Genomic DNA, 55,424 nt, shown 5'->3' on the forward strand with positions numbered 1-55,424 from the left:
CGCGTTTCTGCGTTATCTCAAGGTAGAACGGCAACTCAGCCCACTGACGCAGCTCAGCTATTCACGCCAACTGGCGGCGCTGATGCGCCTGGCGCAGGAGATCGGCGTCACCGACTGGGCGGCGCTGGACGCCGCCCGGGTGCGCATGCTGGCGGTGCGCAGCAAACGCGCCGGCCTGCAGTCTGCCAGCCTGGCGCTGCGGCTCTCTTCGTTGCGCAGTTTCCTCGACTGGCTGGTCAGCCAGGGCGTGCTGCACGCCAACCCGGCCAAAGGCATCCGCACGCCGCGCAGCGGTCGCCATCTGCCGAAAAATATCGACGTCGATGAAATGAACCAGCTGCTGGAGATCGATCTCAACGATCCGCTGGCGGTGCGGGATCGCGCCATGCTGGAGGTGATGTACGGCGCCGGCCTGCGTCTCTCCGAGCTGGTGGGGCTGGATTGCCGCCATGTCGATATGGCGGCCGGCGAGGTGTGGGTGATGGGGAAAGGCAGCAAAGAGCGCAAATTGCCGATCGGCCGCACCGCCGTCACCTGGCTGGAACACTGGCTGGCGATGCGCGATCTGTTCGGGCCGGAAGATGACGCGATGTTCCTGTCCAATCAGGGGCGGCGCATCTCGACGCGCAACGTGCAAAAGCGCTTCGCCGAATGGGGCGTGAAACAGGGCGTCAACAGCCATATTCACCCGCACAAACTGCGTCACTCCTTCGCGACCCACATGCTGGAGTCGAGCGGCGATCTGCGTGCGGTGCAGGAGCTGCTCGGCCACGCCAACCTGACCACCACGCAAATTTATACCCACCTCGACTTTCAACATCTGGCGAACGTGTACGATGCCGCGCATCCGCGCGCCAAACGGGGGAAATCCTGATGCATTTTTATCGCCCGCTGCGCCCGCTGGCGGCGCTGACTTTCGATCTGGACGACACGCTGTATGATAACCGTCCGGTGATCCGGCAAACCGAGCAGCAGTCGGTGGCCTTCCTGCAGAGCTACCATCCCGGCCTGAACAGCTTCCAGTCGGCGGATTTCCACCGCCTGCGCCAGGAGCTGCGCGAGCAGGATCCGGAGATCTACCACGACGTCACCCAGTGGCGCTGGCGCGCCATTCATCTGGCGCTGAGCCGGCAGGGGCTGCGCGACGCCGAAGCGGCGATCGGGGCCGATGCGGCAATGCAAAACTTCGCGCTGTGGCGCAGCCGCATCGAGGTGCCGGAAGCGACCCACGCCACGCTGAAGGCGCTGGCCGCGCGCTACCCGCTGGTGGCGATCACCAACGGCAACGCCGATCCGGCGCAGTGCGGCCTGGACGGCTACTTTCAGTTTGTGCTGCGTTCCGGGCCGGACGGGCGCGCCAAGCCGTATCAGGACATGTATCACCTGGCCGTCGAGCGGCTGGGCGTGGCGCCCGAGCAGATCCTGCACGTGGGCGACGATCTGACTACCGACGTCGCCGGCGCGCTGCGCGCGGGGCTGCAGGCCTGTTGGATCAACGATCGGCAACGCTGCCTGATGCAGGCCGCCGACAGCCGCCTGCTGCCGCATATTGAGATTTCGCAGTTGGCATCGCTGACAGCATTGTTATAATCCCTGCCAGAACTCTGTATAAATTTCCAGTGAAAAACCCGTCACCGGCGGGTTTTCCCTTAACCATTAGTGGTGCCTATGGACGTCTCCGATCTGCTCGACAGCCTGAATGAAAAACAACGTGAAGCCGTGGCGGCGCCGCGCAGCAACCTGTTGGTTCTGGCCGGAGCGGGCAGCGGCAAGACGCGGGTGCTGGTGCATCGCATCGCCTGGCTGCTGTCGGTGGAGAACTGCTCACCGTATTCGATCATGGCGGTGACCTTCACCAACAAGGCGGCGGCGGAAATGCGCCACCGTATCGAACATCTGATCGGCACCAGCCAGGGCGGCATGTGGATCGGCACTTTCCACGGTCTGGCGCACCGCCTGCTGCGCGCTCATCATCTGGAAGCCAACCTGCCGCAGGATTTCCAGATCCTCGACAGCGACGACCAGCTGCGGCTGCTCAAGCGCATCATCAAGGCGCTGAACGTCGACGAGAAGCAGTGGCCGCCGCGTCAGGCGATGTGGTACATCAACGGCAAGAAAGATGAGGGCCTGCGCCCGCAGCACGTCGAAACCTACAACAACCCGGTGGAGGCCACCTGGCTGCGCATCTACCAGGCCTATCAGGAAGCCTGCGATCGCGCGGGGCTGGTGGATTTCGCTGAGCTGCTGCTGCGCGCGCACGAGCTGTGGCTGAACAAGCCGCATATCCTCAACCACTACCGCGAGCGTTTCACCAACGTGCTGGTGGACGAATTCCAGGATACCAACAGCATCCAGTACGCCTGGATCCGTCTGCTGGCGGGCGGCAACAGCAACGTGATGATCGTCGGCGACGATGACCAGTCGATCTACGGCTGGCGCGGCGCGCAGGTGGAAAACATCCAGCGCTTCCTGAAGGATTTCCCCGGCGCGGAAACCATCCGCCTGGAGCAGAACTACCGTTCCACCAGCAACATCCTGAAAGCGGCCAACACCCTGATCGCCAACAACGACGGGCGCATGGGCAAAAACCTGTGGACCGAAGGCGGCGAAGGCGAGCCGATTTCCCTCTACTGCGCCTTCAACGAACTCGACGAAGCGCGCTTCGTGGTCAACCGCATCAAGACCTGGCAAGACAACGGCGGCGCGCTGAACGACTGCGCCATCTTGTACCGCAGCAACGCCCAGTCGCGCGTGCTGGAAGAGGCGCTGCTACAGACGGCGATGCCGTACCGCATCTACGGCGGCCAACGCTTCTTCGAACGTCAGGAAATCAAGGATGCGCTGGCTTACCTGCGCCTGATCTCCAACCGCAACGACGACGCGGCCTTCGAGCGCGTGGTCAACACCCCGACGCGCGGCATCGGCGACCGCACCCTCGACGTGGTGCGCCAGGCGGCGCGCGATCGCCAACTGACGTTGTGGCAGGCGACGCGCGAACTGATGCAGGACAAGGTTCTGGCCGGCCGCGCCGCGTCGGCGCTGCAGCGCTTCATCGAGCTGGTGGAGTCGCTGGCTCATGAAACCGCCGATATGCCGCTGCACGTGCAGACCGACCGGGTGATCCGCGATTCCGGGTTGTTCATCATGTATGAGCAGGAAAAGGGCGAAAAGGGGCAGGCGCGTATCGAAAACCTTGAGGAACTGGTGACGGCGACGCGCCAGTTCAGCTATCAGGAAGAAGATCAGGATCTGATGCCGCTGCAGGCGTTCCTGTCGCATGCGGCGCTGGAAGCGGGCGAAGGCCAGGCCGACGCCTATCAGGATGCGGTGCAGCTGATGACCCTGCACTCGGCCAAAGGGCTGGAATTCCCGCTGGTGTTTATCGTCGGCATGGAAGAAGGCATGTTCCCGAGCCAGATGTCGCTGGATGAAGGCGGCCGCCTGGAAGAGGAGCGCCGTCTGGCCTATGTGGGCGTAACGCGCGCCATGCAGAAGCTGACGCTGACCTATGCGGAAACGCGCCGTCTGTACGGCAAAGAGGTTTATCATCGGCCGTCGCGCTTTATCGGCGAACTGCCGGAAGAGTGCGTGGAAGAAGTGCGCCTGCGCGCCAGCGTATCGCGCCCGGTCAATCACCGTCGCATGGGCACGCCAATCAGTGAGAACGATACCGGCTATAAGCTGGGCCAGCGCGTGCGCCATCCCAAGTTTGGCGAAGGCACCATCGTCAATCTGGAAGGCAGCGGCGAGCACAGCCGGCTGCAGATCGCTTTCCCCGGCGAGGGCATCAAGTGGTTGGTGGCGGCATACGCTCGCCTGGAAACGGTATAAAGCGAGGGGGAAGTTGCAGGGGCAGGCCCCTGCAATCGTTCATCATCAGTGAGGGTAGCGATCGCCGACTTGCGCGGTGGCATACCAGCGCATCACCGCTTCGGTGCCTTCGCCGCCTTCCTGCGGCGCCCACGGCATGCAGTCCTCTTCGGTCAGCGCCTGATACGGGCCCTGCTTCACTTCGAACACCACGCCGCCGGCATCGACCGACAGCACCGCATGCCAGGTAAATGCCGGCATCTCCAGCACTTTGGTTTCTTCGCCGAGCAGGGTGCGCTGCGTGACGACGCCGTCATCGTTGAACTGCAGCACCACAAAACGACCGCGCAGCGGCGTCAGCAGCTCCCAGGTTTGCGGGTGGCGATGCGGGCGGATATAGGTGCCGGGCTCCATGGCGATCGCCAGGCGTTGCACCGGGTCGCTCAACTCTTCGTGTAAGGTGCGGTGCGCGCGCAGGCGGGCCACGCTGGCGGCCTGTTCGCTCATCGCGGTCAGTTCATGGGCGGTAATCTGTTTCATCATTTAAATCCGCATGCTTGTCGTACCATTAGGGTGACGTCATCTTAACAACATTCTTGGTGGCGGTAAGCGATCGCCGCGACTTTTTCAGCACGGTTTAAGCGCCATTTTTACCATTGATCATCGTGATGATTTGTTGCGCAATTATCCCGCCTAACGTGTTGACAGGCTTTTTCCTCTCGGCGTAACATGCGCGCACTATTATCATTGAGGACAGACGCCTTGGACACACCCAGTAGATACTGGCTCACTGACCTGCGCCGCAGGTATAACTTCTAAGGCTCTCCGTTTTTGCTGATAGCCTTCGTGGTTGTCGGCGACCCCGCAAAGCGTCGCTATGAGTCAGATCTCTTCATGGTCTGAAACAATCGGTGATACGCATCCCCTCTGTTTCTGTGCTTCAACGCGTTGTCCGCACCCGTTACCTTCACGGAGTTTTGGCACATGCTGAGCGCTTTTAAATTAGATAACCGCCGCTTGTCCCGTCTGGAACTGGACGACTCGGATGATCTCACGTCATCACTGTGGGTTGATCTGGTCGAGCCGGAAGAGGGCGAGCGTGAGCGCGTGCAGAATGAGCTGGGACAAAGCTTGGCGACGCGTCCCGAACTGGACGACATCGAAGCCTCCGCCCGTTTCTTCGAAGACGAAGACGGTCTGCATATCCACTCCTTCTTCTACTTTGAAGATGCGGAAGATCACGCCGGCAACTCCACGGTGGCCTTCACCATTCGCGACGGCCGCCTGTATACCCTGCGCGAGCGTGAGCTGCCGGCGTTTCGTCTGTACCGCATGCGCGCCCGCAACCAAACCATGCTCGAAGGCAACGCCTACGAACTGCTGTTGGATCTGTTTGAAACCAAGATTGAACAGCTGGCGGACGAGATAGAAAACATCTACAGCGATCTGGAGCAGCTCAGCCGGGTGATCATGGAAGGGCATCAGGGCGATGAATACGATGCTGCGTTGTCGACGCTGGCGGAGCTGGAAGATATCGGCTGGAAGGTGCGTTTGTGCCTGATGGATACCCAGCGCGCGCTCAACTTCCTGGTACGTAAGGCGCGTCTGCCGACCGGCCAGCTGGAGCAGGCGCGTGAAGTGCTGCGCGACATCGAATCCCTGCTGCCGCACAACGAATCGCTGTTCCAGAAGGTGAACTTCCTGATGCAGGCGGCGATGGGCTTCATCAACATCGAGCAGAACCGCATCATCAAGATCTTCTCGGTGGTGTCGGTGGTGTTCCTGCCGCCGACGCTGGTGGCTTCCAGCTACGGCATGAACTTCGAATTCATGCCGGAGCTGAAATGGTCATTCGGCTACCCGGGCGCCATCACGCTGATGATCCTGGCCGGCCTGGCACCTTACCTGTACTTCAAGCGCAAGAACTGGCTGTAACCCGGCGGCGCCGGGCTCAGCGCAGCTTGCGTTGGGTGTAGAGTGCATCGAGGGTGAACAGGATCAGCGCCGCCCAGATAAAGCCGAAGGTCACCAGCTTGTCCTGGCCGATGGTCTCACCGTAGAAGGTGACCGCCAGCAGGAACATCAGCGTCGGGCCGAGATACTGGAAGAAACCGAGCGTCGACAGGCGCAGCCGGGTGGCCGCCGCGGTGAAGCACAGCAGCGGCACGGTGGTGACGATGCCGGCGGCGACCAGCAGCAGGTTCAGCGACCACGGGTTGGCGCTAAGGTGGCTGGTGGGGCTGTCGGCGAACAGGAACAGATAGGCGGCCGCCACCGGCAGCAGCCACAGCGTCTCAATCAGCATGCCGGTCTGGGCGTCGATGGCGATTTTCTTGCGCAGCAGGCCGTAGAAAGCGAAGCTGAACGCCAGCCCCAGACCGATGATCGGCAACGAGCCGAACTGCCAGAGCTGCACCAGTACCCCGGTGAATGCTAGCGCCACCGCCACCCACTGCATGCGACGAAAGCGCTCGCCGAGAAACAGCATCCCCAGCAGCACGTTAACCAGCGGGTTGATGAAGTAGCCCAGGCTGGCTTCCAGCATATGGTGATTGTTCACCGCCCAGATGAACAGCAGCCAGTTGCCGCCGATCAACAGCGCGGTGACCGCCAGCAGCAGCAGTCGTTTGCGGTTTTGGCAGGCGGCGCGCACTTTAGGCCAGTTGCGGCCCAGCGTGATCAGCGCCAGCATGAAGAAAAACGACCAGATGATCCGGTGGGTGAGGATCTCGTCCGCGGACACTTGCTGGATCAGTTTGAAATAGGCCGGGGCAATGCCCCACATAAAATAGGCGGCCAGGGCGAAGAAAATGCCCTGACGCGTTTGCTTTGCGTCCATGACGTCACTCTGGTGGGGAACTTAAGATGCGGTGAGTGTACTGAAGACGCTCACCGCACACAATCATCAGCCGACCAGATAGGTGGCGGTGGCGGTCGCGATATGCAGGCCGTCGTGGTTATGCAGTTCTACGCGCGCCACGGCGACCTTGTTGCCGCTGCGCAGCACGTTGGCGGAGGCGACGAAGTGTTCACCGCGGCCGGGGCGCAGATAGTCGACGCGCAGATCGATGGTGCCCATGCGCGACAGCTTGGCGGCGATCTCTTCTTCGATCAGCGGCTCCAGGCGCGTCAGCACGCCGCCGGCGCAAGCCAGCCCGGCGGCGACGTCGAGCACCGCGGCGATCACGCCGCCGTGCAGAATTTCCTGTGCGGCGTTGCCCACCAGCTTGCGCTGGTTGGTGAAGCTCAGCTCGACGTAGTCATCGTCGAAGCGGCGCAGCTCCAGGCCAAGCTCGCGGTTGAACGGCATGTGGTAGACAAAGATTTCGCCGATCTTGCGGCGGGCGGCTTCCAGGGTCAGTGGTGTGGTCGACATAGCGGGTTTCCATTTTTCTTTTGCGTTTTAAGGGAGCTAACTGGTCAGTCCAGGTTAATGAGATGTTGATTTTATGCTTAACCTTTGTTGCTTTCCAGACTATTCCAATAAAACCGGCCTGCGCTGCGGTAAAACGCCCTTTGTGTGTAAAATGGCCTGATTTTTTCCGGGCTTGCCCTTTTTCGTTGGAGTGAGGAGAGGTTATGCGCATTTTGTCAGGGATCGTTTCCGCCACGCTGCTGATGCCGGCGCTGGCATTGGCTGAGGAAGCCAAAGAGCAGCAGATTCACGATAAGCCGGCGGTGCGCGGCAGCATTATCGCCAACCTGCTGCAGGAGCACGAGAATCCGTTCACGCTGTATCCTTACGATCCCAATTATCTGCTGTACACCGACACCAGTGATATCAACAAAGAGGCCATCAAGACGTACAACTGGGGCGACAAGGCGCGCAAGGACGAGGTGAAATACCAACTTAGCCTGGCGTTTCCGCTGTGGCGGGGCATTGCCGGCGACAACTCGGTGCTCGGCGCGTCTTATACTCAGCGCTCCTGGTGGCAATTGTCCAACCGCGGCGAGTCTTCGCCGTTCCGCGAAACCAACTACGAGCCGCAGCTGTTCGTGGGGTGGGCGACCGATTACCGTTTTGCCGGTTGGACGCTGCGCGATGTTGAAATCGGCGTGAACCATCAATCTAACGGCCGCTCGGATCCGACGTCGCGCAGCTGGAATCGCGGCTATGCGCGGCTGATGGCGCAAAACGGCAACTGGCAGGTGGATCTCAAGCCCTGGTTCCGCTTCTCGGAGAGCTCGAGCAACGACGACAACCCGGACATCACCAAATACATGGGATACTACCGGTTGAAGGTCGGTTACGCCTGGGGCGACAGCGTGTTCAGCGTCGACAGCCACTATAACTGGAACAGCGGCTACGGCGGCGCGGAGCTGGGCTGGAGCTATCCGATCACCCGCAACGTGCGTTTCTATACCCAGGTATTCAGCGGCTACGGCGAATCGCTGATCGACTATAACTTCCGGCAGACACGGGTGGGCGTTGGTGTCATGCTGAACGATATTATGTAATCATACCCGCTGGGTGTGTACCGATGAAAAAATGGGGAAGTGTGTGTCAACCGCAGCAGTGATTAACAGAGAGTTGCTGGCCGAGCAGGTATTGCGCGATACCTTTGGCTACCAGCAATTCCGTCCGGGGCAGCAAACGATTATCAACGCCGCGATCGGCGGGCAGGATTGCCTGGTGGTGATGCCGACCGGCGGCGGCAAGTCGTTGTGCTACCAAATCCCGGCGCTGGTGATGGACGGCCTGACGCTGGTCGTTTCCCCTCTGATCTCGCTGATGAAGGACCAGGTCGACCAACTGTTGGCCTACGGCGTTTCCGCCGCCTGCTATAACTCGACGCAAACCCGCGAGGAGCAGCTGGACGTCATGGCCGGTTGCCGCAACGGTAACATCAAGATGCTGTACATCGCGCCGGAACGGCTGATGATGGAAAGCTTCCTCAACCTGCTCGACCACTGCCCACCGGCAATGCTGGCGGTGGATGAGGCGCACTGCATCTCGCAGTGGGGCCATGACTTCCGGCCGGAATATCGCGCGCTGGGCCAGCTGAAACAGCGCTTCCCGTCGATGCCGGTGATCGCGTTGACCGCCACCGCCGACGAGTCCACCCGCGGCGATATCGTGCGTCTGCTGTCGCTGCAGGATCCGCTGGTGCAGGTCAGTAGCTTCGACCGGCCGAACATCCGCTACACGCTGGTGGAAAAATTCAAACCGCTCGACCAGCTGTGGCGCTTCGTGCAGGATCAGCGCGGCAAGAGCGGCATTATCTATTGCAACAGCCGCGCCAAGGTGGAAGACACCGCTGCGCGCCTGCAAAGCCGCGGGCTGAGCGTCGGTGCCTACCACGCCGGGCTGGACAACGATCGCCGCGCGCAGGTGCAGGAAGCGTTCCAGCGCGACGATCTGCAGGTGGTGGTGGCCACCGTCGCCTTCGGCATGGGCATCAACAAACCCAACGTGCGCTTCGTGGTGCATTTCGACATCCCGCGCAATATCGAATCCTATTATCAGGAGACCGGCCGCGCCGGGCGCGACGGCCTGCCGGCCGAAGCCATCCTGCTGTACGATCCGGCCGACATGGCCTGGCTGCGCCGCTGCCTGGAGGAGAAACCCGCCGGGCAACAGCTGGACATCGAACGCCACAAGCTGAACGCCATGGGCGCTTTCGCCGAGGCGCAAACCTGCCGTCGCCTGGTGCTGCTCAACTACTTCGGCGAAGGCAAGCACGAGAACTGCGGCAACTGCGACATCTGCCTCGATCCGCCCAAGCGCTACGACGGGCTGGAGGACGCGCGCAAGGCGCTGTCCTGCGTGTACCGCGTCGGCCAGCGCTTTGGCCTCGGGTACATCGTGGAAGTGCTGCGCGGCTCCAACAACCAACGCATTCGTGAATACGGTCACGACAAGCTGCCGGTGTACGGCATCGGCCGCGATCAAACCACCGAACACTGGACCAGCGTGCTGCGTCAGCTGATCCACCTGGGCTTTATCACCCAGAACATCGCCATGCACTCGGCGCTGCAATTGACCGAGGCGGCGCGTCCGGTGTTGCGCGGCGAGGTGGCGCTGCAGCTGGCGGTGCCGCGTATTCAGAGCCTGAAGTCGCGCAGCAGCACCAACCAGAAATCCTACGGCGGCAATTACGATCGCAAGCTGTTCGCCAAGCTGCGCAAACTGCGCAAATCGATCGCCGACGAAGAAAACATTCCGCCCTACGTGGTGTTCAACGACGCCACGCTGCTGGAAATGGCCGAGCAGATGCCGATCAAGGCCGGCGATCTGCTGAGCGTCAACGGCGTCGGCCAGCGCAAACTGGAGCGTTTCGGCGCGCCCTTTATGGCGATGATCCGCGACCATCTCGACAATGATGAAGACTGAGGGCGATAAATCATGCTGATGCTGTTTCTCACCGTGGCGCTGGTGCATCTGATTGCGCTGATGAGCCCGGGGCCGGACTTCTTTTTCGTGTCGCAAACCGCCGCCAGCCGTTCGCGCCGTGAGGCGATGATGGGCGTGGTCGGCATTTCGCTCGGCATCGTGGTTTGGGCCGGCGTGGCGTTGATGGGGCTGCATCTGATCCTGCAGAAGATGGCCTGGCTGCATCAGGTCATCATGGTCGGCGGCGGCATTTACCTGTGCTGGATGGGGTGGCAACTGCTGCGTTCCGCGCGGGCGCAGCAAGCTGCTCCGGCGGCGGAGGCCCAGGTGGCGTTGCCGAAGGCCGGGCGCAGCTTTATTCGCGGCTTCCTGACCAACCTGTCCAACCCGAAAGCGGTGATCTATTTCGGCAGCGTGTTCTCGCTGTTCGTCGGTGACAGCGTCGGCGCCGGCGCGCGCTGGGGACTGTTCCTGCTGATCGTCGCCGAGACCTTCGTCTGGTTCAGCCTGGTGGCGGTGGTGTTCGCGCTGCCGGCGATGCGCCGCGGCTATCAGCGGTTGGCCAAGTGGATCGACGGGGTGGCGGGCGTGCTGTTCACCGGCTTCGGGTTACACCTGATCTTTACCCGCTGACCGGCGGTGAGATGCCCAAGGCCGAGCAGCGATGCCCGGCCTTTTTTGTCAGGCTTTGCGGGCGGTCGCCAGCAGCCCCGCCACCAGAATGAACAGTGAACCGAACACCCGGTTAAGCAGCTGCATCTGGCGCGGCGTTTTCAGCCAGCCGGCGATGCGCGTCGCCAGGGTGGCGTAACCGATCATCACCAGAATATCCACCACCACGGTGGTGACGCCGAGCACCAGGTACTGCTCGGCCTGCGGTTGATTGGGCAAGATGAACTGCGGGAACAGCGCGGCGAGGAACACGATGCTTTTCGGGTTGGTCAGGTTGACCAGCACCGCGCGGCGGAACAGACGGCGGCGCGGCATGCTGCCCGCCAGCGCATGCAGATCCAGCGCGCCGGCGGCGCGCCATTGCTGGATGCCGAGCCACACCAGGTAGGCTGCGCCCAACCATTTCAGCAGTTCGAACGCCAGCAATGATTGAGAAATCAGCGCGCCGAGACCGATGCCCACCAGCACGATGTGCGCGCTCAACCCGACCTGCAGCCCGGCGATTGACGCGGCGGCGCCGCGATAGCCGTGGCTGATGCCGGTGCTCATGGTGTTGATGGCGCCGGATCCAGGGGACAGGCTAAGGATAAGCGTGGTCAGCAGGTAGGTTAACCACCAGTCCAAGGTCATGGTTCTCGGCTCCCTGAAAGTGTCGTTTTGTGCCACAATGCGCCGAGGCGGCGCCGTTTTTTGTCAGAATTGAATCACAATACGCTAGTATGATTTCTTGTGCCAGCGGTCACATTTTCCGCCGGCTCCACAGGGAAAACGCTCTCGATGACCTCGTTCACTCTCAGCTCCGATGACTGGTTAACGCGTGAAACGCAGTTCGCTGCCTTCGCCACCGGGCCGCTGCTGGATTTCTGGCGGCAGCGCGAAGAAGGCGAGTTCAGCGGCGTGGACGGCGTGCCGATCCGCTTTGTGCGTTTCAGTTCCGCGCGGCATCAGCGCGTGGTGGTGGTCAGCCCCGGCCGCATCGAAAGCTACGTGAAATACCCCGAGGTGGCCTACGATCTGTTCCACTGCGGTTACGACGTGGTGATCGTCGATCATCGCGGCCAAGGGCGTTCCGGGCGTTTACTGGCGGATACGCACCGCGGTCATGTGGTAAACTTCGCCGACTACGTGGACGATTTCGAGCAGCTTTGGCAGCGCGAAGTCGAGTCGCGCGGTTACCGGCAGCGCTTCGCGCTGGCGCATTCGATGGGCGGCGCGATCCTGGCGCAGTTCCTGCAACGCCGGCCGCAGGCGTTCGATGCGGCGGCGTTTTGCGCGCCGATGTTCGGCATCCAGTTGCCGATGCCGGGCTGGCTGGCCGACCGCATCCTCGACTGGGCGGAGACCCGTCCGGCGATCCGCGACTACTACGCGGTGGGCACCGGCCAGTGGCGGCCGCTGCCTTATGTGGTCAACGTGTTGACCCACAGCCGCGAACGCTACCGGCGTAGCCTGCGCTATTACGCCGATTACCCCGAGCTGCAGGTGGGCGGACCGACCTACCATTGGGTGCGGGAGAGCATCCGCGCCGGCCGGCAGATTATCGCGCAGGCCGGGGAGATAACAACGCCGCTGTTGCTTTTGCAAGCCGGTGAGGAACGGGTGGTTGACAACCGTTCGCACCAGGCTTTTTGTCAGGCTCTGTCAGACGCGGGGCGCCCTTGCGAAGGGGGGCTTCCGTGGGTTATCAACGGCGCACGCCATGAGATCCTGTTCGAGCGGGACGCGATGCGCGCCGAAGCACTGAACGCAATCCTGCGCTTCTTTGCTCAACACTTAGGTGGCGCGCTGCCGCCGACAACTCCATCAGAGGTTAGAACATAACGCTATGTATCACGTCGTCGCTTCCGATTTAGATGGCACGCTGCTGTCTCCCGACCATACCCTGTCGCCGTACGCCAAAGAAACGCTGAAGTTGCTGACCCAGCGCGGCGTGCATTTCGTGTTCGCCACCGGCCGCCACCACATCGACGTGGCGCAGATCCGCGACAGTCTGGAGATCAGCGCCTTTATGATCACCTCCAACGGCGCGCGGGTGCACAACACGGCCGGCGAGCTGATCTTCAGCCACAACCTGGACGAGGATATCGCCCGCGATCTGTACGGCATGCTGCACGACGATCCGGAGATAACCACCAACGTCTACCGTAACGATGACTGGTTCATCAACCGCGAAAGCCCGGAGCAGGAAGAGTTCTTCCAGGAGTCGGTATTCAAATATCAGCTGTTTGAGCCGGGCCTGCTGGAAACCGACGGCGTCTGCAAGGTTTACTTTACCTGTGAAGATCATGAGCGGTTGCTGCAGGTGGAAGACGCCATCAACGCGCGCTGGGGCGATCGGGTCAACGTCAGCTTCTCGTTCCCGACCTGTCTGGAAGTGATGGCGGGCGGCGTGTCGAAAGGGCATGCGCTGGAAGAAGTGGCCAAGATCATCGGCTATACGCTGCAAGAGTGCATCGCCTTCGGCGACGGTATGAACGATCTGGAGATGCTGTCGATGGCCGGCAAGGGCTGCATCATGCGCGACGCGCATCAGCGCCTGAAGGATATGCTGCCGGAGCTGGAAGTGATCGGCTCCAATGTCGATAACGCGGTGCCGCACTACCTGCGCAAGATGTTCCTCTGAAATAACCAGGCCGTTTCTCTGAAATAACAAGGGCGCCTTGCGGCGCCCTTGGCATTACTTGTGCTGGCCCTGCTTCTGCAGGAACTGCACGCCCTTGTCCGGGAAGTCGGTGAACACGCCGTCGACGCCGGCCTGGTTGTAAATCACGTCATACAGTTGGTTCACGTCGGTCACGTACTTCGGCAGCGCATCGGCGCGGATGGTGAACGGATGCACCGCCAGCTTGCTGGCGTGCGCTTCTTTCACCATGTCGGTCAGCACGATGTGGCCCGGCTTGGATTGATCCGCCACCACCAGCATGTGGTAGTCCGGCCCGATGCCGTCGGCATACTGAGCGATTTTCTTCATCGCGCCCGGTTTGAACATCCAGTCATAGTCGTATTCCACCCACTTGCCGTCGGCTTTCTGCTCGTAGGTTTCCTGCCAGTCGTTGTAGGCGATCAGCTGAACCAGCTTCAGATCCATGCCCAGCTTCGGCTCCAGCTCGTTCTTGATGCGTTTGAGTTCGTTGGCGTCGAAGCACTGCAGGTAGACGTTGTCGTTCTTGCCGGTGTAACCGTACTGCTTGAGCACCGCCAGCACTTTGCTGGAGATGTCTTTGCCTTCCTGCTTGTGGAACCAAGGCGCTTTGATTTCAGGATAGATGCCGATGTTTTTGCCGGTCGAATGGTTCAGACCCTGTACGAACTCGATCTCTTCCTGGAAGGTGTGGACGCGGAAGTCGGATTTGCCCATCGGGAAGCGGCCTGGGTAGCCCTGTACCTTCTTGCCGTTTTCGATGTCAAAGCCTTCGGTAAACTTCAGCGATTTGATCTCCGCCAGCGTAAAGTCGATGGCGTAATAACGGCCGTCTTTACGCGCGCGGTCCGGGAAGCGTTCGGCGACGTCGGTGACGCGATCGAGGTAATGGTCGTGCAGCACCACCAGCTCGTTGTCTTTGGTCATCACCAGATCTTGTTCGAGGTAATCGGCGCCCTGCGCGTAGGCCATTGCCTTCGCCGGCAGAGTGTGTTCCGGCAGGTAGCCGCTGGCGCCGCGGTGGGCGATCACCACTTTGTCCGCCGCCTGGGCGGCGCTGACCATTGAGGTGGCGAGAATGATCCCTGTCAGCAGGGCTTTGACTTGAGTCCGCATTCCGTTTTCTCCGTGTTGTTGGGGGCAGGGTAGTAAAAAGGCCGCAGGGCGGCCTTTAAATCATGCAAAAGTCGTGTGACGGTTAGCCGCGCTTGCCGGCAGCGATTTCCGCGTGGTGTTTCTTCTCGTTCAGCATGGTCAGCAGCAGCAGGATAACCGCCAGCACGCCGCCGCCGATCATCACCATGAAGCCGCCGTCCCAACCGAAGAAGTCTACGGTGTAACCGACGATGGCGCTGGCCGCAACCGAGCCGCCCAGGTAGCCGAACAGGCCGGTGAAGCCCGCGGCGGTGCCGGCGGCTTTCTTCGGCGCCAGCTCCAGCGCGTGCAGGCCGATCAGCATCACCGGGCCGTAGATCAGGAAGCCGATGACCAGCATACAGATCATGTCCACGGTCGGGTTACCGGCCGGGTTCATCCAGAACACCACGGTGGCGATGGTCACCAGCGTCATGAAGAACACGCCGGTGGCGCCGCGGTTGCCTTTGAACACTTTGTCCGACATCCAGCCGCACAGCAGGGTGCCCGGGATACCGGCGTATTCATACAGGAAGTAGGCCCAGGAAGACTTGTCCAGCGCGAAGTGCTTCACTTCTTTCAGGTAGGTCGGTGACCAGTCCAGAATGCCGTAACGCAGCAGGTAGACGAACACGTTGGCGACCGCGATGTACCACAACAGCTTGTTCGGCAGGATGTACTGCATGAAGATCTGCTTGGCGGTCAGCTCTTCTTCGTCTTTTTCGCTGTAGTCGTCCGGGTAGTCGTTTTTGTACTCTTCAATCGGCGGCAGGCCGCAGGATTGCGGGGTATCGCGCATCAGGGCGAAGGCGATCAGGGCCACCAGGATGGCGCCGAAGGCCGGCATGTACAGCGCCGCGTGCCAGTCGTTGAACCAGGCCATGCCCAGCAGGAACAGCAGCGGCGGCAGGCCGCCACCCACGTTGTGGGCGCAGTTCCAGATGGAGACGATGCCGCCGCGTTCTTTCTGCGACCACCAGTGCACCATGGTGCGGCCGCACGGCGGCCAACCCATGCCCTGGAACCAGCCGCACAGGAACAGCAGAACGAACATCACCGCGATGCTGGAAGTTGCCCACGGTACGAAGCCCATGAACAACATCACCGCCGCCGCCAGGATCAGGCCGGCAGGCAGGAATACTCGCGGGTTGGAACGGTCGGAAACCGAACCCATGATGAATTTGGAGAAGCCGTAGGCGATAGAGATGCCCGACAGCGCGAAGCCGAGGTCGCCGCGGCTGAAGCCTTGTTCGATCAGGTAAGGCATGGCCAGGGTGAAGTTCTTACGCACCAGATAGTAGGCGGCGTAACCGAAGAAGATCCCCAGGAAAATTTGCCAGCGCAGCTTACGGTAGAGCGGATCTACCTTATCGCTCGGCACACGGGCGATGTGTGCGGCTGGCTTAAAAATACTCAACATGAGCGCCTCCGATGGCTTTATCTGTTATCACATCAATATGACCTTTTACGTTCATTTGATGATTGAGCGGATATCGAATGTGGTGTTTTTGTGTTCCATAACGAGCGCCATTGTCATCAAATACGCCTGGTGTCGCTGTGACGAATGGCGCAATTGTTACACTTTCATGAAACCACGGCGGATTTTGAGCGATTCGTTAACGTTATGAAATAGAAAAACGTCCAAAAATCGTGATTATGATCACATTGATGGTTTTTTGTGGTCATTTTTATTTCGTTTTATGTTCGTTATTGTTCCTTATCAAACAAAGACCCCAATAACCGTGGCTCAATAGGCTCATAACTACCGATCCTGAGGGAGCGACATGAGCAGCTATTTTGACGGCGGCGAAACGGATGTGATCATCATCGGCGGCGGCGCCACCGGCGCAGGCATTGCCCGCGACTGTGCGCGGCGCGGCCTGCGATGCATTTTGCTGGAGCGCCACGACATCGCTACCGGCGCCACCGGCCGCAACCACGGTTTATTGCACAGCGGCGCGCGCTATGCGGTGACCGACGGCGAGTCGGCGCGCGAATGCATCGAAGAGAACCGCATCCTGAAACGCATCGCGCATCACTGTATCGAGCGCACCGACGGGCTGTTCATCACCTTGCCGCAAGACTCGCTGGACTATCAGCAGCAGTTTATCGCCGCCTGTCGCCAGGCCGATATCGACGCCGAAGCGATCGACCCGCAGCTGGCGTTGCGGCTGGAGCCGGCGGCTAACCCGGCGCTGATCGGCGCGGTGCGGGTGCCGGACGGCACCGTCGATCCCTTCCGGCTGACCGCCGCCAACATGTTGGACGCGCGCGAGCACGGTGCGCAGATCCTGACCTACCACCAGGTGGTGGGATTGTTGCGCAGCGGCGATCGGGTAACGGGCGTGCGCGTTTACGACCATCAGAATCAGCGGCGCTATGAACTGCACGCGTCTGTGGTGGTCAACGCCGCCGGTATCTGGGGCCAGCAGATTGCCGAATATGCCGATTTACGCATTCGCATGTTCCCGGCCAAGGGAGCGCTGCTGATCCTCGGCCATCGCATCAACAACATGGTGATCAACCGCTGCCGCAAACCGGCGGACGCCGACATCCTGGTGCCGGGCGACACCATCTCGCTGATCGGCACCACCTCGACCCATATCGACTACGACCAAATTGACAACATGCTGGTGACCCCGCAGGAGGTGGACATTCTGATCCGCGAGGGGGCGCTGTTGGCGCCCACCCTGGCGCAGACCCGTATTCTGCGCGCCTATGCCGGGGTGCGGCCGCTGGTCGCCAGCGACGACGATCCCAGCGGACGCAACGTCAGCCGCGGCATCGTGCTGCTCGATCACGCCGCCCGCGACGGGCTGGAAGGGTTTATCACCATCACCGGCGGCAAGCTGATGACCTACCGCCTGATGGCGGAGTGGGCCACCGACAAGGTGTGCGAAAAGCTTGGCGTAAACCGTCCGTGCACCACCGCGCAGGACGCGTTGCCCGGATCCCGCCAGTCGGCGGAGGAAACGGTGCGCAGCGTGGTTTCACTGCCCGCCAGCATCCGTGGTTCGGCGATTTACCGCCACGGCGATCGCGCCAGCCAGGTGCCGGCGGCCGATCGGCTCGACACCAGCCTGGTGTGCGAATGCGAGGCGGTGACCGCCGGGGAAGTGCGTTATGCGGTCAATTCGCTGACCGTCAATAACCTGGTGGATCTGCGCCGCCGCACCCGCGTCGGCATGGGCACCTGCCAGGGCGAACTCTGCGCCTGCCGCGCCGCCGGGCTGCTGACGCGCTTTAACGTCAGCACGCCGCAGCAATCCATCGCGCAGCTGTCGCAGTTCCTCAACGAACGCTGGAAAGGCGTACGGCCGATCGCCTGGGGCGATGCGCTGCGCGAGAGCGAATTTACCAGCTGGGTTTACCAGGGATTATGCGGGCTTGAAGCCCAGGCCGACCAGGAGCAGGAGGCAGATGATGCGATTTGACGTCGTGGTGATTGGCGGCGGTCTGGCGGGCCTGAGCTGCGCCATTGCCGTGGCCGAACAGGGCAAGCGCTGCGCGGTGGTCAGTTCTGGCCAGAGCGCGCTCTACTTCTCCTCCGGCTCGCTCGACCTGTTGGCGAGATTGCCGGACGGCACGCCGGTCGAGATGCCGCTGGCGGCGTTGCCGCAGCTGGCGCAGCAGGCGCCGCAGCATCCGTATGCCCTGATCGGGCCCGGCCGGGTGGCGGCGCTGTCCGCTGCCGCACAGCGGCTGCTGGAGCGCTGCGGGTTGAACCTGCAGGGGGAGGGAACCAATAACCATCTGCGCATTACGCCGCTGGGCACGCGCCGCGCCACCTGGCTCAGCCCGCAGGCGATCCCGACGCTGCCGCTGACCGGCCAACTGCCGTGGCGGCGCATCGCGGTGATCGGCATCGAAGGGTTCCTCGACTTCCAGCCGCAGATGGCCGCCGATTCCCTGAGCCGCGAGCTCGGCGTGCAGACGGACGTGGCCTATCTGCACATGCCGGCGCTGGACAGATTGCGCAATAACCCCAGTGAGTTCCGCGCGGTGAACATCGCCCGGGTACTGGATTTGATGGAAAGCCTGCCGCCGATGGCCGAAGAGCTGCGGCGGCTGGCGGGCGAGGCCGAGGCGCTCTTCCTGCCGGCCTGTCTGGGCCTGGAGGACGATGCGTCGCTGGCGGTGTTGCAGGATGCGGTCGGCAAACCGATCCGACTGCTGCCGACGTTGCCGCCTTCGGTGCCCGGCATGCGCTTGCATCAGGCGCTGCGGCGGCGTTTTCAGCAGCTGGGCGGCATTTTCATGCCCGGCGACAGCGTGCTGCGCGCCGAGAGCGAGGCCGGCCGCATCACCGGTTTGTACACCCGCAACCACGGCGATATTCCGCTGCGAGCGCAGCAGGTGGTGCTGGCCAGCGGCAGCTTCTTCAGCAATGGGCTGGTGGCCGATTTCGACCGGGTGCGTGAGCCGATCTTTGGGCTGGACGTACACAGCCGGGCGGATCGCGCCGACTGGAGCCGACGCGAGCTGTTCGCGCCGCAGCCTTACCTGCAGTTCGGCGTGCGTACCGACGGCAGGCTGCGGGCGATGAAGCAGGGAGTGCCGTTCGACAACCTGTACGCCATCGGCGCGGTCGCCGGTGGCTACGATCCGCTGCAGCAGGGCTGCGGCGCCGGCGTGTCATTGATCGGCGCGCTGCACGTCGCGCAGCAGATCGCCGCGGAGGAGAACGTATGAGCCTGCATCGGGACCACAGCTTTGAAAGCTGCATCAAATGCACCGTCTGCACCACTTACTGCCCGGTCGCCAAAGTGAACCCGCTCTACCCGGGGCCGAAACAGGCGGGGCCGGACGGCGAGCGGCTGCGGCTGAAAGACCCGGCGCTGTACGACGAAGCGCTGAAATACTGCACCAACTGCAAACGTTGTGAAGTGGCCTGCCCGTCCGACGTCAAAATCGGCGACATTATTCAACGCGCCCGCGCCGACTTCGCCCAGAGCAAGCCGACGCTGCGCGATGCCATCCTCAGCCACACCGACATCATGGGCTCGCTGTCGACGCCGTTCGCGCCGATCGTCAACGCCGCCACCGGGTTGAAACCGGTGCGCAAGCTGCTGGACAAGGCGCTGAAGATCGATCACCGTCGTGAGCTGCCGAAATATTCCTTCGGCACCTTCCGCCGCTGGTACCGGCAACAGGCGCAGGTGCAGCAGCGTTACGCCGAGCAGGTGGCATTCTTCCACGGTTGCTTCGTCAACTATAACCACCCGCAGCTGGGCAAGGATTTGGTCCGGGTGTTCAACGCGCTGGATATCGGCGTGCAGCTGCTGAAACGCGAGAAATGCTGCGGCGTGCCGCTGATCGCCAACGGGTTTATCGAGCAGGCTAAAAAGCAGGCCAGGGTCAATGCCGAATCGCTGCATGAAACGGTGCTGGAGCGCGGCATTCCGGTGGTGGCGACCTCATCGAGCTGCACCTTCACCCTGCGTGACGAATACCCTCATCTGCTGGACGTAGACACCACTGCGGTGCGCGATCGGGTGGAGCTGGCGACGCGCTATCTCTATCGCCTGATCAATCAGGGGCGCAGCCTACCGCTCAAGCGCACGCCGCTGCGGGTGGCTTATCACACGCCTTGCCATATGGAGAAGATGGGCTGGACCGCCTACACCCTGGAGCTGCTGCGGCAGATACCGGGGCTGGAGCTGGTGGTGCTGGATTCGCAGTGCTGCGGCATCGCCGGCACCTACGGGTTCAAATCGGAGAACTACGCCACGTCGCAAGGCATCGGCGCGCCGCTGTTCCGGCAGATAGAAGAGAGCGGGGTGGATCTGGTGGTGACCGACTGCGAAACCTGCAAATGGCAGATAGAAATGTCCACCAGCAAGCGCTGCGAACATCCGATCACCCTGCTGGCGCAGGCGCTGGTATAAAAACGAAAGGGCCGGCAAACCGGCCCTCTGTGGGATTACTGCTTCAGCTTCAGGGTGGAGATGATGCCTTCGGCTTCGGTCTGCGCCTGCTGCTGATTGTCCGCCGGCAGCGTCACCTGAATGGTCAGCATGTTGTTGTTCAGCGAGCCGATCAGGACGGAAGAATAAGCCTTTTCACCGCCGCTGGTGATGATACTGTCCAACTGACGCAGCGGCACGCCGTTGACGTCGAGCGCCTTGTTGGTGATCACCTGCAGGTTGGCGTCACGCGCGCGCTGGGTATTCTCCAGGCGTTTGGCCAGAGTCTCCAGGCTGTCGGCGGTCTTGTCGCCCAAGATGACGATCACCGCGCGCTGGCCGGTGCTGTCTGCGTAAACATGCATGTTGTTGGCCTGGTTGCCCAGCTTGCCGCTCTGATCCGCCATGCCGACCGGCAGGGTGAACGCCAGTTTACCGTCCAGCAGGCTCACCTGCTGCCCGGCCGGCGCGCTGGCTGCCGCGCCGTCTGGCGCTGCCTTGGTGTCTTTGGTGTTGCCGTCGCAGGCCGCGAGGCCAAGCGCCAGCAGGCTGATACCCATCAATTTCGCTACTTTACGCATCAGGCTTCCTTCTTCCTTTCCGGTAGGGATTTACTGTCGTATCGCAACCTATTCCAGGTTGAAATGCAAGGCAGATGTTGTCACAAGTTTTTTTCCAGTAATAGCCGATAATCAGCCACTTCGCCTTTCTTTTCCAGTTGAACAATCTGATAGTGGTGGGTGAGCAGCATCGTCAGCATGGCGCGGAACCGGTTACGGGTTTTGACCGTCAGTTGGCGATAGCCCTGCGCCCGAGCCCAGCGTTCCTGTTCGGCCAACAAGGCCTGCGCCACGCCGTGGCGACGGAATGCCGGCAGCACGCCACCCAGCCAGCTGTAAAACACCGTTTCCTGCCGTTGATAACCGAGTTTGAAACCGGCCGGCTGCCCGTCTATCTCGGCGATCAACAGGCTGGCGGGGGCGGTGCCGATGCGCTGCTGCAGATCGGCCAGGCTATGCAGGCCGCCGAATTCGGGGATGCGTTGATAAAGGCGGTGGATTTCTTCGAGCGTGGCGGTGCGGACGATTGGGGTCATGAGCGGCCTCCAAGGATAAGGCCGCCCAGAATAGCATGGCTCAGCTCGGCTGCAGGCTGCCGCTGCGCGCCGCGATGCGTTTGAGCAGCATGTTCAGCAACACGCCGTACATCGGCAAGAAGAACAGCAGGCAGATCATCACCTTGAAGCTGTAATCCACCAGCGCAATCTCCACCCAGTTGTTGGCCATGAAGGGATCGCTGCTCTTGTAGAAGGCGATGAAGAAGAACGCCAGCGTATCGCTGATGTTGCCGAGGAACATCGCCGCCGCCGGCGCCACCCACCAGGCGCTGCGTTGGCGCAGACGGTTAAAGACGTGTACGTCGAGGATCTGGCCGAGCACATAGGCCATAAAGCTGGCCACGGCGATGCGCGCCACGAACAGGTTAAAACTGCTCAGCGCCGCGAAGCCCTGCCATTCTCCCTGATAGGTGACGGTGGAGATCACATAAGAGATGAACAGCGCCGGCACCATCACCGCCAGGATAATACGTCGCGCCAGCGGCGCGCCGAAGATGCGCACGGTCAGATCGGTCGCCAGGAAGATAAACGGGAAGGTAAAGGCGCCCCAGGTGGTATGGAAGCCTAAAACGGTGATCGGCAGCTGCACCAGGTAGTTGCTGGAGGTAATGATGGCGATATGAAACAGCGAAAGCCAGACCAACGCCGTGAAGCGCTGCTGTGCGGTAAACGAATACATGTTGTAGCCTTTTTAGCAGTGGGGTGAGGGAACCCAGTGTGTCTTGTCAAAACAGCAAAAAACGCTGCGCGGCGGCATGATACGCGTTTGCGCAACCAATGCAATGGTTAAATTTAACGCAAACGTTAACGCATCTTGCGCAGAAAAACTACCGGCGTAAACTAGGCGCTAATGAGATGCGGCGAGCGTTCGCCGATCGTTTTGAACGAGAAAAATTGCATGACTGACTTATTTGCCCAGGCAGACCAGACGCTCGACGCGCTGGGGCTGCGTTGCCCAGAACCGGTGATGATGGTGCGTAAAACCGTGCGCCATATGGACAACGGCGAAACGCTGCTGATTATTGCCGACGATCCGGCTACCACCCGCGATATCCCGGGGTTCTGCCGCTTTATGGAGCATACGCTGGTGGCGCAGGAGACCGAGCAGGCGCCATACCGTTATCTGCTGCGTAAAGGCGTATAACGGCGGCGCGGCCGAGTTAAAAGTTCCTTCCCCCAAATGACAACGGGCGCGGTATGCCGCGCCCGTGTTTGTTTCAGAGCTTAGCTGCGCTTTCTCAACAGCCGCAGCGCGTTGGCGGTGACCAGCGCGGTGGCGCCGGAGTCGGCCAGCACCGCCAGCCACAGCCCGGTTAACCCCAGCAGGCTGGTGATCAGAAAGACCCCTTTCAACCCCAACGCGATGGTGATGTTTTGCCGGATATTGGCGTGGGTGGCGCGCGAGATGCGGATCATTTCCGCGACGCCCACCAGTCGGTTGTGGGTCAGGGCGGCGTCGGCGGTCTCCAGCGCCACGTCGGTGCCGCTGCCCATGGCGATGCCGATGTTGGAGGCTTTCATCGCCGGGGCGTCGTTGATGCCGTCGCCGATCATCGCCGTCGGGCGCAGTTCGCTCAGTTCGGTGACCGCGCTGACCTTATCTTCCGGCAACAGACCGGCACGATAGTCGAGGCCCAGCTCGCCGGCGATCGCCGCGGCGGCGCGCGGGTTATCCCCGGTCAGCATCACGCCGCGAATACCCAACGCGTTCAGTTCGGCTATCGCCTGTTTGGCGTCGCTGCGTAGCGTATCACGCAGCGCCAGCAAGCCGATGGGCGCGCCGTCTTCCAGCACCACCACCGCCGTTTTACCGGCGTTTTCCAGCTTGTCTACCTGGCTCTGCCATTGTGTGGCGAGCAGGCCCGGCGCCAGCTTGCCCGGCGCACTGATCAGCACGGTCTTGCCGTCCACGATCCCTTCCACACCGACGCCGGCCAGCGCGCGGCGCGCCTGCGCCAGCGGCAGCTCAGCCCCGCTTGCGGCGGCGCGGTTGATGATCGCTTGCGCCAGCGGGTGATGTGAACCGGCCTCTACCGCGGCGGCAAGCTGCAACAGCCGTTGTTCGGTCAGCGCGCCGATGGGCAGCACGTCGGTGACCGTCGGCTTGCCTTCGGTCAGGGTGCCGGTTTTATCGAAGGCGATGGTTTGAATCTGGCCCAGTTGCTCCAGCGCCGCGCCGCCTTTAATCAGCGCGCCGCGCCGCGTGGCGGCCGCCAGCCCGGATGTGATGGCCGCCGGCGTCGAGATCACCAGCGCGCATGGACAGCCGATCAGCAGCAGCGTCAGGCCGCGATAGATCCAGGTCTCCCACGGCTGTGAGAACAGCAGTGGCGGTACCAGGATCACCGCGACGGCCAGCAGCATGATGGCTGGGGTGTAATAGCGGCTGAAGCGATCGAGGAAGCGTTCGATCGGCGCGCGGCGTTCTTCGGCCTCTTCAATCAGCTGCAAAATGCGGTCGATGGCATTTTTGCCGGGCTCGGAAATCACCTTCATCTGTGCCGCCTGATCGACGGACAGGCTGCCGGCGGCCACTTTTTCCCCTTGTTGACGCTCGACCGGCACCGATTCGCCGGTCAGGGCGCTTTCGTCAAAGCTGGCGAACGGATTGAGCAGCTCGGCGTCGGCCGGCAGGCGCCCGCCGGGCGCGATTTCAATCACATCGCCAGGGCGCAGGCTGGCGACCGGCACGCGTTTGCGTTCCGTGCCTTGCAGCAGCAGCGCATCTTCCGGCACCAGCTCCATCAGCGCCTTCACCCCGCGACGCGCACGGTTGGCGGCGTAGGATTCCAGCAGCTCGCCGACCATAAACAGCAGCAGCACCATCGCCGCCTCGGCGGTGGCGCCAATAAACAGCGCGCCGATGGCCGCCACGCTCATCAGCGTTTCGATGGCGAACGGCGTGCCGGAGCGAATCAGACGCAGCGCCTTGGCGGCGACCGGCGCCAACCCGACCAGCGTGGTGGCGATAAAGGCGATGCGGCCCAGCTCCGGGTTAACCCGATCCAGCACCCAGCTGACGACCATCAGGGTGGTCAACAGCAGCAGCGGTGCGAATTCGCCGAAGCGTGAGGTTTTCGGCGCGGCGGCTTTGGCGGTCTGAGTGCCGAGCAGGGTAAAGCCGGCCTGGGCGACCGCGTCCTGGATCCGCAGGCTGATGTCGGACTGCGCGTCGACCACCAGTTTTTCAGTGGCGAACAATACGCGTGCGCTGTCAACGCCGGGGAGCGCGGTGACGGCATTTTCGATTTTCTTGGCGCAGCTGGGGCAGTCCATACCGGTGACTTTCCAGCTGAAACGTTGGCTGCCGGAAGGGGGAGCGGCGGCCAGCCTGTCGCTTTCCTCGTCCGGATCGTCGGGCGCGGTGGCGCAGCAGCCGCTATCGCCATGATCGTGATGATGGTGGGCGTGTTCGGCCTGTACGGCTGCGCTTTTCGGCTCACTGCTGCAGCCATGCTGCGTTTTGCTGTGGCTGTGGTTGCAGCCGCACCCGCCTTCGGCGTGGTGATGTTCCTGATGATTATGGTTTTGCTGATTGTGCATAACGTCCCCCTTCGGGCTGTTAAACGGGTTTGCTCAGCTGACTCTACACCCTGGAGTCCACTCCAGAGTCAAGCGCCGGATGAGAATTATTGCTAACGGCGTTCGGGCGTAGAAAAGGGGGGATTCATTCAATAATGAATAATGCGAATTTAAATATATCGGCTTTTCTTATCCCCTATTTGGGCGAAAAGGCTCGCTGCCGTTAGTTTAAATAAGAAAATAATATTCCTATAGAAACTAAAAAATCGCCCGACCTAATAATAAAGAGTTATTAATCTATAACGCTTTAGCAAAATTTACCTTTTCCCCTAAGTAAAGCCAGCATGATTCGCTTGAGTCTGCAGGCCGCGTTGCTATTGAAGTTTGGTGCCAACTTATCCTCATCAAGTTTCGTTTGCTTTGTAAAGAAGCCTAAAAAGCAGCATAACAAACTTTCGTTGCGATAATAAATGGTTGATTATTTTATGTGCAGTTTTACGGTCCTGCCTATAATTGGAATCGATTACCATTTTTAATGGTGATCTTATTTGCTGATATATATGCATTAATTCTACCTAACACACTGCCGGTAACGGCGCATAAGCCCCTTCCAGCAAGCTTGAGGTTCATTAACCGTGGCTTACGGGGAGGTTATGTCTATCTGTCTGATTGATATCAATCAGGTAATGAGTGGAATCGAACCAATGCAATCTACTAAAAAGGCAATTGAAATTACTGAATCCAGCCTCGCGGCCGCGACAACCGGTTACGATGCTGTAGACGACCTGCTGCATTATCATGAGCGGGGTAACGGGATTCAGATTAATGGCAAGGATTCATTTTCTAACGAGCAAGCTGGGCTGTTTATTACCCGCGAGAACCAAACCTGGAACGGTTACAAGGTATTTGGCCAGCCGATCAAATTAACCTTCTCCTTCCCGGATTATAAGTTCTCTTCCACTAACGTCGCCGGCGACACCGGGCTGAGCAAGTTCAGCGCGGAACAGCAGCAGCAGGCTAAGCTGTCGCTGCAGTCCTGGGCCGACGTCGCCAATATCACCTTCACCGAAGTGGCGGCCGGACAAAAGGCCAATATCACCTTCGGCAACTACAGCCAGGATCGCCCCGGCCACTATGATTACGGCACCCAGGCCTACGCCTTCCTGCCGAACACCATTTGGCAGGGCCAGGATCTGGGGGGCCAGACCTGGTACAACGTCAATCAGTCCAACGTCAAGCATCCGGCGACCGAAGACTACGGCCGCCAGACGTTCACCCATGAAATTGGCCATGCACTGGGTCTGAGCCATCCGGGCGATTACAACGCCGGTGAAGGCAACCCGACCTACCGCGACGTCACTTACGCGGAAGATACTCGTCAGTTCAGCCTGATGAGCTACTGGAGTGAAACCAATACCGGTGGCGACAACGGCGGTCATTACGCCGCGGCTCCGCTGCTGGATGACATTGCCGCCATTCAGCACCTGTATGGCGCCAACCTGTCGACCCGCACCGGCGACACCGTGTACGGCTTTAACTCCAACACTGGTCGTGACTTCCTCAGCACCACCAGCAACTCGCAAAAAGTGATCTTTGCGGCCTGGGATGCGGGCGGCAACGATACCTTCGACTTCTCCGGTTACACCGCTAACCAACGCATCAACCTGAACGAGAAGTCGTTCTCCGACGTGGGCGGCCTGAAGGGCAACGTGTCGATCGCCGCCGGTGTGACCATTGAGAACGCCATTGGCGGTTCCGGCAACGACGTGATCGTCGGCAACGCGGCCAATAACGTGCTGAAAGGCGGCGCGGGTAACGACGTACTGTTCGGCGGCGGCGGGGCGGATGAGCTGTGGGGCGGTGCCGGTAAAGACATCTTCGTGTTCTCTGCCGCCAGCGATTCCGCACCGGGCGCTTCAGACTGGATCCGCGACTTCCAGAAAGGGATCGACAAGATTGATCTGTCGTTCTTCAACAAAGAGGCGCAGAGCAGCGACTTCATTCACTTCGTCGATCACTTCAGCGGCGCGGCCGGTGAAGCGCTGCTGAGCTACAACGCGTCCAACAACGTGACCGATTTGTCGGTGAACATCGGGGGTCATCAGGCGCCGGACTTCCTGGTGAAAATCGTCGGTCAGGTAGACGTCGCCACTGACTTTATCGTGTAACGCAGCAACGGAGCGCCCGGCGCAGTCTCGGCCGGGCGTGATGTGGGAGCCGGTATGAAAGGTACTTTAACGCGCGCCGCCCTGGCGGCGGGAGGCATGATGGTGACGAGTGCGGTGATGGCCGGCAGTCTGGCGCTGCCGACCGCGCAGTCGCTGGCGGGGCAATGGCAGGTAGCCGACAGCGAAAGGCAATGCCAAATCGAGTTTCTGGCCAATGAACAAAGCGAGACCAACGGCTACCAGCTGGTGGATCGGCAGCGTTGTCTGCAAAGCGTATTTGCGGCCGAGGTGGTGGGCTGGCGCCCGGCGCCGGACGGCATCGCCCTGCTGCAGGCGGATGGCAGCACGCTGGCGTTCTTCTCGCGCGACGGCGATCTGTACCGCAATCAGCTGGGTGCGGGTGATGCCCTGACGTTGAAAGCGCTGGCTTGATGAAGAAACGGGTTCGGCGCGCCGAACCCGCGGCAGGTCTCTACAGGTAGAGCGAACGCACGATCAGGAAGTGGCCGGAAAAGTAACAGAAAGCCACGATGGCGTCCGCCGCGCGGAAGGTGAAGCGGTAACGGTTGAGCAGCCAAACCACGTTGGCCAGCAGCAGCAGCGAGGTGCCGGCCAGCAGCGAGAAGCCGAAATCGGTGCTGCGCAGGAAATATTGCTCGCCTGCCAGCCAGACCATCAGCAGCGTCATCGCCACGTAGGTGACGATTGGCCAGCGCATCTCTTCCAGCCGGGTCCAAAGGGTGGCTAGCAGCAATGCGCCGATCGCCAGCAGCGCCAGCGGCAGCGGCCAGAACAGACTGAACGTCATCTGGCTGGCGAAACTCAGGGTGTACAGCAAGTGGGACAGGAAAAAGGCGCCGATGGCGTACAGCACCCGCTCGCGCGGCAGCAGGAGCAGCGCATCGCCGATCAGCGTCGCCAGCAGGCCGAGTACGATCAGATAACCCGCCGCGCTGAGCACCGGCGCCTGCCAGGCAAGCAGCAACAGCAGCAACAGCGTGACGGGTTTGAACACCCAACGCTGCCAGCGCGGCCCGCGGTAAGAGGCGTCGACGAACAGCCAACCGGAAAAGAATACGGCAAGGAACGGCCAACTCATTGATGTCATCCTTATGTAGGAGGGAGCCGCAACCACCGGCTCCAAACTGTCACCCATGTCACTTCTTATTTCAGTGTAGGTAGCCTGCCGACGATCGACAATGCTTTCTTGAGAATGCTATGTTTACGCCGATTTGGCCGTGAAGGAAATGGGAAACCGATGAGTAAGCCACCGTTATTTTTTGTCGCCGTCATTGCGTTGATCGCCGTGCTGGCCACGCAACGCTACTTCAAACAGCGCCAGCAGGAGGCGGAAAACGATCGTGCGCCGATGCGCAGTCTGCAGGTGACGGTGAGCGACAAGCGGAGCTTCCCGGTCGCCAAGACCCGTGCGCCGCAGCGCGAGCCGTTGGTCAACGAGCCGATGTATTACGAGGTGGTGTTCAGCCCGAACCAGGGCGGTGAAGACATTACGCTGCGGCTGAAGCAATGGCAGTACAACCCGATAGAAAAAGGCGCGCACGGCACGTTAAACATGCAGGGCACGCGGTTCGTCTCGTTCACCGTTCAGCCGTAGCGGTCACTTTTTCTTGATGGGCGGCTGTTTCTTTTGCCAGGCCAGCAGCTCAAACACGCCAAAGATAAAGATCTTGGCCTCTTGCCAGTAGCTGATCGGCTGATCCTTCGGCTGGGTGGATTTCAACAGCACCAGCTGCAGGCCGTGCATCACCACCATAAAAAACAGCGCCACGTCGATGAAATACTTCAGCGGCTTGGGAAACGGATGGAACAGGTTAGAGAGCAGGAAGCCCCATACGCACAGCATCAGCAGGCGGCCCAGATTAATCAGCATGGTCGGTTTTCTCTTTCGAACGAAGATAAAGGCGATAAGCCACCTGACCGGCGACCTTCTCCCGGTGCAACTGCCAGCTGGCAGGCACGTCCGCCGCGGCGCTTTCCGCCTCGGCTTCTACATAGATCCACGCCTCGTCGGCCAGCCAGCCACGCTGCTCCAGCAACAAGACGGTCTCCGCCAGCAGGCCTTTGCGAAACGGCGGATCGAGGAACACCACGTCGAACGGTTGACCGTCGCCCGCCAGCCAGCCCAGCGCGTTGGTGTTGATAACCACCCCTTTGCCCTGCAGCAGCGCCAGATTTTTTTCCAGTTGCTGAGCCACCGGCCGTTCGAATTCCAGCAGCGTGGCGCTGCCGGCATAGCGCGATAGCGCTTCCAGCCCTAATGCGCCACTGCCGGCGAAGCAGTCCAGGCAGCGCGCGCCCTGAATCACCGGCGCCAGCCAGTTGAACAGGGTTTCACGCACCCGATCGGTGGTGGGGCGCAGCCCCGGGCTGTTTGGCACCGGGAGTTTGCGGCCGCGCCATTGGCCGCCGATGATGCGGATCTGTCCGGCTGCGGCCTGGGGCGGCTTTTTGGCCGCGGCCCGTGGCGAGAGTCTTGTCATAAGCGTTGTTTGATTTCTTTTGCGGCGCGGGGCCGCAGAGGTTAACGAAAAGTTGTCCCTATTCTACCGGTGACGGGCGTCGGGGGGAACGGTAAAACGTTGTTGTCTGATTTCACACCGGAAAGCATGCCGGATGCGTGTTGCTGCGCGAGGGAAAGTGATAGACTCGGCGGATTATTGTCAGCATATATCCTTCAGGTATGTAGGGTAAGCGAGCCTTCGGTACGGAGTAGAGTCATAACATGGCAAAAGATAAGAAACGTGGGTTTTTCTCCTGGCTGGGCTTTGGCCAGAAGGAAAAGGAAGAAGAGCAACAGCAACCTGAGCAGCCGGTAGAGCAGGCGGAACCTCAGGCCGCGGAGACGCCGGCTGAACCGGCCGCCGCCAAGCTGGATGACAAGCTCCCCGCCCAGGAATCTGAACCTGCCGCCTCCGTCGACACCCCGGGGGAGTGGGATAACGGTCAGGCCGGCGAGCAAATCGCGGAAAACCTGCCGGCGGCGGCTGAACATCCGGCGGCGCCGCAAGCGTTGGCTGAAGAGATCGTCAGCGTCACCGAGCAAGTGGTGGCGCAGCAGCAACCGGTGGTTGAACCTGAGCCGGTCGTCGAACCTGAGCCGGTCGTCGAGCCTGAGCCGGTCGTCGAACCTGAGCCGGTGGTTGAGCCTGAGCCGGTGGTTGAGTCCGAGCCGGTCGTCGAACCTGAGCCGGTGGTCGAGCCTGAGCCGGTGGTTGAACCCGAGCCGGTGGTCGAACCTGAGCCGGTCGTTGAACCCGAGCCAGTGGTTGAGCCCGAGCCGGTGGTTGAACCCGAGCCAATCGTCGAACCTGAGCCGGTCGTTGAACCCGAGCCAATCGTCGAACCTGAACCGGAGCCGGAAGAAGCGCCGCTTGAACCTGTGGTGCCGGCCGCTGCGCAAGAGCAGGAACGCCCGACCAAAGAAGGCTTCTTCGCTCGCCTGAAACGCAGCCTGCTGAAGACCAAGCAAAACCTCGGTTCCGGCTTTATGGGGCTGTTCCGCGGTAAAAAGATCGACGACGACCTGTTCGACGAGCTGGAAGAACAGCTACTGATCGCCGACGTCGGCGTGGAGACCACGCGCAAGATCATCACCTCCCTGACTCAGCACGCCAGCCGCAAGCAGCTGAAAGACGCTGAAGCGCTGTACGGCAAGCTGAAGGAGGAAATGTCCGAAATTCTGGCCAAGGTCGATCAGCCGCTGGATGTCAGCGGGAAAACCCCGTATGTCATCCTGATGGTCGGCGTGAACGGCGTGGGTAAAACCACCACCATCGGCAAGCTGGCGCGTCAGTTCCAGGCGGAAGGCAAGTCGGTGATGCTGGCGGCGGGGGATACCTTCCGCGCCGCCGCGGTGGAGCAGCTGCAGGTGTGGGGCGAACGCAACCGCATTCCGGTGGTGGCGCAGCATACCGGCGCGGATTCCGCTTCGGTGATCTTCGATGCGGTGCAGGCCGCCAAGGCGCGCGGCATCGATGTGTTGATCGCCGATACCGCCGGCCGTCTGCAGAATAAATCGCACCTGATGGAAGAGCTGAAGAAGATCGTCCGCGTCATGAAAAAACTGGACGACCAGGCCCCCCATGAGGTTATGCTGACGCTCGATGCCAGCACCGGCCAGAATGCGGTCAGTCAGGCGAAATTATTTAATGAGGCCGTGGGCTTAACCGGCATCACGCTGACTAAACTGGACGGTACCGCCAAGGGCGGGGTGATCTTCGCCATCGCCGATCAGTTCGGTATCCCGATCCGCTATATCGGCGTCGGGGAAGGCATCGAAGATTTGCGGCCGTTTAAGGCTGACGATTTTATTGAGGCACTTTTTGCCCGAGAGGATTAATACGGATGATTCGCTTTGAACAGGTCAGTAAAGCTTATCTGGGCGGACGGCAAGCGCTGCAGGGGGTCGATTTCCATCTGCGCCCGGCGGAAATGGCGTTTCTGACCGGCCATTCCGGCGCGGGGAAAAGTACCCTGCTGAAACTGATTTGCGGTATCGAACGGCCCAGCGCCGGCCACATCTGGTTTGGCGGCCACGACATCAGCCGTTTGAAAAACCGCGAGGTGCCGTTCCTGCGTCGGCAGATCGGCATGATCTTCCAGGATCACCACCTGCTGCTGGATCGCACGGTGTATGACAACGTGGCGATGCCGCTGATCATCGCCGGCGCCAGCACCGAAGACATCCGCCGCCGCGTTTCCGCCGCGCTGGACAAGGTCGGTTTGCTGGATAAAGCGAAAAACTTCCCGATTCAGCTGTCCGGCGGTGAGCAGCAGCGCGTGGGTATCGCCCGTGCGGTGGTGAACAAGCCGGCGGTGCTGCTGGCGGATGAACCGACCGGTAACCTCGATGACGCGTTGTCGGAAGGCATTCTGCGCCTGTTTGAAGAATTCAACCGCGTCGGCGTGACCGTACTGATGGCGACGCACGACACCGGGCTTATCGCCCGTCGCAATTACCGCATCCTGACGCTGAGCCAGGGCCGCATGCAAGGGGGCGCTCACCATGGCCAATAACGCAAAAACCGCCAAGAGCAAGGCGCTGCGCGGCGGCTGGCGCGAACAGTGGCGTTATGCCTGGATGAACGCCATCAAAGACATGCTGCGCCAGCCGTTGGCGACGCTGCTGACGGTGATGGTGATCGCCATTTCCCTGACGCTGCCGAGCGTGTGCTACATCGTGTGGAAAAACGTCAGCACCGCGGCCAGCCAGTGGTACCCGACGCCGCAACTGACGGTCTACCTGGATAAATCGCTCGATGACGACGCGGCGCTGAAAGTGCTCGACGCCATCAAGGCGGAAGCCGGCGTGGAGAAGGTGAACTACCTGTCGCGTGAAGAAGCGCGCGGCGAGTTCCGTAACTGGTCGGGCTTTGGCGGCGCGCTGGACATGCTGGAAGAGAACCCGTTGCCGGCGGTGGCGATCGTCACGCCGAAGATGAGCTTCCAGAGTTCGGACACCCTCAACACCCTGCGCGATCGCGTAGCGGCGGTGCAGGGCGTGGAAGAAGTGCGCATGGATGACAGCTGGTTTGCCCGCCTGGCGGCGCTGACCGGGCTGGCGGGCCAGATCGCGGCGATCATCGGCGTGCTGATGATCGTGGCGGTGTTCCTGGTGATCGGCAACAGCGTGCGTCTGAGCATCTTCAGCCGTCGCGACACCATCAACGTGATGAAGCTGATCGGCGCTACCGACGGCTTTATTCTGCGGCCGTTCCTCAACGGCGGGGCGATGCTGGGCTTTGCCGGCGCGCTGCTGTCGCTGGTGCTCTCCGGCGCGCTGGTGTGGCAGCTGGAGTCGGTGGTCGTCGGGGTCGCCAAGGTATTCGGCACCACCTTCACCCTGCACGGGCTGGGCTGGGATGAGGCGCTGTTGCTGCTGATCATCTCCGCGATGATCGGCTGGATCGCCGCCTGGCTGGCGACGGTGCAACATTTACGCCGATTTACACCACAGTAAGATTTTTTTGGTATACTCTTCTCCTGCTGCTTTTGATCGCGTTGCGGGAGAAGAGTGACCTCAAGCGAAGTCAGCACCACCCCTCTCTTCTTAGCGCACAAATTCCCTATCGGCCTTCACCCTCGTCACGTATTGTCAGCGACAATGCTTGCAAAAAAGGGTGAACTTTTAGGGCGGAGTACGGTCAAAAATTGCAGCAAATGTTAAGGTGCCCGGCGTGTGGAACCGCTTTTGCTTCAGCAACTGCCGTAGAATCAATCATTTCCCCGCTGTAATAATCACCTGCATGATTTTGTATTCTCATAGAGAGGGTTTGAATGACCAAAGAAATGCAAACTTTAGCCTTAGTACCCCAAGGTAGCTTGGAAGCCTATATCCGGGCAGCCAACGCCTATCCGATGCTGACGGCAGAGGAAGAGCGGGAGCTGGCTGAACGGCTGCATTATCAGGGCGATCTGGATGCCGCTAAGCAGCTCATCCTGTCTCACCTGCGCTTTGTCGCTCATATTGCCCGCAACTATTCAGGCTATGGTCTGCCGCAGGCGGATCTGATTCAGGAAGGCAACATCGGCCTGATGAAAGCCGTTCGCCGCTTCAACCCGGAAGTCGGCGTGCGTCTGGTTTCCTTTGCGGTGCATTGGATTAAGGCGGAAATCCACGAGTACGTATTGCGCAACTGGCGCATCGTGAAAGTGGCGACCACCAAAGCGCAGCGCAAGCTGTTCTTTAACCTGCGCAAAACCAAACAGCGTTTGGGCTGGTTCAACCAGGACGAAGTGGAACTGGTGGCCCGCGAGCTGGGCGTAACCAGCAAAGACGTGCGCGAGATGGAATCTCGCATGGCGGCGCAGGACATGACGTTCGATCCGACTCCGGACGACGAGGCCCGCGATGGCCAGTCGATGGCGCCGGTGCTGTACCTGCAGGACAAAAGCTCGGACTTCGCCGAAGGCATCGAGGAAGATAACTGGGAAAGCAACGCCGCAGACAAACTGGCCTATGCGCTGGAAGGTCTGGACGAGCGCAGCCAGCATATCATCCGCGCCCGTTGGCTGGATGATGACAACAAATCGACGCTGCAGGAGCTGGCCGATCAGTACGGCGTTTCCGCCGAACGCGTGCGTCAGCTGGAAAAGAACGCCATGAAGAAACTCAAAATGGCGATCGAAGCCTGAGTCGATGCGAGATTCGATAAAAAAAGCCCGGCAAGCCGGGCTTTTTAGTGCCTGAAATTCGGCGTTATGGCGCCACGGCGGTGAAGTCCGGCGCCGGGCAGCCGTAGCCGAATTTCGCCGCCCACGGATAACGGGTGCCGGTGTTGATATAGCGCTGATAAAGCGCACGGCCGGTTTTGGCATCACGCTTGATAACCCAGCTGGCAGCGTTACACAACACGGCGGCATAGGCCTGGCTCTTCGGCGGCAGCAGATCTGCCGCCTGTTGCGCCAGCCCCACCGCCTGCCAGCGATAGTGCAGGAAACGGTTGTCTTCCTCCGGTAGCGCCGCCTTGGCGCGCGCCGCTTCTGCGCTGTCGATCCAGCTTTTATGCTTTAGCTCGCGAGTATCGAACGCATCCCCCAGATAGGAATAGCCGGCGCCATAGATGGCGTAATCCGGCGTCATCTCATACCCGGTAAACTCCAGCCCCTGGGCGCGCAGCAGGTTGGCGGCGCGATAGTAAGCCTGCGCGCGCGTCAGCGGCGCGGCGGATTTGTCCTTGGCGGCCTTCAGTTCGTCGGCGAACTGCTGCGCCGCTTGCCGGTAGTTGGGGATATCGAAATAGGCCAGCGCTTCCGGCGCTCGTCCGGCGCGCATCAGCCGCCGCGCCAGCAGTTCGCGCAGCTGCACTTCCGGCGTGATCTGCTGGCCGCCGTAGTCGTCCGGATTAACCGGCTTGAGCGGCGTCGTCGGCGCCGGGGCGTGCTTATCGACAAAACCTTTCAACTCATCGACGGTCAGCACCCGCTCCGCCACGTCGGCCACGTCGGCCCAGTAGAGCGCTTTGCCGCGATACAGCAGGTCCATCGCCTGCAGATAGTCGCCGCGGTTCAGCGCCAGGATGGCCTGTTCGCCGGCCACCCGGCACTCGGGCACGATGGTTTCTGCGACGAAGTCGGCGTTGCGTTGTTCACCCCAGCTTTCGTCGGTGGGGAACGCGCTTGCCGCCTTGGCGTAGGCGGCAGTGGCGGCTTTCACGTCGCCGTCGCGCAGCGCCATTTTCGCGCGCAGCCACCACGCCAGGCCGCTGTCGCCGGCGTTTTTCAGCAGGCTCGCCGCCATCGGGTACTGCCCCGAACGGTAAGCCAACGCCGCCAGCCGATCGCTGCCGGCGAAGCCGCTTTTCACTGAGCCGTCCAGCAGCGTCAGGATCTGGCTGATGATCTGGGCGGAGCGGCCGTTGCCGTCGGTATCCGCCATTTGCAGGTTGCCGCTGCGCGCGAACAGCTCAATGGTCACCAACTGCTGGATCAACGGATCGCCGATAATCTGTTTCAGCGTGTCCAAATGGTCGGGGTTGACCAGGAGGCTGGAGACGTACTGCAGCGACTGCCCGCCGCTCGGATCGCCCTGCGCCGCCTGTTGCGCATAGAGGTGGGCGGCGGGGGCGACGTCACCCAGCCACAGGTGGATGCGCGCCTGCTGCCCAAGGCTGCTCAGCGCCAACTGATCGGGATCGGCGGCGCCGCTTTTCACCCGGTCGATCACCTGCTGGAATGCCGTCAGCGCCTGTTCAAGTTCGGCTTTAGGCGGATGCTCGGCGGCGGGAACCGCTTCACCGGATTCATTCACCGGTGTACCGTGGTCAGCCATCAGGACGCGGCCAAGCGAATACTGCGCCCGCAGTCCCCAGTCGCTCTGCTCGGCGGCCGGTAGCTTCAGCACCTGCTGGAAATAGTCTGTGGCGCGCGGATCGTGGCTGGCGAAAGCGACGGCGCCCAGTTGATAGAGACGCGCGGCGTTGGACAACCCCTGCGTATTGACGGCGTCAGCCTCTTCAACCGTTTTGGCGGCGCGCATTTTGCCGATCGCTATCGTTTCCGGCGATTGCGGCATCGGTTTCGGCGGCATCGGCGGTGGCGGGGCTTGCCAGTGCGGCAACTGTTTATCCATCGGCACCAGCCGGCCGGCTTCGAAGGCGAAATTGCCCTCCGGCATATACAGTAGGGTACCGTTGCGGTCGATCAGCAGCCGGTTAGGAAAATCCGGGCCGCAGGCATAGCCGCTCAGCGGCAGTGCGGCGCCGATCAGCATGGCCAGCGGAAGAAGGCGGCGGGTGTTCCGTGCCGCGCGCGAATCAAGGTGTGACAAGGGTGCCTCCTGGCGTCAGTTGTTGGCAGCGCAGCCAACCCAACGGCCGGGATTGCCCGGCGCGCAGTTGGTCGCTGCTGATGCGAATAAAGCGTTGCTGTTGCGGTGCGGATTCCAGCCGGTAGTGGCCGACCGCGTCCGCCGCCAGGCAGTCGTCGGCGCGGATGACCACCTCTTGCGGCAGCGGGGCATCTACCGGCCCGTTGTTATGAATTATCAGGTCATACAGCCCGTTTTGCTGTGGCTGAGGCCTAAATTTTACCTGCCAGTCGACGTTCAGCGGCCGGCGCTCGATCACCGCTCGCAGCGTGGCGAGCGACCAGGCGCGCCGATCGTCCGTCAGCGGCAAGCGGAACCAGAGAATGCCGCGTAGCCGGGGCGGCGTTTGCTGCGCCAACGTCTGCAGAAAATCGGCGATCTGCTGCGGCGCGACCGTCAGCTCACGGCCGTTGCCCGCCACGCGCAGCGAAGATTCGCTCTCCACCTGCGCGCCTTGCGCATCAAAACCCAACAACGCCATGCCGTAGGCCGGCAGCGCGACGCGAAACGGCTTCGGTGTGACGGCAGCGTACTGCCGCACCCAGCGCAGCGCCAGCGGGCCGTCAAACAGCCCCTGCTGTGGCGAGAGCACCGCGTGTACCTGCAGGACGGAACTGTCGGCCTGTTGCAGTACGCCGGGCAGGTTGGGTGAGCCGATCCAGGCCGGCAGGGCGGTGATGCCGAGTTGCAAAGCGGCGGGCAGCCGTTGGCGCAGCCGCTGCAGAAAGCGTTGGTAGTCCGGCAGGCGGGCGGTGGCGGCGTCATGATCGATCTCGATGCCGGTGACGGGCAGCCCGGCCGCCTGCCAGCGCTGGGTGAGCGCCAGCAGGCGCTGGATAATGGCCTCTTGATCCAGCTGCGGCAGTTGGCCGTCGAGGCGGGCTACCAGCCAGAGTGGGCGGCTGTCCTGCTTCAGCAGGCTGAGATCGGCCGGGATTTCCCGCCAGCCTTCACGCGGATGCACCTGCAGCGCCAGCACCCGCAGCCCGGTAAACAGATCGCGGCTGTGCGCCAGCGCATCGGCGTGCTGCGGTGTCCAAACCCGCTGCCAGACATAAACCTGCTGATCCCAGCCTGAGGCCTGGCGCAGCGCCTGCTGGCGCCCGGCGAACCAGGCCGCCAACCCCAGCGCAATCAAAACCAGCGCCGCCAGCCGGCGCTTCATTTTTGCCAGAGATCGCCTTGCGGTGCGAAGCCGCAGGCGCGCATGAAGTTATCGACTTCCCCACGTTCACGCGGCGCCAGGCCGGCGGTCGACAGCTGCCACTGGGCGACCTGCGGCAGCTGACGCTGTGCATCCTGCACCAGATAAAGACCGACGCCGCGGCGGCGCGTCACTTCTCGTACCAGCAGATCCTGCAGCTCGGCGCGGTCGTCCTGCAGCGCAATTTTCACCGCACCCAGCAGACGCTCGTTGAAGCGGGCGGCAAACAGCGCCTTACCGTCGCTCAGCCAGCCTTGCCACTGTTCCGGCTGCTGGTGCGGCCAAATTTTACCGAGGTCGATAAGGTCTTGCGGGGACAGCGCGGTTAGGCGCTCGATGGTCAGTTTCATGCAGAATTTCCGCGCAGCTAAATGATGTCGACAGTGTAATAGATCTTGTGCAGAGCGTTGTGTAAGTTTTTCTGTACGATTACTGTGCAATATGTTTTTTGCACGGGGCATTTTCCGAGTAAATAGTTAGTAAACGGATTGTTAACCAGCACAACGCACTACGCCTAAAGGTAAAGAGCGCAGATTTAATTCGAATTTTATCCTGTTTACACCGCTTGTTTCTGCCAGATGAAGTTGATTTGCAGAAGAAAATTCCTGTTTAATGGCATGAAAAATAAAGTCTTATTAGAAAATAATGCCGACAAAACGCCTAAATCATTATTACTTATAACAAAAGCGGTCAATAACGATCGGGCGCAGGCAAACACAACAGGTACGTTCACAACGACAGATGGGGATTTGCGGATGAAATTAACAACAGGTAAGGCACTGCTGGCGGGTTGTATTGCGATGGCCATGAGCCAGGCGGCCATGGCGAAAGACATCAAGGTGGCGATCGTCGGGGCAATGTCCGGCCCGGTCGCGCAGTATGGCGACATGGAGTTTACCGGCGCGCGCCAGGCGATTGCCGACATTAACGCCAAGGGCGGCATCAAGGGCGACAAGCTGGTCGGCGTGGAATACGACGACGCCTGCGACCCGAAACAGGCAGTTGCGGTCGCCAACAAGGTGATCAACGACGGTATTCGCTACGTGATCGGCCACCTGTGCTCCTCATCCACCCAGCCGGCGTCCGATATCTATGAAGACGAAGGCGTGATCATGATTACCCCGGCGGCCACCAACGCGGATCTGACTACCCGTGGCTACAAGATGATCCTGCGCACCACCGGCCTGGATTCGGATCAGGGCCCGACCGCCGCCAAATACATCCTCAGCGACATCAAGCCGAAGCGCATCGCCGTGGTGCACGACAAGCAGCAATACGGCGAAGGCCTGGCGCGCTCGGTGCGCGACAGCCTGAAAAAACAGGGCACCGAAGTGGCGATGTTCGAAGGCATCACCGCCGGCGACAAAGACTTCTCCACCCTGGTGGCGCGCCTGAAGAAAGAAAATATCGACTTCGTGTACTTCGGCGGTTACTACCCGGAAATGGGGCAGATCCTGCGTCAGGCCAAGCAGGCCGGGTTGACCACTCGCTTCATGGGGCCGGAAGGCGTGGGCAACTCCTCGCTGTCCAACATCGCCGGCGCCGCCTCGGAAGGCATGCTGGTGACGCTGCCGAAACGCTACGATCAGGTGCCTGCCAACCAGCCGATCGTCGATGCGCTGAAAGCCAAGAAGCTGGATCCGACTGGCCCGTTCGTCTGGACCACCTATGCTGCGCTGCAGTCGCTGACCACCGGCATGGAGCGCAGCGGCAGCCAGGAGCCGGCGGACATCGTCAAGGATCTGAAAACCGGCAAGCCGGTGGAGACCGTGATGGGGCCGCTGACCTGGGATGACAAGGGCGATCTGAAAGGCTTCGAGTTCGGCGTGTTCGAATGGCATGCCAACGGCACGTCCACACCGATCAAATAAGCCATAATGATTAGGGTGGGGCGCAGCCCGCTGCGCCCGGCGGGTCGGCTTGCCGGCCCCGTCTCCCTTTACCCGCCGGTTCTCCGCCGGCGGGTTTCGCAGCCAAGGGTTCAGAGTATGTCAGAGCAACTCCTCTATTTTCTGCAGCAGATGTTCAACGGCTTAACGTTGGGCAGCACCTATGCATTGATCGCCATCGGTTACACCATGGTTTACGGCATCATCGGCATGATCAACTTCGCCCACGGCGAGGTGTACATGATCGGCAGCTATGTCTCCTTTATCGTTATCGCCGCCCTGATGATGCTCGGCATCGACGTCGGTTGGCTGCTGATCGGCGCCGCGTTCCTGGTCTCGATCGTTATCGCCAGCGCCTACGGCTGGAGCATCGAACGGGTGGCCTACAAGCCGGTGCGCAACTCCAAGCGCCTGATTGCGCTGATCTCGGCCATCGGCATGTCGATATTCCTGCAAAACTACGTCAGCCTGACGCAGGGCTCACGCGATCTGGCGCTGCCTAGCCTAGTGACCGGCCAGTGGGTGCTGGGAGAAAGCAACGGCTTCGCCGCCACCATCAGCACCATGCAGCTGACCATCTGGCTCGTGACCTTCCTGGCGATGCTGGCGCTGACGCTGTTTATCCGCTATTCACGCATGGGCCGCGCCTGCCGCGCCTGTGCGGAAGATCTGAAGATGGCCAGCCTGCTGGGCATCAACACCGACCGGGTGATCTCGCTGACCTTCGTTATCGGTGCGGTGATGGCGGCGGTGGCCGGGGTGTTGCTCGGCCAGTTCTACGGCGTCATCAACCCTTACATCGGGTTTATGGCCGGTATGAAAGCCTTCACCGCCGCGGTTCTGGGCGGCATCGGCAGCATTCCCGGTGCGATGATTGGCGGCCTGGTACTGGGCGTGGCGGAAGCGCTGACCTCTGCCTACCTGAGCACCGAATACAAAGACGTGGTGTCGTTCGCGCTGCTGATCGTGGTGCTGCTGATCATGCCGACCGGCATCCTCGGGCGTCCGGAGGTTGAGAAAGTATGAAACTCAATCTGCTCAATGCGCTGATCGCCACGGCGGTGCTGTTCGTGATGGCGTCGTTCCTGATGGGCATGCAGCTCAGCCTGGACGGCACCAAGCTGGTGGTGCACGGCGCGGCGGAAGTGCGCTGGATGTGGATCGGCATCGGCTGCGTCATCGTCTTTTTCTTCCAGCTGTTGCGCCCGCTGCTGCAGCAGGGATTGAAAAAAGTCTCCGGCCCGGCGTTCGTGCTGCCGAGCTTCGACGGCACCACGCCGCGGCAAAAGCTGCTGGCGGCTTTGCTCATCGTCGCGGCGGTCGCCTGGCCGTTCCTGGTCTCGCGCGGCACGGTGGATATCGCCACCCTGACGCTGATCTACGTGATGCTGGGCCTCGGCCTCAACGTGGTGGTGGGCTTGTCCGGTCTGCTGGTGCTCGGCTACGGCGGTTTCTACGCCATCGGCGCCTACACCTATGCGCTGCTGAATCACTATTACGGCCTCGGCTTTTGGGAGAGCCTGCCGCTGGCGGGTATCGTCACCGCCGCTTTCGGCTTCCTGCTCGGTTTCCCGGTGCTGCGGCTGCGCGGCGACTATCTGGCGATCGTGACGCTCGGCTTCGGCGAAATCGTGCGCATCCTGCTGCTGAACAATACCGAGATCACCGGCGGACCGAACGGCATCAGCCAGATCCCGAAACCGACCTTCTTCGGCCTGGAGTTCAACCGCAGCGTGCGCGACGGCGGCTGGGATACCTTCCATAACTTCTTCGGCCTGAAATACGATCCGAGCGATCGCATCGTGTTCCTGTACCTGGTGGCGCTGCTGCTGGTGGTGCTGACGCTGTTCGTCATCAACCGCCTGCTGCGTATGCCGCTGGGGCGCGCCTGGGAAGCGCTGCGCGAAGACGAGATCGCCTGCCGCTCGCTGGGTCTCAGCCCGACGCGCATCAAGCTGACCGCTTTTACCATCAGCGCCGCTTTCGCCGGGTTTGCCGGCACGCTGTTCGCCGCGCGCCAGGGGTTCGTCAGCCCGGAATCCTTCACCTTCGTCGAATCGGCCTTCGTACTGGCGATCGTCGTGCTGGGGGGCATGGGCTCGCAGTTCGCGGTCATTCTGGCGGCGATCCTGCTGGTGGTGTCGCGCGAGCTGATGCGCGATCTGAATGAATACAGCATGTTGCTGCTGGGTGCGCTGATGGTACTGATGATGATTTGGCGGCCGCAGGGGCTGTTGCCGATGAAACGGCCGCAGCTGAAGCTGCAGGCGGCGGACATTCACGCGGGCAAGGGGGAGCAGGCATGAGCGTTCAACCTTTGCTGCAGGTGGAGGGCCTGTCGATGCGTTTCGGCGGGCTGCTGGCGGTCAACAACGTGGCGTTGACGCTGAACGAAGGTGAAATCGTGTCGCTGATCGGCCCCAACGGCGCCGGTAAGACCACGGTGTTCAACTGCCTGACCGGTTTTTACCGCCCGACCGGCGGCACCATCAAATTGCGCGATCGCCACCTGGAAGGGTTGGCGGGGCAGGCCATCGCCCGTATGGGCGTGGTGCGCACCTTCCAGCACGTGCGGCTGTTCCGTGAAATGACGGTGATCGAAAACCTGCTGGTGGCGCAGCATCAGCACCTGAAAAGCGGCGTGTTTGCCGGGTTGCTGAAAACCCCGGCCTTCCGCCGCGCCGAAGCCGAAGCGCTGGCGCGCGCGGCGGAGTGGCTGGAGCGCGTCGGCCTGCTGGAGATGGCTAACCGTTCGGCGGGCAACCTGGCCTATGGGCAGCAGCGGCGGCTGGAGATCGCCCGCTGCATGGTGACCCGGCCGGAGCTGCTGATGCTGGATGAACCGGCCGCCGGCCTCAACCCGAAAGAGACCGACGAGCTGGATCACCTGATCGTCGAGCTGCGCGATCGGCATAAGGTATCGGTGCTGCTGATCGAGCACGACATGAAGCTGGTGATGGGCATTTCCGACCGCATTTACGTGGTGAATCAGGGCACGCCGCTGGCGCAGGGCACACCGGCGGAGATCCGCAACAACCCGGACGTGATCCGGGCTTATTTGGGCGAAGAATAATATGTTGTCATTCAATCAGGTATCCGCCCATTACGGCAAAATTCAGGCGCTGCATCAGGTCAGTCTCACGATAAGCCAGGGGGAAATCGTGACGTTAATCGGCGCCAACGGCGCCGGTAAAACCACGTTGCTCGGCACCCTGTGCGGCGAACCGCGCGCCAGCGAAGGCAGCATCGTCTTTCAGGACCAGGACATCACCCAGTGGCAAACCTCGCGCATCATGCGCGAAGCGGTGGCGATCGTGCCGGAAGGGCGGCGCGTCTTCTCGCGCATGACGGTGGAAGAAAACCTGGCGATGGGCGGCTTCTTCGCCGATCGCCAGCAGTATCAACAGCGCATTGAACGGGTGTTCACGTTGTTCCCGCGCCTGCTGGAGCGCCGAAGCCAGCGTGCCGGCACCATGTCCGGCGGCGAACAGCAGATGTTGGCCATCGGCCGCGCGCTGATGAGTCAGCCGAAGCTGCTGCTGCTCGACGAGCCCTCGCTGGGGCTGGCGCCGATCATTATCCAGCAGATTTTCGACATCATTCAGCAACTGCGGGAAGAGGGCATGACCATCTTCCTGGTGGAGCAAAACGCCAATCAGGCGCTGAAATTGGCGGACCGCGGTTATGTGCTGGAAAACGGCCGCGTGGTGTTGGAAGATACGGGGGCTGCATTGTTAGCCAACGAAGCAGTGAGGTCGGCGTATCTGGGCGGTTAATCCGCCCCCCTACGAATTAAAATAATCAGGTACGAGAAGAAGAAATGAAGACAGAAGGGTTACTCGCGCAGCGCATCGTTAACGTAAAAAGTTCGGCCATCCGTGAATTGCTTAAGCACAGCAAGATGGAACACGTCATTTCGCTGGCGGGCGGCATCCCCTCTGATGCGCTGTTCGATTTCGAAGGATTGAGCATCGCCACCCAGCAGGCGATCACCGAACAGCCGAAAAGCGCGTTCCAGTATGGCCTGACCGAAGGCAGCCCGCTGCTGCGTGAGCGTATTTGCGCGCTGTGCGCCGAGCGCGGCGTCACCGCTGGCGCGGAAGAGGTAATGGTCACCGCCGGCTCTCAGCAGGCTCTGGATTTGGTGATGCGCGCCATCGTCAACCCAGGCGATGTGTTCGTGGTGGAGCGCCCGACCTACCTGGCGGCGCTGCAAACGCTGGAGCTGGCGGAGGCCAACATCATGTCGGTCTCGTCCGACAGCGACGGCATGGTGGTGGAAGAGCTGGCCGAGCTGCTGAAAACCCAGCGCATCAAGGGCGTGTACGTGGTGCCGAACTTCGGCAACCCCAGCGGCATCACCCTCAGCGCCGCGCGCCGTGAACTGCTGGTGAAGCTGGCTGCTGAACATAACTTCCTGATCATCGAAGACGATCCGTACGGCGAATTGCGTTTCACCGAAGAGCGCCACCCGACGCTGCATCAGGTGTCACAGCAGGTGCTGGGCAACACTGACCACATCATCTATACCTCGACTTTCTCCAAGATCCTGGCGCCGGGCCTGCGCTTGGGCTGGGCGATCCTGCCGCCGTTCCTGCTGCACAAAGTGGCGATCATCAAACAGGCGGCGGATCTGCACGCCAGCGCGTTGTCGCAGAGCATCGTCGAATGCTATCTCGGCCTGGATCGCCTGCCGGCGCAGATCGACAAGATCCGCGCCGCTTACAAGCAAAAGGGCGAGATCCTGGCCGGTTTGGTGGAGCAGGAGCTGGGCGACTACATCACCTTCGATAAGCCGAAGGGCGGCATGTTCCTGTGGGCGCGCTTCCGCCAGCCGTTCAACGCCACCGAATGGCTGAACACGACCTTGCAGCAGGGTGTGGTGTTCGTGCCGGGGGAATACTTCTTCTCCGACAACCCGGATCGTTCAACCTTCCGCCTGTCGTTCGCCACCGCCACCGAGCAGCAGATGCAAGAAGCGGTGGCGCGCCTGCGCCGTTCGCTGTAATCCTCGCGGCGGCGGAGCCCATGCCCGCCGCCGACATCAAACCGCCATCTTCACTTCACCTTGCCGTCATGTGGCTGTCATATAACGGTTATTTTTCTGTCATCCGCGCATGGCATGTTAGCTTCCGAACAAAAAACTGATTCTTTTCGCTCACGCGCTTTTACACCAGCTTTTTCAGGAGTTAGGCATGCTCACCTACGCTATTCGCAAAACCACGCTGTGCGTCGCGTTGACCCTGGCGGTCAGCACTCAGGCGCTGGCGGCGACAGAAATCCCGTTCTGGCATTCAATGGAAGGTGAACTGGGTAAGGAAGTGGATTCCCTGGCGGATCGCTTCAATCAGTCGCACAGCGACGTCAAGATTGTGCCGGTTTATAAAGGCAACTACGAACAGAGCCTGGCGGCGGGCATCGCTGCTTACCGCTCCGGCAAGGCGCCGGCGATCCTGCAGGTTTACGAGGTGGGCACCGCCACCATGATGGCCAGCAAAGCCATCAAACCGGTCTATGAAGTGTTTAAAGAGGCCGGCATCAACTTCGACGAGTCGGTGTTCGTGCCGACGGTGGCCGGCTATTACACCGACAACAAGAGCGGACATCTGCTGTCGCAGCCGTTCAACAGCTCCACGCCGGTGCTGTACTACAACAAAGATGCCTTCAAAAAGGCCGGCCTAAACCCGGACCAGCCGCCGAAAACCTGGCAGGAGCTGGCGGCGGATACCGCCAAGCTGCGTGAGGCCGGCATGAAGTGCGGCTACGCCAGCGGCTGGCAGGGTTGGATCCAGCTGGAGAACTTCAGCGCTTGGCACGGCGTGCCGTTCGCCAGTGAAAACAACGGTTTCGGCGGCACCAACGCCAAGCTGGAGTTCAACCAACCGCTGCAGGTCAAGCACATCGCGCTGCTGGAGGCGATGAACAAGAAGGGCGACTTTACCTACTTTGGCCGCAAAGACGAATCCACCGAGAAGTTCTATAACGGCGACTGCGCCATCACCACCGCCTCTTCCGGTTCGCTGGCGGACATCAAGCACTACGCCAAATTCAACTACGGCGTCGGCATGATGCCGTACGACGCCGACGCGAAAAACGCGCCGCAGAACGCCATCATCGGCGGGGCCAGTCTGTGGGTGATGAACGGCAAAGACGCCGTCACCTACAAGGGCGTGGCCGAGTTCCTGCAGTACCTGGCGCAGCCGGAAATCGCGGCCGAATGGCACCAGAAGACCGGCTATCTGCCGATCACCACCGCGGCTTACGATCTGACCAAGCAGCAGGGCTTCTACGACAAGAACCCGGGTGCCGACGTCGCCACTCGCCAGATGCTGAACAAGCCGCCGTTGCCGTTCACCAAGGGCCTGCGCCTGGGCAACATGCCGCAGATCCGCAGCGTGGTGGATGAGGAGCTGGAAGGCGTGTGGACCGGCAAGAAAACGCCACAGCAGGCGTTGGACGCCGCCGTACAGCGCGGTGACGTGCTGCTGCGCCGCTTCGAAGCATCGACCAAGTAACCCTGCGTCGCGAGCCCGACAGACCGGGCTCGCATCTTCACGCCGATCCTTCCTTACCCGATCAATGGTTTAACTGCTATGTCATCTTCCCGTCCCGGTTTCGGCTGCAGCTGGTTGCCCTATGCGTTGGTGCTGCCGCAGCTGCTGATTACCGCCGTCTTCTTTTTATGGCCCGCCGGCGAAGCGCTGTGGTATTCGGTGCAGAGCCTCGATCCGTTCGGCCTCTCCAGCCAGTTTGTCGGGCTGGATAACTTTAAACAGCTGTTCCAGGATCCTTACTACCTCGACTCGTTCTACACCACGCTGATCTTCAGCTTCCTGGTGGCGGGCATCGGGCTGGCGGTTTCGCTGTTCTTCGCCGCGCTGGTGGACTACGTGCTGCGCGGCAGCCGCCTCTATCGCACGCTGATGATCCTGCCCTACGCGGTGGCGCCGGCGGTGGCGGCGGTATTGTGGATCTTTCTGTTCAACCCCGGCCTGGGGCTGATCACCCATTTCCTCAACGGGCTGGGCTATAACTGGAACCATGCGCAAAACAGCGGCCAGGCGATGTTCCTGGTGGTGCTGGCCTCGGTATGGCAGCAGATAAGCTATAACTTCCTGTTTTTCCTCGCGGCGCTGCAGTCTATCCCGCGTTCGCTGGTGGAAGCGGCAGCCATCGATGGCGCCGGCCCGGTGCGGCGCTTCTTCCATCTGGTGCTGCCGCTGATCGCGCCGGTGAGCTTCTTCCTGCTGGTGGTCAATCTGGTGTACGCCTTCTTCGATACCTTCCCGGTGATCGACGCTGCCACCGGCGGCGGGCCGGTGCAGTCCACCACCACGTTGATCTACAAGATCTACCGCGAAGGCTTCGCCGGGCTGGATCTCTCCAGCTCCGCCGCACAGTCGGTGATCCTGATGCTGTTGGTGATCGGCCTGACGGTGATCCAGTTCCGCTTCGTTGAACGTAAGGTGCGCTATCAATGATTGAGAATCGACGCGGGCTGGATATCTTCAGCCATGTGATGCTGATTATCGGCGTGCTGGTGGTGCTGTTCCCGCTGTACGTGGCCTTTGTCGCCGCCACGCTGGATGACAAACAGGTGTTTCAGGTGCCGATGACGCTGGTGCCCGGCGGCCACCTGTGGGAGAACATTCGCAATATCTGGCAGGGCGGCGTGGGCAACCTCAAGGTGCCGTTCTCGCTGCTGCTGCTCAACAGCGTAATCATGGCGTTGGCGATCACCTGCGGCAAAATCGCGGTGTCGGTACTGTCGGCTTACGCCATCGTGTATTTCCGTTTCCCGCTGCGCAGCCTGTTTTTCTGGCTGATTTTCCTCACCCTGATGTTGCCGGTGGAAGTGCGCATTTTCCCGACGGTGGAGGTGATCTCCAACCTCAACCTGCTGGACAGCTATACCGGCCTGACGCTGCCGCTGATGGCCTCGGCCACCGCTACCTTCCTGCTGCGCCAGTTCTTCATGACGCTGCCGGATGAGCTGCTGGAGGCGGCGCGCATCGACGGCGCCGGGCCGATGCGTTTCTTCTGGGACATCGTGCTGCCGCTGTCGAAAACCAATCTGGCGGCGCTGTTTGTCATCACCTTTATCTACGGCTGGAACCAATATCTGTGGCCGATCCTGATCACCAGCGACGCTTCGATGGGCACCGCGGTGGCGGGCATCAAGAGCATGATCTCCACCTCCGGCGCGCCGACCCAGTGGAACCAGGTGATGGCGGCGATGATTCTAACTTTATTGCCACCGCTGGCGGTGGTGCTTCTGATGCAGCGCTGGTTTGTGCGCGGTCTGGTTGATAGCGAGAAATAACGACGATGGCAGGATTAAAACTACAGGCGGTCACCAAGTCTTACGACGGTAAAACGCCGGTGATCAAACAGATCGACCTCGACGTGGCGGACGGTGAATTTATTGTGATGGTCGGCCCGTCCGGCTGCGGCAAATCTACGCTGCTGCGTATGGTGGCCGGGCTGGAGCGCACTACCAGCGGCGATATCTATATCGATACCCGGCGCGTGACCGATCTGGAGCCCAAGGATCGCGGCATCGCGATGGTGTTCCAGAACTACGCGCTCTATCCGCACATGAGCGTGTACGACAACATGGCTTACGGCCTCAAGATCCGCGGTTTCGGCAAAGATCATATCCGCCAGCGGGTGGAGGAAGCGGCGCGCATCCTGGAGCTGGAGCCGCTGCTCAAGCGCAAACCGCGCGAACTTTCCGGCGGCCAGCGCCAGCGGGTGGCGATGGGGCGCGCCATCGTGCGCGAACCGGCGGTATTCCTGTTCGATGAGCCGCTGTCCAACCTGGACGCCAAGCTGCGGGTGCAGATGCGCCTGGAGCTGCAACAGCTGCACCGCCGTCTGAAAACCACCAGCCTGTACGTGACTCACGACCAGGTGGAGGCGATGACGCTGGCGCAGCGGGTGATCGTGATGAATAAGGGCGTGGCAGAGCAGATCGGCACCCCGAGTGAAGTGTACCAACGGCCGGCTTCGCTGTTCGTCGCCGGCTTTATCGGCTCGCCGGCGATGAACCTGCTGCCCGGCACCCTGAGCGCCGACGGCGGCCAGCTGCTGTTGGCGGACGGCATGACGCTGCCGTTGCCGGCGGCCAAGCCGCAGTGGGCGGGGCGGCAGTTGACGCTGGGTATTCGGCCGGAGCATATTCAATTGGTGGCGCAAGGCCAGGGCGTGCCGCTGCAGCTGCAGACGCTGGAACTGCTGGGAGCCGACAATCTGGCGCACGGCCAGTGGGGCGGTCACGGGGTGATCGCGCGGCTGTCGCATGAAACCTTGCCGACGGCGGGCAGTACGCTATATTTGCAGCTGCCTGCTCAGGCGCTGCACTTCTTTGACACCCACAGCGGATTACGGATGGATTGATGACAAGACCCTGGCCTTACCCTCATATCGTTGCCCACCGCGGCGGCGGTTCTCTGGCGCCGGAAAATACCCTGGCGGCGATCGACGTCGGCGCGCGCCACGGCCACAAGATGATCGAGTTCGACGCCAAGCTGGCGCAGGACGGGCAAATTTTCCTGCTGCACGACGACACGCTGGATCGCACCAGCAACGGTTGGGGCGTGGCGGGCGAGCTGCCGTGGGACAAACTGGTGCAGCTGGACGCCGGCAACTGGTACAGCTCGGCCTTCAAGGGCGAGCGGTTGCCGCTGCTGTCGGAGGTGGCGGAACGCTGCCGGGAACACGGCCTGATGGCCAATATCGAGATCAAACCGACCACCGGCAGCGACGATGAAACCGGCCGGGTGGTGGCGCTGGCGGCGCGGTTGCTGTGGCAAGGGCAGACCGATCCGCTGCTTTCTTCCTTCTCGGTAGAAGCGCTGGCGGCGGCGCAGCGCACCGTGCCGGATTTGCCGCGCGGCTTGCTGCTGGAGGCCTGGGACGACAACTGGCGCGAGCTGACCGAACGCTTGGACTGCGTCTCGCTGCATATCGACCACAAAGCGCTGACCGCCGAGCGGGTGAAAGCGTTGAAAGACGCCGGGCTGCGTATTTTGGTGTATACCGTCAACCAACCGGATCGCGCGCGCCTGCTGCTCGACTGGGGCGTTGACTGCATTTGCACCGACCGGATAGATTTGATTGGCCCGGCTTTTTAATCCGGCGCCGATGAATCCCGCGACGACAAGCCTTGCCGCCGCACCACCGGAAGGAATGCGATGCCTGGCTTTATCCTGTCACTGTGGCACCAGATCGTGCTGTCTTTACCGCTGTTCGTCCTGATCGCATTGGGTTATGGGCTGATTCGCTGGGGGAAATGGCCCTCCAGCATCACCGATGGCCTGACGCGCTTCGTGTTTTCCCTCGCCTTGCCCGCCATGCTGTTTCGCATGATGTGCGACTTCTCGCAGCGCCCGGCGGTCGACGCCCGGCTGCTGATCGCGTTCTTTGGCAGCTGCCTGATCGTATTTGTGCTTGGCCGCCTGGTCGCCCGGCACCTCTTCCGGTTGGATGGCGTCGCCGGATCGGTGTTTGCGTTAGGCGGTATTTTCTCCAATAACGTGATGCTCGGTTTACCTATCGCCAGCGTAATGCTGGGGCAGGCGGCGATCCCGTCGGTGGCGCTGGTGCTGGTGTTCAACGGCCTGATCCTGTGGACGCTGGTGACGGTGTCGATCGAATGGGCGCGCAACGGCTCGCCGACGTTGAGTGGTTTCGCTAAAACCGCGCGCAGCGTGCTGACCAACCCGCTGATCGTCGGCATTTTGTCCGGCACGCTGTTTAGCCTGACCGGCTTGCCGCTGCCGGACTTCGTCGATCGACCGGTCAGCATGCTCGGCCAGGTGGCGGCGCCGCTGTCGCTGGTGGTGCTTGGCATGGGGCTTGCCGAGTACCGCATCAGCGAAGGCTGGCAGCTGAGCAGCGCCATCTGCGTGCTGAAGTTGCTGGTGCAGCCGCTAGTGATTTGGCTGCTGGCCTGGATGATGGATCTGCCGCCGATGGAAACCCGCGTTGTTGTGCTACTTGGATCGATGGCGGTGGGGGTGAACGTCTACCTGATGTCGCGCCAGTTCAATACGCTCACCGGCCCGGCCGCCACCAGCCTGGTGATGTCCACCGTGCTGGCGGCGATCACCACGCCGCTGATCCTCACCGTTATGGGCGTGCGGGCGTAGCCGGCATCGGCGCCTGCGGCACCGCCGGTGCGGTGCGATTGAACGGATCGCGCGGCTGGTTGCCGTTAGGCAGCAGTTGCCCGCCGTTCGGCGTGGTTTGCATCAGCTGTTGCCGCTGATTGTCGAACTGTCGCTGCTGCTGCAGGCGGCGTTGATCCATCTGGCGGTTGTTCAACAAGCGCTGTTGCTGCGCTTGCTGGTTGTTTTGGTTGAGTAACTGCTGCTGTGAGCGCAGGTCGGTTACGCCGTTGGCCGCCGCCGCCAACCCAGGCAGCAACAGCAGAGCGAACAGAATGTGAGACGTTTTCATGATGGTTACCTCGCCTTTTTATTAAGCCTAACCCAGCGGTGAAATTTTGCCGGTAGTTTGTCTTTTGTTCAGATGTAAACTGCCTTTCATCCCCTTAGGCGTCCATCTTCCGTTACAATCGCCCTTTCGGTCTTTTTAGGGTGAACCCATCGTGCTGCTTTTGGTTATAACCACCATTCTGTGGGCATTTTCTTTCAGCCTGATTGGCGAGTACCTGGCGGGCCACGTCGACAGCGGATTCTCGGCGCTGGTGCGCATCGGGCTGGCGGCGCTGGTGTTTCTGCCGTTTCTGCGTTGGCGCAACATCAAACTCAAGGTGATCCTGCTGTATATGCTGGTGGGGGCCTTCCAACTGGGCATCATGTACCTGTTCAGCTTCCGCGCCTATCTCTACCTGACGGTGCCGGAATTCCTGCTGTTCACCGTGCTGACGCCGCTGTACATCACGCTGATCTACGACTTGCTGAGCGGCCGACGCCTGCGTTGGGGCTACGTCTTCAGCGCGCTGCTGGCGGTGCTGGGCGCGGCGATCATTCGCTATCACCAACTGAGTGAACACTTCTGGTGGGGGCTGCTGTTGGTGCAGGCGGCGAATATCAGCTTCGCCATCGGCATGGTCGGCTATAAGCGCCTGATGGAAGTGCACCCCTTGCCGCAGCACACCGCCTTTTCCTGGTTCTACCTGGGGGCGGCGGTGGTGGCGGTGGTGGCCTGGTTCCTGTGGGGTAACCCGCAGCAGCTGCCAACCACCAACCTGCAGTGGGGCGTGCTGATCTGGCTGGGCGTGGTGGCGTCGGGACTGGGTTACTTCATGTGGAACTATGGCGCGACGCAGGTCGATGCCGGCACGCTCGGCATCATGAACAACATGCATGTGCCGGCCGGGCTGCTGGTCAATCTGGCCATCTGGCAGCAGCAGCCGCACTGGCCGAGCTTTATCATCGGCGGGGCGGTGATCGTCGCTTCACTGTGGGTGCATCGACGCTGGGTGGCGCCGAAGCAGCTCGGCTAAACGGGGGCCGGCAGTTTATACGCCGGCCGCCAACGCTTTGGCGCCGGTCGCGCCAGGGCGTGCGGCGTCGCGCACGAACGGCAGATGATCGCAGGCGTGCTGGCGGGCCGAGCGGATAAAGGCTTCGGTCACCGCCTGGCGCTGTTCACCGTCGCGCACGGCGGCGTACAGGCGGCTCCACAGGCCGTCACCCAGGGTTTTGGTCACCACCAGCCCCTGCCGTTCGAAACTCTCCACCACCCAGTGCGGCAGCGCCGCAATCCCCATCCGCGCCGATACCATCTGGATCAGCAGCAGCGTGTTATCGACGTTCTTCAATGCCGGGTTGACGCCCGCCGGCTGCAGGAAATGCCGCCAGATATCCAGCCGTTGGCGCTGCACCGGGTAAATCAACAGTGTTTCATCGCTCAAGTCTTCCGGCTCGATGTGCGGCTTGCCGGCGAGCGGATGATCCGGCGCCAGCACCAGACGCACCTCGAAATCGAACATCGGCGAATAGTGCAGGCCGCTGCGCGGCAGAATATCCGACGTCATCACCAGATCCAGCTCGCCCTGTTGCAGGGCCGGCTGCGGATCGAAAGTGACGCCGGAGGTGAAGTCCATCACCACCTGCGGGAAACGCTGGCGGAAGTTGTCCAGCGCCGGCGTCAGCCACTGAATGCAGCTGTGGCATTCGATGGCGATGCGCAGCGTGGTCTGATGCGGCTCGTGGCAGGCCTGCAGCGCCTGTTGGATCTGCGGGAGGACCTGCTCCGCCAGCTGCAGCAGGATCTCGCCCTGGGCGGTGAAGCGCAAGGGCTGGCTCTTGCGCACGAACAGCTTGAAGCCCAGACGTTGCTCAAGATCGCTGAACTGGTGCGACAGGGCAGACTGCGTCTGGTGAAGTTGGGCCGCCGCCCCCGCCAGCGAACCGCTGTTGCGCAGGGCCTGCAGCGTCCGTAAATGTTTCAGTTCGATCATGAGAGTCCTTCACATTGACAGTGAATAAATTGCGCTTGTGGTTAATACAGTACCTGCTGATTATGGATGTGTAAACATCTGGACGGCTAAATGGGGAATATGACGATGGCAATTTTGAATCACACACTGGGTTTTCCTCGCGTTGGGCTACGACGTGAGCTGAAAAAAGCTCAGGAAAGCTACTGGGCCGGCAACTCAACGCAGGAAGAGCTGTTGGCGGTTGGCCGCGAGCTGCGCGCTCGTCATTGGCAACAGCAACAGCAGGCCGGGGTGGATTTGGTGCCGGTCGGCGATTTCGCCTGGTACGATCATGTGTTGACCACCAGCCTGCTGCTGGGCAACGTGCCGGCGCGCCATCAGAATGCGAATGGCTCTATTGATCTGGACACGCTGTTCCGCATCGGCCGTGGCCGCGCACCGACCGGCGAGCCGGCGGCCGCGGCGGAAATGACCAAATGGTTTAACACCAACTATCACTACATGGTGCCCGAATTCCAGCAAGGCCAGCAGTTCAAACTGGGCTGGACTCAGCTGTTGGACGAAGTGGATGAAGCGCTGGCGCTCGGCCATCGCATCAAGCCGGTGCTGCTTGGCCCGGTGACTTATCTGTGGTTAGGGAAAGTGAAGGGCGAGCCGTTCGACCGCCTGTCGCTGCTGAAAGAGATCCTGCCGGTTTACCAGCAGGTGCTGGCCGAGCTGGCGAAGCGCGGCGTCGAGTGGGTGCAAATTGACGAGCCTGCGCTGGTGCTGGAGCTGCCGCAAGCCTGGCTGGACGCGTTCAAACCGGCTTACGACGCGCTGCAGGGGCAGGTGAAGCTGCTGTTGACCACGTATTTCGACAGCGTAGGCCACAACCTCGACACCATTCGCACGCTGCCGGTGCAGGGGCTGCATGTCGATCTGGTCGCCGGTCATGACGATATCGCCGCGCTGAGCGCCGCATTGCCGCAAGATTGGCTGCTGTCGCTGGGGGTGATCAACGGCCGCAACGTTTGGCGCGCCGATCTGAGCCGCTGGTTTGAACGTCTGCAGCCGCTGGTGGGCTCCCGCCCGCTGTGGATTGGCTCCTCCTGTTCACTGCTGCACAGTCCGATCGACCTGAGCGTGGAAAGCCGTCTGGACGAAGAAGTGAAAAGCTGGTTCGCCTTCGCGCTGCAAAAATGCGCCGAGCTGGCGCTATTAAGCTCGGCGCTGAACGCGCCTGACACGACGAAACAGGCTGAACTGGACGCCTACAGCGCGCCGATCCGCGCCCGCCGTCAGTCGAGCCGCGTGCATAACCCACAGGTTGAGCGCCGGCTGGCCGCGATCACCGCGCAGGACAGCGAACGCCACAGCGCTTACGCCGAGCGCGCCAGGGCGCAGCGCGAGCGTTTCAACCTGCCGGCCTGGCCGACCACCACCATCGGTTCGTTCCCGCAGACCACCGAGATCCGCGGCCTGCGTCTGGACTTCAAACAGGGCCGTTTGGACGGCAACAACTACCGCACCAGCATCGGTGAGCACATCAAACAGGCGATCGTCGAGCAGGAGCGCCTCGGGCTTGACGTACTGGTGCACGGTGAAGCCGAGCGCAATGACATGGTGGAATATTTCGGCGAGAACCTGGACGGCTTCGTGTTTACCCAGAATGGCTGGGTGCAGAGCTACGGCTCCCGCTGCGTGAAGCCGCCGGTCATCATCGGTGACGTCAGCCGCCCGGAAGCCATCACCGTCGAATGGGCCAAATTCGCCCAGTCGCTGACCGACAAGCCGGTAAAAGGCATGTTGACCGGGCCGGTGACCATCCTGTGCTGGTCGTTCCCGCGTGAAGACGTGACCCGCGAAGTGATCGCCAAGCAGATTGCGCTGGCGCTGCGCGACGAGGTGGAAGATCTGGAAAAAGCCGGTATCGGCATCATCCAGATCGACGAGCCTGCGCTGCGCGAGGGGCTGCCGCTGCGCCAATCCGACTGGGCCGCCTACCTGAATTGGGCGGTGGACGCCTTCAAATTGAACGCCGCCGTGGCGCAGGATGACACCCAGATCCACACCCACATGTGTTACTGCGAGTTCAACGACATCATGGACTCCATCGCCGCGCTGGACGCCGATGTGATCACTATCGAGACCTCGCGTTCCGATATGGATCTGCTGGAAGCCTTCAAAGAGTTCGAATACCCGAACGAAATCGGGCCGGGTGTCTACGATATCCACTCGCCGAACGTGCCGAGCGTGGAATGGATTGAAGCGTTGCTGCGTAAAGCGGCGCAGAACATCCCGGC

General features: G+C 61.3%; 52 protein-coding genes (2 of these 52 running past the window's edge). 34 read left to right on the plus strand and 18 right to left on the minus strand.

Annotated elements, in window-relative coordinates:
• From xerC to uvrD, 3 genes are all read left to right on the plus strand, one after another.
• On the plus strand, positions 1-874 hold the 3' portion of the coding sequence (xerC, locus tag ACJ8J5_RS18225) for a tyrosine recombinase XerC (protein WP_414105100.1). 38 nt of this gene lie to the left of the window's left edge; 874 of the gene's 912 nt are visible here — the last part of the coding sequence; the start codon falls outside the window, past its left edge; the stop codon is at positions 872-874.
• Positions 874-1,590, plus strand: coding sequence for a 5-amino-6-(5-phospho-D-ribitylamino)uracil phosphatase YigB (yigB, locus tag ACJ8J5_RS18230; RefSeq protein WP_016929494.1), 717 nt, complete (start codon positions 874-876; stop codon positions 1,588-1,590). Before xerC ends, yigB begins: the two co-directional genes overlap by 1 nt.
• Positions 1,591-1,668: 78 nt before the next feature.
• Positions 1,669-3,831: a DNA helicase II gene (gene uvrD, locus ACJ8J5_RS18235; protein ID WP_025304874.1), complete on the plus strand. Its 2,163-nt coding sequence runs from the start codon at positions 1,669-1,671 to the stop codon at positions 3,829-3,831.
• A gap of 45 nt (positions 3,832-3,876) precedes the next feature.
• Here the strand turns inward: uvrD and ACJ8J5_RS18240 are convergent, their stop codons facing one another.
• Complete coding sequence (locus ACJ8J5_RS18240) at positions 3,877-4,350, minus strand: WbuC family cupin fold metalloprotein (protein WP_004934257.1); 474 nt, start codon at positions 4,348-4,350, stop codon at positions 3,877-3,879.
• Between the two features lie 444 nt (positions 4,351-4,794).
• Between ACJ8J5_RS18240 and corA the strand changes: the two genes are divergently transcribed.
• On the plus strand, positions 4,795-5,745 hold the full coding sequence (gene corA / locus ACJ8J5_RS18245; protein ID WP_004934262.1) for a magnesium/cobalt transporter CorA: 951 nt from the start codon (positions 4,795-4,797) through the stop codon (positions 5,743-5,745).
• A gap of 16 nt (positions 5,746-5,761) precedes the next feature.
• Here corA and rarD read toward each other — a convergent pair whose 3' ends face one another.
• Complete coding sequence (rarD, locus tag ACJ8J5_RS18250; RefSeq protein WP_025304876.1) at positions 5,762-6,649, minus strand: EamA family transporter RarD; 888 nt, start codon at positions 6,647-6,649, stop codon at positions 5,762-5,764.
• A gap of 66 nt (positions 6,650-6,715) precedes the next feature.
• On the minus strand, positions 6,716-7,186 hold the full coding sequence (locus ACJ8J5_RS18255; RefSeq protein ID WP_173889840.1) for a thioesterase family protein: 471 nt from the start codon (positions 7,184-7,186) through the stop codon (positions 6,716-6,718).
• Positions 7,187-7,389: 203 nt separating this feature from the next.
• On the opposite strand from ACJ8J5_RS18255, the gene pldA reads away from it, so the two are divergent.
• Genes pldA through rhtC form a run of 3 tightly spaced genes read left to right on the plus strand, consistent with a single transcriptional unit; the run spans position 7,390 to position 10,777 of the window.
• Positions 7,390-8,268, plus strand: coding sequence for a phospholipase A (gene pldA, locus ACJ8J5_RS18260; protein ID WP_025304877.1), 879 nt, complete (start codon positions 7,390-7,392; stop codon positions 8,266-8,268).
• A gap of 43 nt (positions 8,269-8,311) precedes the next feature.
• A complete protein-coding gene (gene recQ, locus ACJ8J5_RS18265; RefSeq protein WP_142591276.1) occupies positions 8,312-10,144 on the plus strand; it encodes an ATP-dependent DNA helicase RecQ in 1,833 nt (610 codons plus the stop codon).
• Positions 10,145-10,156: 12 nt separating this feature from the next.
• Complete coding sequence (gene rhtC / locus ACJ8J5_RS18270) at positions 10,157-10,777, plus strand: threonine export protein RhtC (protein ID WP_049203601.1); 621 nt, start codon at positions 10,157-10,159, stop codon at positions 10,775-10,777.
• A gap of 48 nt (positions 10,778-10,825) precedes the next feature.
• On the opposite strand, the gene rhtB is transcribed toward rhtC, so the two are convergent.
• Positions 10,826-11,446 (minus strand): homoserine/homoserine lactone efflux protein, encoded by a 621-nt coding sequence (gene rhtB / locus ACJ8J5_RS18275; RefSeq protein WP_060434791.1) that lies wholly within the window; start codon positions 11,444-11,446, stop codon positions 10,826-10,828.
• Positions 11,447-11,593: 147 nt separating this feature from the next.
• Between rhtB and pldB the strand changes: the two genes are divergently transcribed.
• Both pldB and yigL read left to right on the plus strand, forming a co-directional pair.
• Positions 11,594-12,637 (plus strand): lysophospholipase L2, encoded by a 1,044-nt coding sequence (gene pldB, locus ACJ8J5_RS18280; RefSeq protein WP_043142212.1) that lies wholly within the window; start codon positions 11,594-11,596, stop codon positions 12,635-12,637.
• Positions 12,638-12,641: 4 nt separating this feature from the next.
• The gene (gene yigL / locus ACJ8J5_RS18285; RefSeq protein WP_025304881.1) at positions 12,642-13,439 is read left to right on the plus strand and encodes a sugar/pyridoxal phosphate phosphatase YigL; all 798 of its coding nucleotides are present in this window, start codon (positions 12,642-12,644) and stop codon (positions 13,437-13,439) included.
• A gap of 54 nt (positions 13,440-13,493) precedes the next feature.
• Here the strand turns inward: yigL and glpQ are convergent, their stop codons facing one another.
• Positions 13,494-14,573, minus strand: a complete 1,080-nt coding sequence (gene glpQ, locus ACJ8J5_RS18290) for a glycerophosphodiester phosphodiesterase (RefSeq protein WP_073533177.1) — start codon at positions 14,571-14,573, stop codon at positions 13,494-13,496.
• Positions 14,574-14,655: 82 nt separating this feature from the next.
• Positions 14,656-16,011 (minus strand): glycerol-3-phosphate transporter, encoded by a 1,356-nt coding sequence (gene glpT / locus ACJ8J5_RS18295; protein ID WP_025304883.1) that lies wholly within the window; start codon positions 16,009-16,011, stop codon positions 14,656-14,658.
• A gap of 364 nt (positions 16,012-16,375) precedes the next feature.
• Here glpT and glpA point away from each other — a divergent pair, with 364 nt between their 5' ends.
• The 3 genes from glpA to glpC are packed head-to-tail and all read left to right on the plus strand — an operon-like array spanning position 16,376 to position 20,479.
• Positions 16,376-18,025: an anaerobic glycerol-3-phosphate dehydrogenase subunit A gene (glpA, locus tag ACJ8J5_RS18300; RefSeq protein WP_025304884.1), complete on the plus strand. Its 1,650-nt coding sequence runs from the start codon at positions 16,376-16,378 to the stop codon at positions 18,023-18,025.
• Positions 18,015-19,283 (plus strand): glycerol-3-phosphate dehydrogenase subunit GlpB, encoded by a 1,269-nt coding sequence (gene glpB / locus ACJ8J5_RS18305; protein ID WP_060434789.1) that lies wholly within the window; start codon positions 18,015-18,017, stop codon positions 19,281-19,283. Before glpA ends, glpB begins: the two co-directional genes overlap by 11 nt.
• On the plus strand, positions 19,280-20,479 hold the full coding sequence (glpC, locus tag ACJ8J5_RS18310) for an anaerobic glycerol-3-phosphate dehydrogenase subunit GlpC (RefSeq protein ID WP_414105101.1): 1,200 nt from the start codon (positions 19,280-19,282) through the stop codon (positions 20,477-20,479). Before glpB ends, glpC begins: the two co-directional genes overlap by 4 nt.
• Before the next feature lie 35 nt (positions 20,480-20,514).
• Here the strand turns inward: glpC and ACJ8J5_RS18315 are convergent, their stop codons facing one another.
• From ACJ8J5_RS18315 to ACJ8J5_RS18325, 3 genes are all read right to left on the minus strand, one after another.
• Positions 20,515-21,078: a DcrB family lipoprotein gene (locus ACJ8J5_RS18315; protein WP_025304887.1), complete on the minus strand. Its 564-nt coding sequence runs from the start codon at positions 21,076-21,078 to the stop codon at positions 20,515-20,517.
• Between the two features lie 80 nt (positions 21,079-21,158).
• Complete coding sequence (locus ACJ8J5_RS18320) at positions 21,159-21,593, minus strand: GNAT family N-acetyltransferase (RefSeq protein ID WP_043142199.1); 435 nt, start codon at positions 21,591-21,593, stop codon at positions 21,159-21,161.
• A gap of 40 nt (positions 21,594-21,633) precedes the next feature.
• On the minus strand, positions 21,634-22,293 hold the full coding sequence (locus ACJ8J5_RS18325; protein ID WP_049209361.1) for a 7-cyano-7-deazaguanine/7-aminomethyl-7-deazaguanine transporter: 660 nt from the start codon (positions 22,291-22,293) through the stop codon (positions 21,634-21,636).
• A gap of 219 nt (positions 22,294-22,512) precedes the next feature.
• On the opposite strand from ACJ8J5_RS18325, the gene tusA reads away from it, so the two are divergent.
• Positions 22,513-22,758 carry a sulfurtransferase TusA gene (gene tusA / locus ACJ8J5_RS18330; protein WP_025304890.1) on the plus strand — a complete coding sequence of 82 codons (246 nt, stop codon included), beginning with the start codon at positions 22,513-22,515 and terminating at the stop codon, positions 22,756-22,758.
• Positions 22,759-22,838: 80 nt separating this feature from the next.
• On the opposite strand, the gene ACJ8J5_RS18335 is transcribed toward tusA, so the two are convergent.
• Positions 22,839-25,157: a zinc/cadmium/mercury/lead-transporting ATPase gene (locus ACJ8J5_RS18335; protein ID WP_099816939.1), complete on the minus strand. Its 2,319-nt coding sequence runs from the start codon at positions 25,155-25,157 to the stop codon at positions 22,839-22,841.
• A gap of 683 nt (positions 25,158-25,840) precedes the next feature.
• Between ACJ8J5_RS18335 and ACJ8J5_RS18340 the strand changes: the two genes are divergently transcribed.
• A complete protein-coding gene (locus ACJ8J5_RS18340; protein WP_025304892.1) occupies positions 25,841-27,304 on the plus strand; it encodes a serralysin family metalloprotease in 1,464 nt (487 codons plus the stop codon).
• A gap of 54 nt (positions 27,305-27,358) precedes the next feature.
• A complete protein-coding gene (locus ACJ8J5_RS18345) occupies positions 27,359-27,736 on the plus strand; it encodes an AprI/Inh family metalloprotease inhibitor (protein ID WP_025304893.1) in 378 nt (125 codons plus the stop codon).
• Between the two features lie 40 nt (positions 27,737-27,776).
• On the opposite strand, the gene ACJ8J5_RS18350 is transcribed toward ACJ8J5_RS18345, so the two are convergent.
• Positions 27,777-28,403: a lysoplasmalogenase gene (locus ACJ8J5_RS18350; RefSeq protein ID WP_025304894.1), complete on the minus strand. Its 627-nt coding sequence runs from the start codon at positions 28,401-28,403 to the stop codon at positions 27,777-27,779.
• Positions 28,404-28,562: 159 nt separating this feature from the next.
• Here ACJ8J5_RS18350 and ACJ8J5_RS18355 point away from each other — a divergent pair, with 159 nt between their 5' ends.
• Complete coding sequence (locus ACJ8J5_RS18355) at positions 28,563-28,919, plus strand: DUF2500 domain-containing protein (protein ID WP_025304895.1); 357 nt, start codon at positions 28,563-28,565, stop codon at positions 28,917-28,919.
• A 3-nt stretch (positions 28,920-28,922) separates the two neighbouring features.
• Here the strand turns inward: ACJ8J5_RS18355 and ACJ8J5_RS18360 are convergent, their stop codons facing one another.
• The gene (locus ACJ8J5_RS18360; protein ID WP_004934327.1) at positions 28,923-29,195 is read right to left on the minus strand and encodes a DUF1145 family protein; all 273 of its coding nucleotides are present in this window, start codon (positions 29,193-29,195) and stop codon (positions 28,923-28,925) included.
• Positions 29,185-29,805: a 16S rRNA (guanine(966)-N(2))-methyltransferase gene (gene rsmD, locus ACJ8J5_RS18365; protein ID WP_060434779.1), complete on the minus strand. Its 621-nt coding sequence runs from the start codon at positions 29,803-29,805 to the stop codon at positions 29,185-29,187. The genes ACJ8J5_RS18360 and rsmD overlap by 11 nt, the downstream gene beginning before the upstream one ends.
• A gap of 242 nt (positions 29,806-30,047) precedes the next feature.
• On the opposite strand from rsmD, the gene ftsY reads away from it, so the two are divergent.
• The 4 genes from ftsY to rpoH all read left to right on the plus strand — a co-directional run bounded on the left by ftsY (position 30,048) and on the right by rpoH (position 34,459).
• Positions 30,048-31,664: a signal recognition particle-docking protein FtsY gene (gene ftsY, locus ACJ8J5_RS18370; protein ID WP_089181530.1), complete on the plus strand. Its 1,617-nt coding sequence runs from the start codon at positions 30,048-30,050 to the stop codon at positions 31,662-31,664.
• 5 nt (positions 31,665-31,669) lie between these two features.
• Positions 31,670-32,341, plus strand: coding sequence for a cell division ATP-binding protein FtsE (gene ftsE, locus ACJ8J5_RS18375; protein WP_004934337.1), 672 nt, complete (start codon positions 31,670-31,672; stop codon positions 32,339-32,341).
• Positions 32,331-33,284: a permease-like cell division protein FtsX gene (gene ftsX, locus ACJ8J5_RS18380; RefSeq protein WP_025304898.1), complete on the plus strand. Its 954-nt coding sequence runs from the start codon at positions 32,331-32,333 to the stop codon at positions 33,282-33,284. The genes ftsE and ftsX overlap by 11 nt, the downstream gene beginning before the upstream one ends.
• A gap of 317 nt (positions 33,285-33,601) precedes the next feature.
• Entirely contained in the window at positions 33,602-34,459 is an 858-nt protein-coding gene (rpoH, locus tag ACJ8J5_RS18385; protein ID WP_004934345.1) for an RNA polymerase sigma factor RpoH, read from the plus strand.
• 64 nt (positions 34,460-34,523) lie between these two features.
• On the opposite strand, the gene ACJ8J5_RS18390 is transcribed toward rpoH, so the two are convergent.
• Genes ACJ8J5_RS18390 through panM form a run of 3 tightly spaced genes read right to left on the minus strand, consistent with a single transcriptional unit; the run spans position 34,524 to position 38,186 of the window.
• Positions 34,524-36,536, minus strand: coding sequence for a hypothetical protein (locus ACJ8J5_RS18390; protein ID WP_414105104.1), 2,013 nt, complete (start codon positions 36,534-36,536; stop codon positions 34,524-34,526).
• Between the two features lie 43 nt (positions 36,537-36,579).
• Positions 36,580-37,797, minus strand: a complete 1,218-nt coding sequence (locus ACJ8J5_RS18395) for a DUF3142 domain-containing protein (RefSeq protein ID WP_060434773.1) — start codon at positions 37,795-37,797, stop codon at positions 36,580-36,582.
• The gene (panM, locus tag ACJ8J5_RS18400) at positions 37,794-38,186 is read right to left on the minus strand and encodes an aspartate 1-decarboxylase autocleavage activator PanM (protein WP_060434771.1); all 393 of its coding nucleotides are present in this window, start codon (positions 38,184-38,186) and stop codon (positions 37,794-37,796) included. Before panM ends, ACJ8J5_RS18395 begins: the two co-directional genes overlap by 4 nt.
• Before the next feature lie 405 nt (positions 38,187-38,591).
• On the opposite strand from panM, the gene ACJ8J5_RS18405 reads away from it, so the two are divergent.
• The 12 genes from ACJ8J5_RS18405 to ACJ8J5_RS18460 all read left to right on the plus strand — a co-directional run bounded on the left by ACJ8J5_RS18405 (position 38,592) and on the right by ACJ8J5_RS18460 (position 50,878).
• A complete protein-coding gene (locus ACJ8J5_RS18405) occupies positions 38,592-39,707 on the plus strand; it encodes a branched-chain amino acid ABC transporter substrate-binding protein (protein WP_025304902.1) in 1,116 nt (371 codons plus the stop codon).
• Between the two features lie 117 nt (positions 39,708-39,824).
• A complete protein-coding gene (gene livH, locus ACJ8J5_RS18410; RefSeq protein ID WP_015376290.1) occupies positions 39,825-40,751 on the plus strand; it encodes a high-affinity branched-chain amino acid ABC transporter permease LivH in 927 nt (308 codons plus the stop codon).
• Positions 40,748-42,031 (plus strand): high-affinity branched-chain amino acid ABC transporter permease LivM, encoded by a 1,284-nt coding sequence (locus ACJ8J5_RS18415; RefSeq protein ID WP_060441197.1) that lies wholly within the window; start codon positions 40,748-40,750, stop codon positions 42,029-42,031. Before livH ends, ACJ8J5_RS18415 begins: the two co-directional genes overlap by 4 nt.
• Complete coding sequence (gene livG, locus ACJ8J5_RS18420; RefSeq protein ID WP_025304904.1) at positions 42,028-42,798, plus strand: high-affinity branched-chain amino acid ABC transporter ATP-binding protein LivG; 771 nt, start codon at positions 42,028-42,030, stop codon at positions 42,796-42,798. The genes ACJ8J5_RS18415 and livG overlap by 4 nt, the downstream gene beginning before the upstream one ends.
• 1 nt (position 42,799) lies before the next feature.
• Positions 42,800-43,501, plus strand: coding sequence for a high-affinity branched-chain amino acid ABC transporter ATP-binding protein LivF (livF, locus tag ACJ8J5_RS18425; RefSeq protein ID WP_025304905.1), 702 nt, complete (start codon positions 42,800-42,802; stop codon positions 43,499-43,501).
• A gap of 44 nt (positions 43,502-43,545) precedes the next feature.
• Entirely contained in the window at positions 43,546-44,733 is a 1,188-nt protein-coding gene (locus ACJ8J5_RS18430) for an aminotransferase-like domain-containing protein (protein ID WP_025304906.1), read from the plus strand.
• A gap of 187 nt (positions 44,734-44,920) precedes the next feature.
• Positions 44,921-46,240, plus strand: a complete 1,320-nt coding sequence (gene ugpB / locus ACJ8J5_RS18435) for a sn-glycerol-3-phosphate ABC transporter substrate-binding protein UgpB (RefSeq protein ID WP_147823494.1) — start codon at positions 44,921-44,923, stop codon at positions 46,238-46,240.
• Positions 46,241-46,318: 78 nt separating this feature from the next.
• On the plus strand, positions 46,319-47,206 hold the full coding sequence (ugpA, locus tag ACJ8J5_RS18440; RefSeq protein ID WP_015376293.1) for a sn-glycerol-3-phosphate ABC transporter permease UgpA: 888 nt from the start codon (positions 46,319-46,321) through the stop codon (positions 47,204-47,206).
• Positions 47,203-48,048 carry a sn-glycerol-3-phosphate ABC transporter permease UgpE gene (ugpE, locus tag ACJ8J5_RS18445; RefSeq protein WP_004934403.1) on the plus strand — a complete coding sequence of 282 codons (846 nt, stop codon included), beginning with the start codon at positions 47,203-47,205 and terminating at the stop codon, positions 48,046-48,048. Before ugpA ends, ugpE begins: the two co-directional genes overlap by 4 nt.
• A 5-nt stretch (positions 48,049-48,053) precedes the next feature.
• On the plus strand, positions 48,054-49,124 hold the full coding sequence (locus ACJ8J5_RS18450) for a sn-glycerol-3-phosphate import ATP-binding protein UgpC (RefSeq protein ID WP_308370008.1): 1,071 nt from the start codon (positions 48,054-48,056) through the stop codon (positions 49,122-49,124).
• A complete protein-coding gene (ugpQ, locus tag ACJ8J5_RS18455) occupies positions 49,124-49,861 on the plus strand; it encodes a glycerophosphodiester phosphodiesterase (protein WP_025304910.1) in 738 nt (245 codons plus the stop codon). The genes ACJ8J5_RS18450 and ugpQ overlap by 1 nt, the downstream gene beginning before the upstream one ends.
• A gap of 60 nt (positions 49,862-49,921) precedes the next feature.
• Positions 49,922-50,878, plus strand: a complete 957-nt coding sequence (locus tag ACJ8J5_RS18460; RefSeq protein WP_025304911.1) for an AEC family transporter — start codon at positions 49,922-49,924, stop codon at positions 50,876-50,878.
• On the opposite strand, the gene ACJ8J5_RS18465 is transcribed toward ACJ8J5_RS18460, so the two are convergent.
• Complete coding sequence (locus ACJ8J5_RS18465; RefSeq protein ID WP_025304912.1) at positions 50,859-51,188, minus strand: hypothetical protein; 330 nt, start codon at positions 51,186-51,188, stop codon at positions 50,859-50,861. The genes ACJ8J5_RS18460 and ACJ8J5_RS18465 overlap by 20 nt on opposite strands.
• Positions 51,189-51,339: 151 nt before the next feature.
• Here ACJ8J5_RS18465 and ACJ8J5_RS18470 point away from each other — a divergent pair, with 151 nt between their 5' ends.
• A complete protein-coding gene (locus tag ACJ8J5_RS18470; protein ID WP_025304913.1) occupies positions 51,340-52,200 on the plus strand; it encodes a carboxylate/amino acid/amine transporter in 861 nt (286 codons plus the stop codon).
• Positions 52,201-52,215: 15 nt separating this feature from the next.
• Here the strand turns inward: ACJ8J5_RS18470 and metR are convergent, their stop codons facing one another.
• Positions 52,216-53,160: an HTH-type transcriptional regulator MetR gene (gene metR / locus ACJ8J5_RS18475; protein WP_016929455.1), complete on the minus strand. Its 945-nt coding sequence runs from the start codon at positions 53,158-53,160 to the stop codon at positions 52,216-52,218.
• A gap of 90 nt (positions 53,161-53,250) precedes the next feature.
• On the opposite strand from metR, the gene metE reads away from it, so the two are divergent.
• Positions 53,251-55,424 carry the 5' portion of a 5-methyltetrahydropteroyltriglutamate--homocysteine S-methyltransferase gene (metE, locus tag ACJ8J5_RS18480; protein WP_414105102.1) on the plus strand. It continues 115 nt past the right edge of the window, so 2,174 of the gene's 2,289 nt are visible here — the first part of the coding sequence; its start codon is at positions 53,251-53,253; its stop codon lies beyond the right edge, outside the window.

It is taken from the genome of Serratia sp. CY43202 (genome assembly GCF_052168755.1).
Lineage (GTDB): Bacteria > Pseudomonadota > Gammaproteobacteria > Enterobacterales > Enterobacteriaceae > Serratia > Serratia bockelmannii.

What these genes read in the sequence shown, in the direction of transcription:
- yigB (WP_016929494.1), top strand. Translation starts at nt 874, where the DNA reads ATGCATTTTTATCGCCCGCTGCGCCCGCTGGCGGCGCTGACTTTCGAT.
- uvrD (WP_025304874.1), top strand. Translation starts at nt 1,669, where the DNA reads ATGGACGTCTCCGATCTGCTCGACAGCCTGAATGAAAAACAACGTGAA.
- ACJ8J5_RS18240 (WP_004934257.1), bottom strand. Translation starts at nt 4,350, where the DNA reads ATGAAACAGATTACCGCCCATGAACTGACCGCGATGAGCGAACAGGCC.
- corA (WP_004934262.1), top strand. Translation starts at nt 4,795, where the DNA reads ATGCTGAGCGCTTTTAAATTAGATAACCGCCGCTTGTCCCGTCTGGAA.
- rarD (WP_025304876.1), bottom strand. Translation starts at nt 6,649, where the DNA reads ATGGACGCAAAGCAAACGCGTCAGGGCATTTTCTTCGCCCTGGCCGCC.
- ACJ8J5_RS18255 (WP_173889840.1), bottom strand. Translation starts at nt 7,186, where the DNA reads ATGTCGACCACACCACTGACCCTGGAAGCCGCCCGCCGCAAGATCGGC.
- pldA (WP_025304877.1), top strand. Translation starts at nt 7,390, where the DNA reads ATGCGCATTTTGTCAGGGATCGTTTCCGCCACGCTGCTGATGCCGGCG.
- rhtC (WP_049203601.1), top strand. Translation starts at nt 10,157, where the DNA reads ATGCTGATGCTGTTTCTCACCGTGGCGCTGGTGCATCTGATTGCGCTG.
- rhtB (WP_060434791.1), bottom strand. Translation starts at nt 11,446, where the DNA reads ATGACCTTGGACTGGTGGTTAACCTACCTGCTGACCACGCTTATCCTT.
- pldB (WP_043142212.1), top strand. Translation starts at nt 11,594, where the DNA reads ATGACCTCGTTCACTCTCAGCTCCGATGACTGGTTAACGCGTGAAACG.
- yigL (WP_025304881.1), top strand. Translation starts at nt 12,642, where the DNA reads ATGTATCACGTCGTCGCTTCCGATTTAGATGGCACGCTGCTGTCTCCC.
- glpQ (WP_073533177.1), bottom strand. Translation starts at nt 14,573, where the DNA reads ATGCGGACTCAAGTCAAAGCCCTGCTGACAGGGATCATTCTCGCCACC.
- glpT (WP_025304883.1), bottom strand. Translation starts at nt 16,011, where the DNA reads ATGTTGAGTATTTTTAAGCCAGCCGCACACATCGCCCGTGTGCCGAGC.
- glpA (WP_025304884.1), top strand. Translation starts at nt 16,376, where the DNA reads ATGAGCAGCTATTTTGACGGCGGCGAAACGGATGTGATCATCATCGGC.
- glpB (WP_060434789.1), top strand. Translation starts at nt 18,015, where the DNA reads ATGCGATTTGACGTCGTGGTGATTGGCGGCGGTCTGGCGGGCCTGAGC.
- glpC (WP_414105101.1), top strand. Translation starts at nt 19,280, where the DNA reads ATGAGCCTGCATCGGGACCACAGCTTTGAAAGCTGCATCAAATGCACC.
- ACJ8J5_RS18315 (WP_025304887.1), bottom strand. Translation starts at nt 21,078, where the DNA reads ATGCGTAAAGTAGCGAAATTGATGGGTATCAGCCTGCTGGCGCTTGGC.
- ACJ8J5_RS18320 (WP_043142199.1), bottom strand. Translation starts at nt 21,593, where the DNA reads ATGACCCCAATCGTCCGCACCGCCACGCTCGAAGAAATCCACCGCCTT.
- ACJ8J5_RS18325 (WP_049209361.1), bottom strand. Translation starts at nt 22,293, where the DNA reads ATGTATTCGTTTACCGCACAGCAGCGCTTCACGGCGTTGGTCTGGCTT.
- tusA (WP_025304890.1), top strand. Translation starts at nt 22,513, where the DNA reads ATGACTGACTTATTTGCCCAGGCAGACCAGACGCTCGACGCGCTGGGG.
- ACJ8J5_RS18335 (WP_099816939.1), bottom strand. Translation starts at nt 25,157, where the DNA reads ATGCACAATCAGCAAAACCATAATCATCAGGAACATCACCACGCCGAA.
- ACJ8J5_RS18340 (WP_025304892.1), top strand. Translation starts at nt 25,841, where the DNA reads ATGCAATCTACTAAAAAGGCAATTGAAATTACTGAATCCAGCCTCGCG.
- ACJ8J5_RS18345 (WP_025304893.1), top strand. Translation starts at nt 27,359, where the DNA reads ATGAAAGGTACTTTAACGCGCGCCGCCCTGGCGGCGGGAGGCATGATG.
- ACJ8J5_RS18350 (WP_025304894.1), bottom strand. Translation starts at nt 28,403, where the DNA reads ATGAGTTGGCCGTTCCTTGCCGTATTCTTTTCCGGTTGGCTGTTCGTC.
- ACJ8J5_RS18355 (WP_025304895.1), top strand. Translation starts at nt 28,563, where the DNA reads ATGAGTAAGCCACCGTTATTTTTTGTCGCCGTCATTGCGTTGATCGCC.
- ACJ8J5_RS18360 (WP_004934327.1), bottom strand. Translation starts at nt 29,195, where the DNA reads ATGCTGATTAATCTGGGCCGCCTGCTGATGCTGTGCGTATGGGGCTTC.
- rsmD (WP_060434779.1), bottom strand. Translation starts at nt 29,805, where the DNA reads ATGACAAGACTCTCGCCACGGGCCGCGGCCAAAAAGCCGCCCCAGGCC.
- ftsY (WP_089181530.1), top strand. Translation starts at nt 30,048, where the DNA reads ATGGCAAAAGATAAGAAACGTGGGTTTTTCTCCTGGCTGGGCTTTGGC.
- ftsE (WP_004934337.1), top strand. Translation starts at nt 31,670, where the DNA reads ATGATTCGCTTTGAACAGGTCAGTAAAGCTTATCTGGGCGGACGGCAA.
- ftsX (WP_025304898.1), top strand. Translation starts at nt 32,331, where the DNA reads ATGGCCAATAACGCAAAAACCGCCAAGAGCAAGGCGCTGCGCGGCGGC.
- rpoH (WP_004934345.1), top strand. Translation starts at nt 33,602, where the DNA reads ATGACCAAAGAAATGCAAACTTTAGCCTTAGTACCCCAAGGTAGCTTG.
- ACJ8J5_RS18390 (WP_414105104.1), bottom strand. Translation starts at nt 36,536, where the DNA reads ATGCTGATCGGCGCCGCACTGCCGCTGAGCGGCTATGCCTGCGGCCCG.
- ACJ8J5_RS18395 (WP_060434773.1), bottom strand. Translation starts at nt 37,797, where the DNA reads ATGAAGCGCCGGCTGGCGGCGCTGGTTTTGATTGCGCTGGGGTTGGCG.
- panM (WP_060434771.1), bottom strand. Translation starts at nt 38,186, where the DNA reads ATGAAACTGACCATCGAGCGCCTAACCGCGCTGTCCCCGCAAGACCTT.
- ACJ8J5_RS18405 (WP_025304902.1), top strand. Translation starts at nt 38,592, where the DNA reads ATGAAATTAACAACAGGTAAGGCACTGCTGGCGGGTTGTATTGCGATG.
- livH (WP_015376290.1), top strand. Translation starts at nt 39,825, where the DNA reads ATGTCAGAGCAACTCCTCTATTTTCTGCAGCAGATGTTCAACGGCTTA.
- ACJ8J5_RS18415 (WP_060441197.1), top strand. Translation starts at nt 40,748, where the DNA reads ATGAAACTCAATCTGCTCAATGCGCTGATCGCCACGGCGGTGCTGTTC.
- livG (WP_025304904.1), top strand. Translation starts at nt 42,028, where the DNA reads ATGAGCGTTCAACCTTTGCTGCAGGTGGAGGGCCTGTCGATGCGTTTC.
- livF (WP_025304905.1), top strand. Translation starts at nt 42,800, where the DNA reads ATGTTGTCATTCAATCAGGTATCCGCCCATTACGGCAAAATTCAGGCG.
- ACJ8J5_RS18430 (WP_025304906.1), top strand. Translation starts at nt 43,546, where the DNA reads ATGAAGACAGAAGGGTTACTCGCGCAGCGCATCGTTAACGTAAAAAGT.
- ugpB (WP_147823494.1), top strand. Translation starts at nt 44,921, where the DNA reads ATGCTCACCTACGCTATTCGCAAAACCACGCTGTGCGTCGCGTTGACC.
- ugpA (WP_015376293.1), top strand. Translation starts at nt 46,319, where the DNA reads ATGTCATCTTCCCGTCCCGGTTTCGGCTGCAGCTGGTTGCCCTATGCG.
- ugpE (WP_004934403.1), top strand. Translation starts at nt 47,203, where the DNA reads ATGATTGAGAATCGACGCGGGCTGGATATCTTCAGCCATGTGATGCTG.
- ACJ8J5_RS18450 (WP_308370008.1), top strand. Translation starts at nt 48,054, where the DNA reads ATGGCAGGATTAAAACTACAGGCGGTCACCAAGTCTTACGACGGTAAA.
- ugpQ (WP_025304910.1), top strand. Translation starts at nt 49,124, where the DNA reads ATGACAAGACCCTGGCCTTACCCTCATATCGTTGCCCACCGCGGCGGC.
- ACJ8J5_RS18460 (WP_025304911.1), top strand. Translation starts at nt 49,922, where the DNA reads ATGCCTGGCTTTATCCTGTCACTGTGGCACCAGATCGTGCTGTCTTTA.
- ACJ8J5_RS18465 (WP_025304912.1), bottom strand. Translation starts at nt 51,188, where the DNA reads ATGAAAACGTCTCACATTCTGTTCGCTCTGCTGTTGCTGCCTGGGTTG.
- metR (WP_016929455.1), bottom strand. Translation starts at nt 53,160, where the DNA reads ATGATCGAACTGAAACATTTACGGACGCTGCAGGCCCTGCGCAACAGC.